Origin of the sequence: Sphingomonas canaveralia (assembly GCF_047238125.1) — a bacterium.
Taxonomy (GTDB): Bacteria; Pseudomonadota; Alphaproteobacteria; order Sphingomonadales; family Sphingomonadaceae; genus JBDFMH01.
The window spans coordinates 2029812-2085585 of sequence record NZ_JBDFMH010000001.1; the positions used below are offsets into that span (position 1 = coordinate 2029812).

A 55774-nucleotide genomic window follows, 5' to 3' on the forward strand; every position below is an offset into this window, starting at 1 on the left:
GGCGCCTCGATCCGCTCCAGGCCACCCTGCGGGTTCACCTGGCTCGGCTTGCGATGGCGGGTCGCCACGTTCACGCCCTTCACGACGACCTTGCCGTCCTTCGGGATCGCGCGGGTGACCTCGCCGGTCTTGCCCTTGTCCTTGCCGGACAGGACGACGACCGTATCGCCCTTCTTGATCTTCATCGCCGACATCACAGCACCTCAGGCGCGAGCGAGATGATCTTCATGTGGTTCTTGGCCCGGAGCTCGCGCACCACCGGCCCGAAGATGCGGGTGCCGATCGGCTCCCCGCTGTTCTTGTTGATCAGCACCGCGGCATTGCCGTCGAAGCGGATCGTGGACCCGTCAGCGCGGTGGATGTCCTTGGCGGTACGCACGATCACCGCACGGTGAACGTCGCCCTTCTTGACCTTGCCGCGCGGCGCGGCTTCCTTGATCGACACGACGATGATGTCGCCGACCGAAGCGAAGCGCCGCTTGGAGCCGCCGAGCACCTTGATGCACTGGACGCGCTTGGCGCCAGAGTTGTCGGCGACGTCGAGGTTGGACTGCATCTGGATCATGGTTCAGTCCTCCTGTCAGGCAGCAGCGGTGTCGGCGGGGGCGCCGGCGGACTTCGGACGCAGATGGGTGTCGATGCGATCGACGACCGTCCAGGTCTTCAGCTTGGAAATCGGGGCACATTCCTCGATGCGGACCATCTCGCCTTCGCGATAGGCATTCTCGGCATCGTGGGCGTGATACTTCTTCGAGCGGCGGATGATCTTGCCGTACAGCGGATGCTTCACCTTCCGCTCGACGAGGACGACCACCGTCTTGTCGGTCTTGTCGGAGACCACCGTTCCGGTCAGCACGCGCTTCGGCATGGCTGGCGCTCCTTACTTGGCGGCCGAGCGCGAACGCTCGGTCTGCAGGGTCTTGATCTGCGCGATCGTGCGGCGCACCTCGCGGACACGGCTCGGCTTCTCGAGCTGGTTGGTGGCCGCCTGGAAGCGCAGGTTGAACTGCTCGCGCTTCAGCTCGCCCAGCTGTTCACCCAGCTGGTCGTCGGTCTTGACCTTGAGGTCGGCGATCTTCGCCATCTTACTGTTCCTCGTGCAGCGATTCGCCCAGGCGGGCGACGGGCTTCACCTTGATCGGCAGCTTCTCGGCCGCACGCTCGAACGCCACGCGGGCGATCGGACCGGGCACGCCGTCCAGCTCGAACAGGATCCGGCCGGGCTTGACGCGGGCCGCCCAGAATTCCGGCGAACCCTTGCCCGATCCCATGCGGACTTCGGCCGGCTTCGACGAGACCGGCACGTCCGGGAAGATGCGGATCCACAAACGCCCCTGGCGCTTGATGTGACGCGTGATCGCGCGACGGGCCGCCTCGATCTGGCGGGCGGTGATCCGGTCCGGCTCCATGGCCTTGAGGCCATAGGCGCCGAAGTTGAGCGTGGTGCCGCCCGGGGCCTTGCCCGAGATACGGCCCTTGAACGCCTTGCGGAACTTGGTGCGCTTTGGTTGCAGCATGATCTAGTTCCTCAATTCCGGCGATCGTCGCGCGCCGGGCGCACGCCCGAGGTCTGCGCTTCCATCATCAGCCGCTCCTGCGCCAGCGGATCATGGCCGAGGATCTCGCCCTTGAAGATCCACACCTTGACCCCGCACACGCCATAGGCGGTGTGGGCTTCGGCCTCGGCATAGTCGACATGCGCGCGCAGCGTATGCAGCGGCACGCGGCCTTCGCGATACCATTCGGTCCGCGCGATCTCCGCGCCGCCAAGACGGCCCGCGCAGGTGATCCGGATGCCTTCCGCGCCCAGCCGCAGGGCAGACTGCACCGCGCGCTTCATGGCGCGGCGGAACGCGACCCGGCGCTCGAGCTGGTCGGCGACCGACTGCGCGACGAGCTTCGCGTCGATCTCCGGCTTGCGGATCTCGACGATGTTCAGCGACACGTCCGACGCGGTCATCTTGCCCAGCGTGCGGCGCAGCTTCTCGATGTCCGCACCCTTCTTGCCGATGATCACGCCGGGGCGCGCGGCATAGACGGAGATGCGGCACAGCTTGGCCGGACGCTCGATCACCACCTTCGAGATCGCGGCCTGCGGCAGCGTCTTGATGATATGCTGGCGGATCTTCAGATCCTCCAGGAGCAGACGGCCGTAATCGGCGCCGTCGGCATACCAGCGGCTGTCCCAGGTTCGGTTGATCTGCAACCGCATCCCGATCGGATTGCTCTTCTGACCCATTATTCGGCCTCCTGCTCGCGCACGACCACGCGGATGCGCGAGAACGGCTTGATGATCCGGGTGGATTTGCCGCGGGCGCGGGTGGCGAACCGCTTCATCACGATCGACTTGCCGACCGAGGCTTCCTGCACCACGAGCGCGTCGACATCCAGGTTATGGTTGTTCTCCGCGTTCGCGATCGCGGAAGCCAGGCACTTGCGCACGTCGACCGCCATCGCCTTCTTGGAGAAGGTGAGGATGTTGAGTGCGTCGCCGGCCTTCTTGCCGCGGATCAGGCCCGCGACCAGGTTCAGCTTGTAGGGGCTGCCGCGCACCGAGGTGTTGACGGCAAGGGCCTCCTTGTCGCCGACGCGACGGGGGGATGCTGGCTTCGACATCAGCGCTTGCCCTTCTTGTCGGCAGCGTGGCCGGGGAAGTAGCGGGTCGGCGCGAACTCGCCGAGCTTGTGCCCGACCATGTCCTCGTTGACCGACACCGGCACGAACTTGCGGCCGTTATAGACGTTGAACGTGAGCCCAACGAACTGCGGCAGGATCGTCGAGCGACGCGACCAGGTCTTGATCGGTGCGCGCGCGCCACTGTCCTGCGCCGTCTCTGCCTTCTTCAGCAGATGCAGCTCGACGAACGGGCCTTTCCAGACGGACCGGGCCATCGCTTACCTCTTCTTCTTCGCGTGACGCGAACGGATGATCATCTTGTCGGTCGACTTGTTCGACCGGGTGCGCGCGCCCTTGGTCGGCTTGCCCCACGGGGTGACCGGGTGACGGCCGCCCGAGGTGCGGCCTTCACCACCGCCGTGCGGATGGTCGACCGGGTTCTTGGCGACGCCGCGGGTCAGCGGACGCTTGCCCAGCCAGCGGTTGCGGCCGGCCTTCGCCAGGTTCTGGTTGGCGTTGTCCGGGTTCGACACCGCACCGACCGTGCACATGCAATCCGCACGGATATAGCGCTGCTCGCCCGAGTTCAGGCGAACCATCACCATGCCCTTGTCGCGACCGACGATCTGCACATAGGTGCCCGCCGCACGCGCGATCTGGCCGCCCTTGCCCGGCTTCATCTCCACATTGTGGACGATGGTGCCGACCGGAGCCTGGCCGATCTCCATCGCGTTGCCCGGCTTGGTGTCGACCTTCTTGCCGGCGACGATGCTGTCGCCAACCGCCAGGCGCTGCGGCGCGATGATGTAGTTCAGCTCGCCATCCGGATACTTCACCAGCGCGATGAAGGCCGAGCGGTTCGGATCATATTCGAGATGCTCGACGGTCGCGGGCACATCCCACTTCCGGCGCTTGAAATCGATGATCCGATACTTCTGCTTGTGGCCGCCCGCGATGCCGCGCGCAGTGGCGTGGCCCATATTGTTGCGGCCGCCCGACTTGCGCTTGCCTTCGGTCAGCGCCTTGACGGGCTTGCCCTTCCACAGCGACGACTTGTCGACGAGGATCAGACCGCGGCGGGCCGGGCTCGTCGGGTTGTAATGCTTGAGCGCCATGACCCTCAGATCCCCGTGGTGACGTCGATCGACTGGCCATCGGCCAGCGTCACAATCGCCTTCTTGACGTCGGAACGCGTGTAGGGGCGGCCCTTCCAGCGCTTGGTCTTGCCCTTGGCGACCAGCGTATTCACGCCCGTCACGTCGACCTTGAACAGCGCCTCGACGGCGGCCTTGATCTCCGGCTTGGTGGCATCGCCCGCCACCTTGAAGACGACCGCATTATGCTCGGAGAGCAGCGTCGACTTCTCGGTGATGTGCGGCCCGAGCACCACGTCGTAATGACGGATGTCGACCGGCTTGTCCTGCTTCTTAGCCATTGAGGCGCGCCTCCAGCTTCTCGACGGCCGCGCGCGTCAGCACCAGCGTGTCATGCTTCAGGATATCGTAGACATTGGCGCCCATCGCGGGGAGCAGATTGATCCCCTTCAGGTTGCCCGAGGCGTGCGCGAAGCTGATGTTCAGCGCATCGCCGTCGATCACCAGCGCCTTGGTGCCGAAGCCCAGTGCCGCCAGCTGACCGGCCAGCACCTTGGTCTTGCCTTCGGCCACGTCCAGCGCGTCGAGCACGATCAGCTCACCGGCCTTCGCCTTGGCGGACAGCGCCATCTTCAGGCCCAGTGCGCGAACCTTCTTGTTCAGCGACGGGTTGAAATCACGGACGCGGGCGCCGTGCGCCTTGCCGCCGCCGATGAACACCGGCGCCCGGCGATCGCCGTGACGGGCGGTACCGCCGCCCTTCTGGCGACCGAGCTTCTTGCCCGAACGGGCGACATCGGCGCGCTCGCGGGTGCCGCGGGCAGTGCCGCGACGCTTTTCGAGCTGCCAGGTCACGACCCGGTGCAGGATGTCCGCACGCGGCTCCAGCCCGAAGATCGCATCGGCGAGCTCGATGTCGCCGCCGGCGTCGCCGCCGAGGGTCTTCACATCAACCTTCATGGGATCAGCCCTCCTGGCCGTCGGTGGCGGCCGGCGCTTCGGCCGGAGCCTCGTTCACCGGGGCACTGTCGCTGCTGGCAGCCTTGCGGACCGCGCCGGGCAGCGGCGCATCGGCATGGCGATCGACCTTCACCGCGTCGCGGACGAGCAGCCAGGTGCCCTTCGCGCCGGGCACGGAGCCCTTCACGAACAGCAGGCCGCGCTCCACGTCGGTGCGCACGATCTCGAGATTCTGCTGGGTGCGCTGGCGATCGCCCATGTGCCCGGCCATCTTCTTGTTCTTGAAGACCTTGCCCGGATCCTGGCGCTGACCGGTCGAACCGAGCGAGCGGTGCGAGACCGACACGCCGTGCGTGGCGCGCAGACCGCCGAAGCCCCAACGCTTCATGCCGCCGGCAAAGCCCTTGCCCTGCGTGCGGCCGGAAATGTCGACCAGCTGACCCGCCACGAAATGGTCGGCGGAGATCTCCGCGCCCACGTCGAGCAGCGCATCGTCGGCAACCCGGAACTCGGCGACATAGGCCTTAGGCTCGACCTCGGCCTTGCCATAATGGCCACGCTGCGGCTTGGCGACATTCTTCGCCTTGGCCGTGCCGGCGCCGAGCTGCAGCGCGACATAGCCGTCGCGGTCGGCGTTCTTCTGGGCGACGACCTGCACGCCTTCCAGGCTCAGGACGGTCACCGGCACGTGCCGGCCGTCGTCCTGGAACAGGCGGGTCATCCCCATCTTCTTTGCGATCACGCCGGAGCGCATCGTCGTGTTCCTTCCCTCAGAGGCTCCCGGAAGCCGGGAGCGTGACTACGAAAAAAGCCCCCCGTTTCCGGAGAGCTGGCCCAAATGCTATCGCGCCCCCGTCAGGGCCAGATTTCCGCTTCATTATAAAGCGAAAGACGGGGACTCGGTCGCCAGCGAGCTGGCCGGTATCCCTACTCTTCCATCGTTCAGGCCGGAGCCAAACGACAAGGCGGCGAACGATTCGTCCGCCGCGGAGCCGGCCTCTTAGGCCAGTTTGATCTCGACATCAACACCCGCGGCGAGATCGAGCTTCATCAGCGCATCGACCGTCTGCGGGGTCGGCTGCACGATATCCAGCAGCCGCTTGTAGGTGCGCACCTCGAACTGCTCGCGCGACTTCTTGTCGATGTGCGGGCCGCGGTTCACGGTGAACTTGTTGATGTGCGTCGGGAGCGGGATCGGACCACGGATCAGAGCACCGGTGCGGCGCGCCGTGTCGGCGATGTCGCCGGTGGCCTGATCGAGCACGCGGTGATCGAAAGCCTTCAGGCGAATGCGAATATTCGAGTCCATGTCACCACCGATGCGAAAGAGCCTGGGGCCATTTGGCCCCGCCATCCAGGCCCGCAAGGGGCCTCCATAAAAAGCAAACCGCCCGACTCCCCGGAGGGAGCCGAGCGGTTGGCCGGGTCTATATTACTTGGAGATCGAGCTGACAACCCCCGCACCGACGGTGCGGCCGCCTTCGCGGATCGAGAAGCGCAGGCCCTCTTCCATGGCGATCGGGGCGATCAGCTTGACGCCGAGCTGAACGTTGTCGCCGGGCATGACCATCTCGGTGCCCTCGGGAAGGACGACCTCGCCGGTCACGTCAGTCGTGCGGAAGTAGAACTGCGGACGATAGTTGGCGAAGAACGGCGTGTGACGGCCACCCTCTTCCTTCGACAGCACATACACTTCCGACTGGAAGTCGGTGTGCGGCTTGATCGAGCCCGGCTTGCACAGCACCTGGCCGCGCTCCACGTCCTCACGGCCCACGCCGCGCAGCAGCGCACCGATATTGTCGCCGGCCTGGCCCGAGTCGAGCAGCTTGCGGAACATCTCGACGCCGGTGACGACGGTCTTGCGGGTGTCGGTCAGGCCGACGATCTCGACTTCCTCGCCCACCTTGACGATGCCGGTCTCGACGCGGCCGGTGACGACCGTGCCGCGGCCCGAGATCGAGAACACGTCTTCGATCGGCATCAGGAACGGCTTGTCCAGCGGACGCTCCGGCTGCGGGATATACTCGTCCACGGCGGCCATCAGCTTCAGCACCGCGCCGCGGCCCAGCTCCTCGTTCACGCCGTCCAGCGCGGCCTTGGCCGAACCCGGGATCACGGGGATGTCATCGCCCGGGAAGTCGTAGGACGACAGCAGCTCGCGGATCTCGAGCTCGACGAGCTCCAGGATCTCGGCGTCGTCGACCAGGTCGACCTTGTTCATGAACACCACCAGCGCGGGCACGCCGACCTGGCGGGCGAGCAGGATGTGCTCGCGGGTCTGCGGCATCGGGCCGTCGGTGGCCGACACCACCAGGATGCCGCCGTCCATCTGCGCGGCGCCGGTGATCATGTTCTTCACATAGTCGGCGTGGCCCGGGCAATCGACGTGCGCATAGTGGCGCGCCTGCGTCTCATACTCGACGTGCGCGGTCGAGATGGTGATGCCGCGCTCGCGCTCCTCGGGGGCCTTGTCGATGTTGGCATAGTCGACGAACGTCGCGCCGCCGGTCTCGGCCAGCACCTTCGTGATCGCCGCGGTCAGCGAGGTCTTGCCATGGTCGACGTGACCGATGGTGCCGATGTTGCAGTGCGGCTTCGTCCGCTCGAACTTAGCTTTCGCCATTTTTCCTACCTTCTTCTCGGATACTGAACGGACGCGCCGCCCTGTGCGGACGCGCCCTTAGCGACAAAAAACAGGTTACGCCAGCTTCGCCTTGACCTCGTCGGCCACGTTCTGCGGCACTTCGTCATAATGCGAGAACTGCATCGAATAGCTGGCCCGGCCCTGCGTGAACGAGCGCAGCGCGTTGACGTAGCCGAACATGTTCGCCAGCGGCACCATCGCCTCCACGGTCTGCGCGTTGCCGCGCGTGTCCGTGCCCTGGATCTGGCCACGACGGCTGTTCATGTCGCCGATCACGTCGCCCAGATAATCCTCGGGCGTCACGACCTCGACCTTCATCACCGGCTCGAGCAGCGTGATGCCGGCCTTCTGGGCCGCCTCGCGCATCGCCGCACGCGCGGTGATCTCGAACGCCAGCGCAGACGAGTCGACGTCGTGATACGCGCCGTCATACAGCACGATCTCGAAATCGATGATCGGGAAGCCGACCAGCGAACCGGTCGCCGCGGTCTCGCGGAAGCCCTTCTCGATCGCGGGGATATATTCCTTGGGAATATTACCGCCCTTGATCTCGTCCTTGAAGATGATGCCCGCGCCGCGCTCGCCCGGCGTCAGCTTCACCTTCACGCGGCCGAACTGGCCAGTGCCGCCCGACTGCTTCTTGTGGGTATAGTCGACGTCGACCGGCTTCTTCAGATATTCGCGATACGCCACCTGCGGCGCGCCGACATTCGCCTCGACCTTGAACTCGCGCTTCATGCGGTCGACCAGGATCTCGAGGTGGAGCTCGCCCATCCCCTTGATGATCGTCTGACCCGATTCGGAGTCGGACGAGACGCGGAACGACGGATCCTCGCGGGCGAGGCGGTTGAGCGCGACGCCCATCTTCTCCTGGTCGGCCTTCGTCTTCGGCTCCACCGACAGCTCGATCACGGGCTCGGGGAATTCCATCCGCTCCAGGATGATCGGCGCGTTCGGCGCGCACAGCGTGTCGCCGGTGGTCGTGTCCTTAAGGCCGGCCAGCGCGACGATGTCGCCGGCATAGGCCTCGGTGATGTCCTCGCGGCTGTTGGCATGCATCAGCAGCATGCGGCCAACCTTTTCCTTCTTGTCCTTGACCGAGTTCATCACCTGGGTCGCCGCTTCCAGCTTGCCAGAATAGATGCGCGCGAAGGTCAGCGTGCCGACGAACGGATCGTTCATGATCTTGAACGCCAGCGCCGAGAACGGCGCAGCATCGTCCGACGGACGCTCGTCCGGCGTCTCGCCGTCGAGCTTCACGCCCTTGATCGCGGGCACGTCGAGCGGGCTCGGCAGATAGTCGATCACCGCGTCCAGCAGCGGCTGCACGCCCTTGTTCTTGAACGCGGAGCCGCAGACGATCGGCACGAACGCCATCTCAAGCGTCCCCTTGCGGATCAGCTTCTTCAGGTCGTCGATGCTGGGCTCGTTGCCTTCGAGATAGGCCTCCATCAGGTCGTCGTCCTGCTCGACGGCCATCTCGATCAGGTCGCTGCGATACTTCGCGGCCTTTTCCTTCAGGTCGTCGGGGATCTCCTGATATTCGAACTTCGCGCCCAGGCTTTCCTCGAGCCAGATAATCGCGCGGTTCTCGACCAGGTCGACCAAGCCCTTGAAGCCGCCCTCGATGCCGATCGGCAGATACAGAACCGCCGGGCGCGCGCCGAGCCGCTGAATGATCGAATCGACGCAGAAATAGAAATCGGCGCCGGTGCGGTCGAGCTTGTTGACGAAGCACATCCGCGGCACGCCATATTTGTCGGCCTGGCGCCACACCGTCTCGGACTGCGGCTCCACCCCGGCGACACCGTCGAAGCAGGCAACCGCGCCGTCGAGCACGCGCAGCGAACGCTCGACCTCGATCGTGAAATCGACGTGGCCGGGCGTGTCGATGATGTTGATGCGGTGATCGTTCCAGAAGCAGGTCGTCGCGGCCGACGTGATCGTGATGCCGCGCTCCTGCTCCTGCTCCATCCAGTCCATCGTGGCGGTGCCTTCGTGCACTTCGCCGATCTTGTAGGACTTGCCGGTGTAATAGAGGATACGCTCGGTCGTCGTCGTCTTGCCGGCGTCGATGTGCGCCATGATGCCGATGTTGCGATACTTCGCGAGCGGGTGGCTGCGGGCCATGATCGTCATACTCCGCCCCTGATCTGCCGAGGCGCGCCGAACTTCAGAAAACCCGTTGGGGCTGAGCTTGTCGAAGCCCTGCACCTCTTCTCGTGACGGGAAGAAGACAGGCAGCCCTTCGACAAGCTCAGGGCCAGCGGCGATGGGGATGGGAGCCCGGCTCCCACCCCCATATAGGAACGAACCTTACCAGCGGTAGTGCGAGAAGGCGCGGTTCGCTTCCGCCATGCGGTGCGTATCCTCGCGCTTCTTCACCGCGTTGCCGCGGTTGTTGGCGGCGTCGAGCAGCTCGCCCGACAGACGCGCCGACATCGTGTTCTCGCTGCGCGCGCGCGCAGCCGAGATTAGCCAGCGGATCGCCAGCGCCTGCGAACGCTCGGTCCGCACCTCGACCGGCACCTGGTAAGTCGCACCGCCGACGCGGCGCGAACGGACTTCGATGCCCGGCTTGATGTTGTTGAGCGCGTCATGGAACACGCCGAGCGGCTCGCGCTTGGCGCGGGTCTCGACGGTCTCGAGCGCGGAATAGACGATGCCTTCGGCAACCGACTTCTTCCCGTCGAGCATGACGGAATTCATGAACTTGGAGAGCACGATATCTCCGAACTTGGGATCCGGCAGGATTTCGCGCTTTTCGGGACGACGACGACGAGCCATCTTATTCTTCCTCTGAACTTCAGCCTTGGGGGTCGGACGCGGCGATCAGCCGCCGACCGGCTTACTTCGGACGCTTGGCGCCGTACTTGGAGCGGGATTGCTTGCGGTTCTTCACGCCCTGCGTGTCGAGCACGCCGCGTAGCACGTGATAGCGCACGCCGGGAAGATCGCGGACACGGCCGCCGCGGATCAGCACCACCGAGTGCTCCTGCAGGTTGTGGCCCTCGCCCGGGATGTAGCTGATCACTTCGCGGCTGTTGGTCAGGCGGATCTTGGCCACCTTGCGCAGCGCCGAGTTCGGCTTCTTCGGGGTCGTGGTGTAGACACGGGTGCAGACGCCGCGCTTCTGCGGGTTCTGCTCCATCGCAGGGACCTTAGACTTGGCCTTCTGCGGTTCGCGACCCTTGCGGATCAGCTGGTTGATCGTCGGCATGAAGCCCTTCACCTCTTGATAGCGGTTACTTTACCGATGCCCGCAACCGCAGATTCGGGGCACCACCCCGAAAATGCACGAAGGACCCGGCGGCCATAACGGCCCCCTGGCCTTCTCACGCATCGGCAATGTTCAGCTCGCCCAACGGCGGATACCGGCCATGCGGCCACCATCCTCCAGCCCTCGGGCGAGGCGGCGCTATAGTGGCGCGATCCCGCGCGGTCAACCGGGGCACGTGCGATCCGCTGGACCGATGGAACCTTCCGCAACGGCCCGCATTCGGCCGAAGTGAGGCATATCTTCCCTTCGCGTCTGCGCCAATGGGTCGGCCCGCTGATCGTCGCCATACTCGCCGCCGCTATCCTGGCAATCGCGGTCGCCGCCTCCGGCCTGCTCGGCTTCGCCGCCACAACCCCCGATTCGCCGATCGTGACCCGGCTCGTCCACGGCGTGTTCAAGCGATCGGTGGCCGCGCACGCCGGCGGCACGCCCCGCCCAGCCGATCTCGATGATCCCAGCCGGTTGATGGCGGGCGCGGGCATGTTCGCGCTCAGCTGTGCGCGGTGCCATGGATCGCCCGGGATCGGCCAGAACCCGGTCGCGCTGTCGATGAGCCCGCGGCCGCAATATCTGCCGGCGGTCGTTGGCCAGTTCTCGGACGACGAGCTGTTCTGGATCGTGCGCCACGGCGTGAAGCTGAGCGCGATGCCGGCCTGGCCGGCGGCGAAGCGCAGCGACGAGATCTGGTCGGTCGTGGCATTCCTGCGCCAGCTGCCGCGGATGCCGGAAGCGCGCTATCGTCAGCTGGCCTATGGCGATCCCTTCCTGCCGCCCACATCGAAGCCGCTCGGCTTCGGCCCGATCCTGCGCGCCACACCCTACAATCTGCGCAACCGCGACGAGTGGCCCGCGGACGAGCATCGCTACACCGCGCCCGCATCAGGCCTAGACGATCTCGCCTATGCCGACGATCCGCGTCCGGCCTGCGCGCGCTGCCACGGCGCGGACGGCACGGGCCGCGCCGGCAGCCGCTATCCCAATCTCGCCATCCAGGATCCGCGCTACCTGCGCGACTCTTTGCGGGCCTTCGCCGCCGGTCGCCGGTCGAGCGGGCCGATGCAAATCGTGGCGTCGCAGCTATCGCCTGCGCAGATCGATGCGCTTGCCGTCCATTATGGTGGCAAGGCCGCGCCCGCCCCGCTGCCGACCGTGGACGGATCGCTGGGCGCGCGCATTGCGAGCCAGGGCATCGACGCACGCGGCGTGGGCGCCTGTGCCGGCTGCCACGGGGTCGAAGGATCGTCGCCCGAACAGATGCCGCGGCTGGCGGGCCAGAACCGCCGCTATCTGATCGATCAGATGCACTTGTTCGCGGGCGAAGGCCGGGGCCGCAGCGGCGCTACCAACCCGATGCGCGCCGAAGTGCATCGTCTGACCGAAGCGGAAATCATCGCGGTTTCCGATTATTACGCGGCCCGCCCCCCATCCTGACCAGCTTGTGATGGCGGTCATAGTGCCGCCCGCACAGTCGGATAATTGACATCGCCAGTCAGGCGGCGGGCCCGTGTCGGTTCCTCACTAGGCCAGCCCCCGCCCGACGCTGTATTCAACAAGACGACTCATCGTCGGGGGACATGGTTCATGAAATCGTTCGTCACTGCCCTTTCCACGCTCGCCCTGATCGCGGCGACCGCGCAGCCCGCCATGGCCCAGCGCCAGGCCAAGGGATCGAAGGCCCAGAAGCTGCAGGAAGCCGCCGTACAGGATGTGCCGCGCTGCAGCCGCAAGCTCGGCACGGTTTCGATCGCGGATGGCGACAATCCCTATGGCTGGCAGCAGCATCAGCTGGCCCCGCCGGCCAAGCTGCTGAAGGTGCTCGTCCAGCGCTCGGGTTGTTTCAACCTGGTCGATCGCGGGGCCGGCCTGAACGCGGCCCAGCTGGAGCGTGACATCGGCGGCAATCTCGGCCTGCAGCGGCGGTCCAATGTCGGTCAGGGGCAGATCAAGGCGGCCGATTATGTGCTGGTGGCCGAAGTGCAGGCGGCCGATCGCAACACTGGCGGCAGCGGTATCGGCGCGGGCATCGGCGGGCTGGTCGGCGGGCGGCTTGGCGGGCTGGTCGGCGGCATCGGCAGCCGCAAGCTGGAAGCGAATACCGTCTTGTCGCTGACCAACGTGCGCACGACCGAGACGCTGGCGGTGGTTGACGGCCATGCCGCCAAGAATGATCTGAGCTTCGGCGGCGGCGCGGGCGTCGGCTTCCTTGGCGGCGCAGTCGGCGTTGTCGGCGGCGGCTACGAATTGACCGACATCGGCCGGATCGTGACGCTGGCCTTCATCCAGGCCTATGCCAAGATGGTGACCGAGCTCGGCCTGGTGCAGCCGGGCGCGGTCGGCACTGCCGAGGCCGCCCCCACCAAGACCTATACTGCGCAAGGGCCCGTCGCGATGCGCAAGACGGCGGCAGCCGCGGGCGCCGTGATCCGCACGCTGCCGGCCGGGTCGATCCTCTATCCCACCGGCGAGAAGAACGGCCTGTGGTGGCAGGTGGCCGACGAGAACGACAATGTCGGCTGGGTGCTCAACACCAAGCTCGCGCCGTCGCAGTAAAGGCTGATCCTCCCCTGGAAGGGGAGGTGGCAGCGCGCAGCGCTGACGGAGGGGTAGCCGCACTTTCGATAGCGCGGTCACCCCTCCCCACGACCCTAGGGGCGGCCCTGCTCCTCCGCGAAGAGGGGATTTCGCGCACCGTCCTCGGCTCACTTGCAGGGGTCGTGACCCCAGTTCATCAGCGAATAGCGCCAGTCGGAAGTCTCGACGTCCTTCTTCGGCTTCTGCGCCAGGTGGCGGCGCACATAGCCGACGACCTTGGCCATGTGGGCATAGTCGGCCGCGGTCAGATCGGCCTTCTTCTTCCGCTTGATCGCCACGATCCGCTCGCCGGACTTGTGGCCCACGCTTTCGCCGGATCCCTTGCCGTCATCGCCCTTCCAGCCGACGCGCTTGCTGTCCTCGCTGGCGAGCCATTTTTCCAGCCGGGCGGGCGGCATATTGACCGCCTCGCGAAAGTCCTTCCACGTCTGCTGCTGTTCGGCCTCGGTCATGCGGCGCCTCCTGGTTCGGGCGCATGAACGTGCGGCCGCGAGCGCGGTTCAGCGCGGCGCATCCCCCTTCTCGACCACGCCGCCCTTCATCACGAACGCCACCTGTTCGAGCGTGCGAACATTGGCGAGCGGATCGCCCGCGACCGCGATGATGTCGCCATAGCGCCCCGCCTGGATCGCGCCGACATCGCGGGTGCGGCCCAGCGCCTCGGCCGCGCGCACGGTGGCGGCCTGCAGCGCTTCGGCCGGCGTCATGCCATATTGCACCATCACCTTCAGCTGGCCGGCGGCGGTGGCGTGCGGCATCACGCCTGCATCGGTGGCGAAGACCAGCTTCACGCCGGCCTTGTGCGCCTTGCGGAAATTGTCGCGCTGGATCTGCGCCACTTCGCGATCCTTGCGCAGATTATCCTCCAGCACGCCGTTCTTCGCCCCTTCGGCCTGGGTATAATCGGTGTTGAAGATATCCATCGCCAGCCAGGCGCCGCGTTCCTTGGCCAGCCGGATGCCTTCGTCGTCGATCAGGCTGGCATGCTCGATCGTATCGATCCCGGCGCGGATCGCAGCCTTGATGCCCGCCGCGCCATGCGCATGCGCGGCCACCTTCAGCCCCCACATATGCGCTTCCTCCGCGATCGCTCGCAATTCGGCTTCGGACAGCTGCTGCTGGCCCGGCTCGGTATTGCGCGAGAAGACGCCACCGGTGGCGCAGACCTTGATCACTTCCGCACCATATTTACGCTGCTCGCGCACCCGCTGGCGCAGTTCCTCCGGCGAATCTCCGACCGCGACAGACTTCGCCTTGAACGAGGGCGGCAGATAGGTGCTGTCGCAATGACCGCCGGTCGCGCCCAGTGCGTGCGCCGCCGGAACGATCCGCGGCCCGCGGATCAGCCCTTCCTCGATAGCCTGCTTCAGCCCGACGTCATTGTAGTTCTCGGATCCGACGTTGCGCACCGTGGTGAACCCCGCCTGCAGCATGGCCGCGGCATTGCCGGTCGCCTGCGCCTGCCAGAAACTGTCGGTGAAGCGCAGCCCGGTATAGCCGCCGTAGAGCGGGCTCGAATCGAGATGGACATGCATGTCGATCAGTCCCGGCAGGATCGTCATGTCACCCAGGTCGACACGCCGCGCGCCTTCGGGGATCACCGGCCGCGCCCCGCCGCGCGTGACAACGGATACGATTCGTCCGTCGGTCACCACCACCACCGGCTCGTCCAGCAGCCGCCCGGTCGGCGCGTCGAACAGCCGGGCGGCCGTCACGACCACGGTTTCCGCCGCGGCCGGCGCGGCGATCGCCAGCCCGACGCAGGCGGCAAGCAGGGTCAGGCGATGGTGCGGCATGAACGGCAGTCCCCCAGGATCGATCGGCCTTGCTTGCACCGGGGCGAAGCGCTGGCAATCCCTCAGCCGATGCCTTCCTCGCGAATCGCGGCCAGCGCGGCGGCGTAGCGCGCCTCCCCTTGGCCCGATATCAGCCGCCAGCGCACCTTGCGCCGTACCAGTTCGGCCTTGCACAGATCGAAGAACCGCCGTCGCGCCGCCGGCGCGCCGAACATGCGCGTGCCATCGTCCACCCACGGCAGATCGATGTCCAGCAGCAGGTAGAGATCGGCCGTATCGTCGAACCCGGCGAACCACGGGTCGCGCTTGTTGAACAGCATGTCGGCCCACACCGCGGTCATCAAGGGATCGGTATCGAGGATGATCATCTGCGCGCCCCGCGCGCGCGCCGCCTCGGTCATCGCTGCATGGGTCTCGCCGATGTCGACCAGATCCTCCATGCTCAGATCGATGCCATAGGTCTCACAGAAGCTGCGGCCATATTCGGACACGTGGACCGCCCCGAACAGATCCGCCAGCCGCGGCGCGAGCGTGGATTTGCCCACGCTTTCGGGTCCGTGCAGGCAGATCGTCGGCACCCGGCGGCTCATGCCGGCACTGCCGCCTGGCTGCGTGGGGCACGCGCCCAGCTGCGCCAGCCGATCAGCGCCAGCACCAGGAACAGCGTATAGAGGCAGACCGTGGGATAGAGGCCCTTGGCGGCATAGACCGCGATCGCCAGCGCATCGACCGCGGCCCACAGTGGCCAATTCTCGACGAAACGGCGGGCGAGCAGGATCTGCGCAGCCACGCTGCCGACCGCGACGCCGGCATCGGGATAGGGCAGCGCCGCGCTGGTCCATCCGGCGAGCAGCGCGCCGAACAGCAGCGTGACGACGACGATGCCGATGATCCACCGGATCAGCGCCGCCACACCCAGCCGCCGCACCGGGATCTCGCCGTCCGCCCGATCGACCCGCGACCAGGCCCACCAGCCGTAGAGATTCACTGCGAAGAAGAAGCCCTGCAGCGTCATGTCGCCGTAAAGATGCACGTCGTGGAAGACGAGCGCGTAGAGCGCGACCATCACCAGCGCGACCGGGAAGTTCCAGATATTTCGACGGATCACGAGCAGCATGTTGATCACGCCCAGCAAGGCGGCAATGATTTCCACGGGATTCACCAGATCGCCGGTAGCAATAGAAAAGGCGTCCTGCCAGCAGCCAAGTGCATGGCCCGTCCCCGAAAATCGAAGTCGGCTCGCCGCGCGCGCCAGATCGGCCTGTCGGCCGGCGCTTGCCAGCTTGGGTCCAGCCGCTAGGGTCCGGCATCAGGCATCGAAGGAGCGGCCATGCGGCACATCGCGGTGATCGGATCGGGGCCGGCGGGCTATTACACGGCCGAGGCCTGCGCCCAGCGGTTCGGTGCGGACGTGCGGATCGACATCATCGATCGGCTGCCCGTACCGTTCGGGCTGATCCGCTTTGGCGTCGCGCCCGATCACCAGACGATCAAGGCCGTCACCCGCCGCTACGAGGCGATCGCCGAAGGCAAGGGCGTGCGGTTCCTCGGCAATGTCGCGGTCGGCCGCGACGTGACCGTCGAGGAGCTGCGCGCGCTCTACGATGCGGTCGTGATCGCGACCGGCGCGCCGGCCGATCGCCGGCTCGAGATACCGGGCGATGACTTGCCCGGCGTGATCGGGTCGGCCGCGTTCGTCGGCTGGTACAACGGCCATCCCGATTTCGCCGATCTCGCGCCGCCGCTGGATGGGCAGACCGCGGTCGTCGTCGGCAACGGCAATGTCGCGCTCGATGTCGCGCGGATCCTGGCCAAGAGCCCGGCCGAATTCGTCGGCACGGACATCGTGGCGCATGCGTTCGAGGCGCTGGGCAATGCCGGCATCCGGCGCATCGTGGTGCTGGGCCGGCGCGGCCCGCACCAGATCCACATGACGCCGAAGGAGCTGGGCGAGCTCGGCGCGCTGGAGCGGGCGCGGGTCCAGGTCGATCCCGCCGATCTGCCGCCGATCGAAAGCGATGCCGCGCTCGATGCCGGCCAGCGCAAGGCGGTCGGCCATCTGCGCCATTATGCGGGCGCGGCGGATGACGGCGCCCGGCCGGTCACGATCGACTTCCGCTTCTTCACCCGCCCGGTCGCGATCACGGGTGACGGCCGGGTCGAGCGGATCGAAGTCGAACGGATCCGGCTGGATGGCGACGGCGCGGTGCTGCCCACCGGCGAGATCGAGACGATCGATTGCGGTCTGGTCGTCGCCTGCATCGGCTATCGCAGCCCGCCGATCCCCGGCGTGCCCTATGACGAGCCCGCCGGCCGCTTCGCCAATGACGAAGGGCGGATGGCGCCCGGCCTCTACTGCGTCGGCTGGGCGCGCCGCGGGCCGACCGGCACGATCGGCACCAACCGGCCCGACGGCTATCGCATCGCCGACGCGATCGCCGCCGATCAGCCGCAGGCCGCAGGCAAGGACGGCGGCACCGCGCTCGATGCGATGCTGGTGGCGCGCGGAGTGGAGACGGTAAGCTTCGACGACTGGCACCGGATCGAGGCGGCGGAGGCGGCGCGCGCCCGCGACGGAGCGCCGCGCGAAAAATTCATCGCGGTCGAGGAAATGCTGGACGCACGCGACGCTTGAAAGCCGCGAAACCTGTGTCTATAGGCGCGCCTCCAAGCAACCCGGTCGGCCCCCGAAGGCATGAACGACCGGACTCCGTCGGGGAGTAGCTCAGCCTGGTAGAGCACTGTCTTCGGGAGGCAGGGGCCGGAGGTTCGAATCCTCTCTCCCCGACCATTTTCAAGAAAGTGAGCCTTTACAAGGGCTTAGGCCCGTGCTGCTGTAGCATTTGCACGCGCGTTTGTTGTAGCGTTTTCTAGCCGAAAGGCCTTGATACGCCGGTCACAATATCCCTGCCCTCCAACTTTTGTCCGCTGATTCGATCCGCGTAATTTCGCAGCATAGTGAGAGCCGATTACGTCCGACGCGGCGATGATGAGTTACAGCTCTGAACTCCGCGGCTCGGCCACGACAGATTGGCGTCAGACAAGCACCGCGAATATGGCGCCAATGGCAAATATCAAGACGGTGAAGAGCACACCGAAGGTGATGCAGAAGACCGGCGATGCGAATGCCTGCGCAATGCGATTGTCCTCGCCGATGTCAGCCTCTTCCAGCAAGCGCAGCTGCTTCTGCGCGAGGACCCTATTAACGTAAGCGATGCGAGCCACATCGTCCTGGAATTCAACCTCGACCATGGTTGCATCCTTCCGAGAGCGACATGTTGGGGAGCAATCCTGCCTCCCGAAAACGATCGACGTCAACCGTTTGATCTGCCCCATCGCCATGTGTGCTCCCTGCCACTGCACTGCATGAGTGATGCAGGTTATCAATTGTTCGCATGCTCCCACACTAGCACAGCAAGTTCACCGGGCAGGAAGCCGTCCGCAAGCGCCGCGCCCCTGCCAGTCAAGCAGCTTGCCGGCCCGACCGGCACAATGTGGTGTGGACAAGGGGCAGTCTCATCGCGCGAATGCCGCTCGGAGGGCGCAGGCGTTCAAGACACTGATCGCAGCGGCTACCGCACTTGTGACTCTCCATGCTCTGCCGACGGGTCTCGCGGTCGAAACTCGCTGCGGGCGCCGGTCGGCCAATGAGATAGCCCTGCACTTGTGAACATCCCTCCGCCGCCAGGATTTCCAACTGGTTGACGGTCTCGACGCCTTCCGCGAGGACAAGCATGTCGAGCGCTTTGCTCAGACCAATCACCGCCTTCACTACCGCCATCGACTGGCGATTTTCGGCCATGTCACGGATGAAGCTCTGATCGATCTTGACCTTGTCGAAGGGGAACTGCCGAAAGTAGCTGAGTGAGGCAAAACCAGTTCCGAAATCGTCCATCGCGATGCTGACGCCCCACGATTTAATCTCCCGCAAAACGCTCAGCGCCTGTTCGGTGTTTTCGATCAGCAAGCCTTCGGTAATTTCCAGTTCGAGTCGGGTCGGATCGAGGCCGCTGCTGTCGAGCACGGCGCGGACCTTTCTCACCAGATCACGGTCGGCAAACTGGGTTGGCGACAGATTCACCGCGATCTTGAGCGGTTGCTCCCAGCTTTGCGCCTCATGGCATGCCTCGCGGAGCACCCATGATCCGATTTCCATCATGAGCCCCTTATCCCCTCCGGTCTCGGCTAAAGGGATAAACGTCGATGGCGGGATGTTGCCAAAGTCGGGATGATGCCACCGCAGCAAAGCCTCAAAACCTAGGACGCCGCCGGTCTCCACGCAAACAATGGGCTGATAGTGAAGAGAAAACTGGGCCTTGGCCAACGCATCGGGAAGGTCCGCTTCCAGGCGGTGACGATTTGGCGCCACCGTATCGAGAGCCTTATCGAATCGGCAGGCGACCCCGGCGCCAATCGATTTGGCGCGGTAAAGCGCGAGCTCGGCCTTGCGACACAACAACTTCGCTTCTGACGCGTCCTCGGGGTAATACGCGATACCGATGTTGAGGCTAGCAACGATAGCCTTGCCGTCAATCACGAGCGGCGCCCCCATCGCTTCTATCAAGCGTTCAGCGACTTCGCCTGCGGACCGGGCCCCTGAGCCGAGTGCCAAAACGATCGCGAATTTGTCGGCACCGAAGCGCGCAACCGGCGCGCCACTGCAAACAGCCTGAACCTTAGCTATCGTTCCGACGAGCAACGCATCGCCGACGAGCTGGCCGTTCAATGAGTTGATCGCGCTGAAACGGTGAATATCTAGGTAAAGCAGTGCGAATGCCTCATCCTGCGCGTGGCTGTCCTGTATTGCCGTCTTGAGTTTGGCCGTGAAGCCGATCGTGTTCACCGCGCCCGTTAATGGGTCGTGAGATGCCAGTTCGGCAGCGACCTGAGCAAGGCCAGCGAGCCGCCGGTTCAGCAGGGCCACGGCGACGCCGGCACCAAACAGCGGCAGCAGGCACACGGCTACGAGGATGGCCAAGGTCTCGCGGCCGATCGTCGCACCCATCCCAGGATCTACCCCGCTTGGGATCACCGTCGCGGCGGCCATTGCTCCGAAATGTAAGGCGCAGATACCTAGCGTCAGCAAAGCGGCCGGCACGGCCGGGAACCCCGAGGGCCAGCGATGCCGCCAGTGCATAGCGAAAGCGATCGCACCGAAAGACCCCAGCGCCGACAATGCCACAAAAGATGCATCATAGAGGATGCGGCCCTGGGATACCAAAGCCTCCATACCGATGAAATGCATCAACCCGACACCGAGCGTGAACATGGCAGCAGCCATGGCGAAAGAGAGTCTCCCCTTCTTCAGGGAGAGCCACCAGCCCAAACTCGCCATTATTACTGATATGCCGATCGATGCGACGGTGGGCGCAATCAAATACTGGCTCGGCAGCCACAACTGGTAGGCAAGCATCGCAATGAAATGAGTCGTCCAGATCCCGGCGCCCGAAAGGACGCCAAGCAAGAGCGCGTGCCGAACCCGATCTTGACGGCTGAGGTCACGCGTTCGGGCCGCGACGGCAAACGCGGTGACGGACGTGAGCAGACACACGGCGATAGCCAGCGAAATAAACCGCCCATCATGCTCGTTAGCTAAGCAAGCATACAGCCGGAACACGTTTACCCCTCTGATCGCCAATCAGCTTTTCAGTAGAGGGAACGGGTTAACTTTCACCTCGACGTTTGTTCCGTACCCGTTATGAGTGTCCCACCCCCCTTGCTGCTAAGGCCAGATTCTTCTCAAAGGTTAACAATATCGATGGTTTCATTTCCCAGGACTTTAACTATAACCGATCGACGGGGGGCTGATCAGATGCCAGAAACCATCCTAGAGCGTGAGGTTATCGAGACAAAGCGGCGGCTGGAGGGTATCGTCGCCAGCGCCATGGATGCGATTATCACTATCGACGAGCGCCAAGGCATCATCCTTTTCAATCCAGCCGCCGAGCAGATGTTTGGCGTGTCGAAGGAAAATGCGATGGGTCAGCCGATCTCGCAGTTTATCCCGGACCGTTTCCGCACCGGGCACGACGACCATATCCGCCGCTTCCGGAACACCGGAGTCACCGGGCGACGGATGGGTGCGTTGGGCGCGATCAGTGGGCTGCGCGCCGATGGCCAGGAGTTTCCGGTCGAGGCATCGATCTCACAAGTCCAAGTGGAGGGCGAGCGGCTGTCAACCGTTATCCTGCGCGACATCACCGAGCGGCTGGCCAATGAAGAAGCGCGCCTGTTGTTAACGCGTGAGGTGGACCACCGTGCCAAGAACGCGCTGGCCGTCGTTCAGGCGCTGGTGTCGATGACCACCGCGCCGACCCAACAGGAATTTATTGAGGCGGTGCGTGGGCGGGTCGGCGCGCTGGGCCGAGCTCACAGTCTGCTTGCCCAAAACCGCTGGCAGGGCGGAGAACTCAGCAAAATCGTCGCCGATGAGACGGCCGCCTATCATAAGCCGGGCCAGCTGCGCTGCAAGGGTCCCAAGGTCGTGCTTACCCCCAATGCTGTCCAACCACTCAGTTTGCTGGTCCACGAACTGGCCACCAACGCGGTGAAACATGGAGCCTTCTCAACGATCGCGGGCAGGGTCGATGTTCAATGGTATGTCGATGCCGACGAGAATCTTGAAATTGAATGGAGCGAATCGGCGGGTCCTGCTGTTGGTGGGCTCACGCGCTCGGGCTTTGGCACGACGCTGATGGACACCGTCTCGCGTCAACTCGGCGGTCGCATTGAGACGAGCTGGGCAACCACGGGCGTGCGGGTCACAGCACAATTTCCGAAGGCCAATTTCCGCGTCGAAGCTGCCGCCGCCGAGTTGGACACGGGCTCCACCATCGCGGCCCGACGCGGCACGCTGCTGGTAGTCGAGGACGAGCTTTTGGTCGGCATGGAAATGGCGAACGCGCTGCGGGCCGAGGGTTGGACTGTGATGGGCCCGGCAGGCACTGTGGAAGAGGCGTTTGCTTTGCTGTCGGATGGGTCCACGCCCGACGCAGCTGTGCTGGACATCAACCTGAACGGCCAGCACGTCTATCCCGTCGCAGATCTGCTCCGAACGCGCGATATCCCCTATCTCTTCTGCACTGGCTACGAGACGGTTACGGGCGATGGCCGGCACAGCCACTCGCACATCGTCCGTAAGCCGACCAATCTGATTATACTGACTCAAGCGCTCGATCAGTTGATCAGCGGCGGCCGCCCCGATCCAAGCAAGCTCGCCGCCGCTTAGCTAAACACGGGACAGGACGTGGAGTGCCGTGTAAGCAGAGGATGCTGAGCTCAGCTGTTGTTTGTCGATAAAGCCACAGCCGCAGCCCCCCGTGTTCGTTTTACACTGCCGAATTGTTCTCTGGCGGCAGTTGTGCACCGCTCTCGCTAGCCCGTCCCTGACGTCGCCGCTTCCTGGCGAGTTGGCACGTTGAGCTTTTGTGGCACTCACTAGCTTTTCACAACCGGAGGCAACGCGGAAGGACCCTTATGCTCTTGGTGGCATCTACTCGAAACGGCCCTCCTTCGATCTGAGGACGCTAGAGCCGTTTGCGAGACGTGCCAGACAGGCGCCAGCGGCCCAAGCCTGAAGGCGGCCCTAAATTCAATGCTTTGGCCGCGACATTGCCGTGGGATGGCCTATCGAGACAGCAGCGCGCTCGGCCTACCCCACCTTAAGCTGAGGCGCTTCGATCAACATATCCTGCCATAAGCAGGGTCGGCTTAGGTAATAACCCTGGACGAAGTCGATTCCGATGAGGCCCGCCTCAAGCAACTGGGCCTCCGCCTCGATACCCTCCAAAACGCATTGGAGAGAAAGGGACTGGGCGAGCCCGCGAATCGCGCTGATGAGTTTCCGGCCCTCCATGTCGGACAACCGCGAGGTGAAACTGCGGTCGATCTTCACATACTGAAATGGCAACTGGTGCAGGGATGATAGACTCGAATATCCTGTCCCGAAGTCATCGAGAGCAAGCAAGCAACCCCCGTCGCGAAGCCTGCCTAGCGATCTGCTAGCTGCTTCCATGTCAGTGACAAGTGACGACTCGGTTAGCTCAAAGACAACCTTTGAAGGGTCAAGATTTTCTTGCTTTATTCTGCGCAATAGTAGCTCGACCGTATGATCGCTGACGAGATCGAGAGCTGACAGATTGAAGTTGATCCGCTTGCCCGCTGGTAGCGATCTGAGAACTGCCAAAGACTTGTCAAAGAGCTCAAGCGTGAGGCGATTCATCATACCAGTGCGCTCTGCCGCGGCGATGAGGACGTCAGCAGGGACGAAGCCTATCTTCGGCGAATGCCACCGGGCCAGCGCCTCGTAGCCGACGACCTCAAGGCTTCGGGTCTCATGGATCGATTGGAAGACGACACTTAATTCCAGTTGCAGATCGGCGGTCTGCAGAGCCGCATCCACAAGCTTGCCGGTCTGAAGCACTTGGTTGAGCTCTCGCGTATACGACACCCAGCCGCCGCGCCGCCGCTCCTTGGCGTGATAAAGCGCGGCATCGGCGTGGTCGAACAGGTCGTGAGCGGTGCGTCCACCCTCAGGATACGTTGCGAGGCCCAGCGAGCAGCCGACCGATAGGCGGGTGTCGCCTGCCTGAATCGGATCCTTGATGGCATCGCAGACTGCCTCGGCGATACTGGCCACGCCGGAGTCACCCTTCAGCAGAAGGCCGAATTCGTCCCCGCCGAGTCGTGCAACCATCACCTCCGGCGAAGCGAGCGTGAGCAACCACTCCCCAATCGCCTGAAGCAATCGGTCACCCTGGGAATGACCGTAGATGTCGTTGATCGGCTTAAATCGATCGAGATCGACGACACCGACCGTGGCCCCTGTCCCGTCGGCAGCGAGAAGCCGTTCGAGTTCGCTGAAGAACAGCCGCCGGTTCGGCAAGCCCGTGAGCGCGTCGGTGTGGGCGAGGACCTCGTTTTGCTTGCTGAGCCGATTGGCCTGCTGCCGTTCCTTGCTGAGTTCGGCTTGGGATTGTTCCAGTTTCAGGAAAGACGAGAAGGAGTCGTTCAGAACCTTAATAATTACGCAGCTTACCAACGCGATGTTGATCGCGACCGCGACGAGCACCTCCGTCCCTTTGATTAGGCAATAAACCAGAAATGTTCCGATCACTAGGACGCAGACCAGCTCGGCAGCCCTTGGCAGATAGGTCAGACAGAAGACGCAGCCGAGCACTGTCACTGCAATGAACATCGCTACATGCCCGTGTTCGTATGGGCCGCCATACTGATCGAGCTTCAGCGCCCAGACGACGAACGCAATTGCCAAGACGACGGCGAGCTTAGTGGTCCTGCGCATCTGAGCGCTGGCATGTTCGACCGTAAGGCGCTCCGCTTTCAACGGGAGCGTCCATGCAAGCAACCGGATCAGGCAGGCGGCAACCAAAACACTCGCAACGCCAATCGTTAGCCACGCGGGTGCAAGGTGCCGGTGGGTGAAAGCAAGCGCCGAAGCGTTAACCGCGAGCAAGGCGTAGAGGGGCGGTATCTGTCTGCGAAGACGGAGCAGCTGCGCCACCTGGACTGGGAGCTGTTCCAAATTTTGGTCCTCGTCCGCCGTCTGGTGGTCTCGCCGAAATAACCTCTTTATTGATCCATTTCTCCTAAAGTTTTTATTAATTCGGTGCGTCAGTAATAATATGGATCCAGATATTTCACCCGGGTTGCCACGTTATCTGAAGGCCGCCGTCAACTCGTGGTAGTTGACGATTCCTGTTTTTCGGACAGATGCTTTACTGCTTGAAATGAAACAGCTTATGCCGTGTGCTTCGTGAACCTTATTACGCCTTTAAGAGTTTGGGAGAATGATCAATATCCTGAGCAGCCGAATGGGCGTTTAGTCGCAGCCTCCTTTGCAGAAGAGCATCGTCATTTATTACCTTCGGTTCTTGACTGAATAGGTGACATTTCCGCGTGTTCGCCTGTTCGTGACGCAAGGCAGCGGCGGCAATATGGCCGCCCTGCCCGCGTGTCAGGCGGCCTTAGCGAGAGGCTGATCAGCGATAGCGACGATGGGAGTGGCTGATGCCAGGGTGTGGCAAGTGCCGACGCTCCCGGTTCGCTGAAGCTTGCCCCAGCCGACGCGCGGCCCAGTCAGAGCGGCAAAGGCCGCTCGCAGCACGACCAGTTAGAGAAGCTGACGATAGCCGAAGCGCTGGGCTAGCATTCTCGCCGCAGGAAAGCGGCCCGCTCCGGCGTCGAGACGGAAGGCAAGCCAACCGAATGCAAGTTCCACCGCTGTGAAGGCGAGCCAGAACGCGCCCATTGTAATAGCGTCGTCGCCCGTTGCGCCCCAGCCACGGTCGGCAAGCCGCCAGCAGGTGCCTACGATGCTCGCAATCAACGTCAGATCGATAAGCGGCGCGATCACTGTCAGCAGCATCTGGAAGAGAATTGCTTGGGGCAGGCCGAACAGCGCCAAGCCGTGCGGTCGCCCGCGCCCGATCAGGCCGCGATGTTTCCAGAGGCATTGCAGCGTGCCATACGCCCAGCGGAAACGCTGCCTGAACAAGGCTTGCGCGGTTTCCGGCGCTTCCGTCCATGCCACAGCATCATTGTCGCACACGACCTTCCAGCCCGCGCGCTGGATTGCGATGGTGAGGTCCTGATCCTCCGCGAGCGTGTCCTCGGGGTAGCCACCCACTTCATCCAAAGCTCGTCGACGCCACGCGCCAACAGCACCGGGCACCACGGTAACCGCGCCAAGGATCGCCAATGCGCGCCGCTCGATGTTTTGAGCGGAAACATATTCCACACTTTGCCAGCGGGTGATGAGGTTTACGGGATTGCCGATCCTGGCGTTGCCCGCCACTGCGCCGATGCGCATATCGCCAAACCAAGCGGTTAGCTTGGCGACTGTGTCGGGTTCGAACTCTGTGTCCGCATCGAGCGCGACAACGACGTCGCCCTTAGACTTGGCCAACGCTGTATTCAGCGCCCGGGCTTTGCCACCGTTTTTCAGCCTAAGGAGACGAACTCGCGGGTCGATCCCGAACGCTCTGGTAACGACGTGCGATGTTTCATCTGTGGACCCGTCGTCGATGACGATGACCTCGATCCGGACGCTCGTGCTTGCTAGGATACGGCGCACCGAGGCTTCGATAACCCGCGCCTCATTGAAGGCGGGGATCAATACCGACACCAGCGGTGGCACCAGATGTGGCGGGTGCGCTGGCGAGGTCTCGCGCCCTTTCTCAATCATTGCCAGAGCTGCGAGCAATATCGCCCGGGCTATACCGATGGCAATCGCGGTTGCGAATAGCAGCATAAGGCCGTCCCTCAGGGAGGCGATGCCGTCGAAAAGAAGCCGACTTCCATTCGCATGGCGCCGAGAGATCCCCGTCAGCGGCGGCATGGCAGCGTCTCGCTCAAGTCCGGCGAGCGTCGAGACAGGGACCAAAGTGTAGCCGCGATCACGCAGGCCACGGATGATCGCTGGCAAGGCAGCAATGGTCTGTCCGCGGTCGCCCCCAGAATCGTGCAGCAGCACGATGCGGCGCGGCTTGGACTGGCTGTCCATATCGACTTGAGCGAGGGTGCTGGCGACGATCTTGGTTGCACCAGGAGCACGCCAGTCGAGCGGATCGACGTTGAGGCCAACCGTCAGATACCCGAGCGCCGCTGCCACCCGGGTCGCGTGCAATTCATCGCTCCGGTCTGGATCGGCGTCGCCCAGAAAGGGAGGCCTAAACAAACGCATCGAGCGCCCGGTATAGGCTTCTACCACACGCTCCGTTGCAGTGAGTTCGAGGCGGATCGCGGCAGGGGACCGGCGGGCGAGATTCGCGTGCGAGGTGGAATGGTTGCCGAGCTCGCTGCCCTCGGCGACAATCCGGCGCAACAACGCGCCCTGACCGATCGCGTTGGTGCCGGTCACGAAAAACGTTGCAGGTGCATGCTCGCGGCGAAGGATGTCGAGAATTTGCGGTGTCCAAGCCGGGTCGGGTCCGTCGTCGAAGGTCAGCGCGATCATCCGCCGCTGCGCGCCAGTCCGCTGGATCGTATCGGCGGAAGGCAAGCGGACATAACGAACTCGGTCAATCAGCCCGTCGGATCCGACTTGTAGCTCGCGCGCGCCCGGTGCCGCCTCGCCGTCAAGTCGCATGACTTCGCCCGAGCCCCGCACAGTGACCCCGGCCAACGCCGGCATGACTTCAAGCCCAGCCTGATTGCCGTGCAGCGCTGCCCAAAACCCCGGGTCTTCGCTGCCAAGCCGCCACAAAGCGACTTGGGCCACTCCCAAATCATCGAGTAGCCGCAACTGGTTCGTTGCGCTGATCGCATCGAGCATCCAGACCTGATGGTCACGGCCCTTTATGCGGTAGGCGAAATGTGCGTTTCCGCTCATGCGGTCAAAGATCGGCACAGCGCTAGCTTCGACGGCACGGGTCCAGGCCTCTGAGACAGTCAGCGGCTCGGTCGTCGTCCCGTTCCAGTCGTAGGCATAGTTGCCGATCGCCACGATCGCTTTTTCGCGACCGATGGCTGCCACCGCCTGCGCGACAACGCGAGCGAACCAGGGTTGGGAGGCGATCGGTCCGGCGGACCCTCCCATCCAATGCTCGTCATATGCCATCAGAACGACTCGATCGGCCGCGTCCGCATATGCGGCGAGATCCCAGTCGGGATCGCCGACCGGCGCGGCGATTGCAACCCACCAGCCGCGAGGCGCGAAGGCCACCCGTAGGTCGGACAGAAGTCGACGATAATGGATGTGCGCTGCCCGCGGTAGATTCTCGAGATCGAGCATCACGCCGTGCCCTCCCTCCGCCTCTACCATGCGGATCAGCGAGCGAACGAAGCGGTAGCGCGCTCTCTCGTCGGCGAGCATCCTGGCGGTGCCTGCACCGTCCCAGGCGCCATCGGCCGTCGCGTTCTGGACCATCGGCATGAGGCGTGGCCGCCGCGCAGAACGTTCGAGCAGCGTATGGAGACGGGTGTCGGGTTCGTGGTTCAGCGCCCCGTTTCTGACGGTTGCTAGACCGGGAACCAGCCAGGAGACCTCGCCGACGTGCCCTACGAGGGCTCGCCGCGAGGCTTCGTCCCACGGCATGTAGAAGGCAAACAGTTCTCGCGCTGGGGCTATCTTCGATTCAGATTGCGCAGTCAGCCACGGCCCGGGCGCCACCCGGGCGGCGGTGGACGTAATCTTGGTAGGGCGCGCCGCATCCTCCGCGAAGCGCATCGCCGAGCGCGGACTCGTGCCCGACACGGTCAACCCAAGCGCGACCAGCAGAGCCAATCCGCTAGCAACGGCCGCCAGCAACAGCATGCGCACATAGAGTGCGCGCCGCCCCGACGCATCATAGAAGATCGGCTTGTTCACGTTGCCCCCCAACATGATGGCGCTGGCTACGCCAAAGTGGTAAACATGTTCTTAGGGATCCACTCGCATCTAAGCCGCATATTATCGAATAGGAGATTGTTGCGGACTGGTCGGCGATCCCGCGGAACAAGCATGATGATTGTCTGGCGACCTACGGGAATTGAGGATTCACCTCCCCCGTTATTAAGTTAAGATACGGCTTGATTACAACAGTTTTCGTCGACAGACGGTGTCGACCTTCAGGGCCCAGTTCATCGGCAGCTTTTATTCCGCCCCTGTCGCGTTGACGGTGAGCGGTGATGGGGAGTTGTGCTGACGCCATTCTGCAGGACGCCGGCTCGATATCTGCGCGAAGCGTAGCTCGCTGAACCTAAGCAAATGGCACAGGCCCTGGCTGGCGATCCGCATACAGACCGCAGAATGTTCGAGATTGTAGAGGTAGCGGTTCGTCGAAGGCAATAATGGGGTCAGAATAGACACCCGTAAATCTACGATGATTCACCATTTGCTTACCCGAAAAGCAGTCTGTGAGCTCACGTCAATGCGGAGAGCTTCCATGGATACGCGTTCTGATAACGGCAATCGCCTCAGGTTTTTTGGAATCGACAAGGGCGATTACGACAGCTTTCCCGCGATCCTGAAGTCTTTCCAGAAGCACGCGCCGGGCGCGCTCAGCAAATTCTTCGACAAGATCGCGGTCACTCCCGAGTGCGCCAAATTCTTTCCGTCAAGACAGATCATGGATCACGCGCGTGAAAAGCAACTCAATCATTGGACGCAGCTATTCTCCCATGAAATCAGCGATACCTATTTCGCCAAGGCCGAGCAGATTGGCAATGTTCACGCACGCATAGGCCTTGCTCCCACATGGTATATCGGCGGCTACGCCATCGTTCTTGAAGAAGTCATTCAGGAAATGATCGACAGAACCGGGATTGGCCGCCTGATCGGCTCACGTCTTGGCCGGATGATTTCCACGCTGGTAAAATGTGCGTTTCTGGACATGGACATCGCCCTCTCGAGCTATTTTCGCGCCGAGGAAGGGCAGCGGCTGGCCGTGATCGCGCGGGTCGGCGAAGCTCTGGAAGGACTCGCAAAGGGAGATTTTACCGTAACTCTTGAAGGACTTCCAGAAAGCTTCGCAAAGGTTGAGCAGGATTTTGAGTTTATGCGCAGCCGGATCAGCGAGACTTTGCTGCAGGTGTCTCAGACCGCTGAGAGCATCAACACTGGCTCTATCGAAATCAGCCAGGCGTCGGACGACCTGTCGACCCGCACCGAGCAGCAGGCAGCTTCGCTTGAGCAGACCGCAGCCGCGATGGACCAGTTGACAGGAGGCGTCCGCGAAACGGCCGATGGGGCAGCGCATGTTAATCGGTCGGTCGGCGAAGCGCATCAGGATGCGACCCAGGGCGGCGCGGTCGTCAAGGAGGCGGTCGTGGCGATGGACGACATTCAGCGCTCGGCGCAGGAGATCGCCCAAATCATCAATGTGATTGATGGCATTGCCTTCCAGACCAACCTCCTTGCGTTGAACGCTGGCGTAGAGGCGGCGCGCGCTGGGGATGCGGGCAAGGGATTTGCCGTGGTCGCAAACGAGGTCCGCGCCTTGGCTCAGCGCTCTGCGGACGCAGCCAAGCATATCAAGGAGCTTATCGGCGAAAGTTCGAAGCAGGTTGGGCGCGGAGTGGAGCTGGTTGGTCAGTCCGGTGAGGCTTTGGACCGCATCGTCGCCAAGGTGGCCGAGATCGCAAAGCTTGCCGGCAACATCTCTGGCCTGGCTGCCGCACAGTCGAACAGTCTTCAGCAAGTTAATGCCGCGGTGGGCGAGATGGACAAGATGACGCAGCAGAATGCGGCAATGGTCGAACAGTCGACCGCGGCGGCCCGTAGCCTAGCCGGTGAGGCCGATCAGCTGACGGAGCTAGTCTCGCGTTTCAAGCTGGGCGATGCGCCCGGCGAGATCGTTGCGTCGATCCATCCGGCGGCGGTCCAGGCGGCGCGGAAACGCGCTCCGCGCACCGCCCCGCGAATGGCGACGCGTGGCAACCTGGCGATCGCCTTGAGGCCTGGTGCCGAGGATTGGTCGGAATTCTGATCAGCCGTTCGGAGGTGTCGCGACATGCGCCAGATAACTCTGCTCGCGAATTTGGATCGCGAAGGTGTGCGCCTGATGGCCAGCGAGCTCCGCGATCTGATCGATCGTGGCGATCCGATCATGCTGGATGCCAGCAAGGTCGAACGTGTCGGGCTGCCAGCAATCCAGCTGCTTTTAAGCGCGATGCGCAATGCTGCCATGGGCGAACCGGATGTGCGGCTCGTTGCAGCGTCTGATGAACTCCGGCAGGCGGCCTCGCTGGCAGGCGTCGACGGGCTGCTCGGCCTGACCGAGAATTGCTGACATGAGCCCCGACGATATCCAAACCATCTTCCTGCAGGAATGCGAGGAGGGACTGGTCAGCGCGGAGACCGGGCTGCTGGCAGTCAAATCCGGCGACTTCGATCATGAGACGATCAATACGATCTTTCGAGCCGTCCACTCGATCAAGGGAGGCGCAGGGGCGTTTGGCTTTGGCGCGCTCCAGTCCTTCACCCATCACTTCGAGACTCTGCTGGACAAGGTGCGGGATCGCGAATTGCCAGTCACCCCATCGCTGGTCGAAGTCCTGATCGCGGCTTTCGATGTCCTGGCCGACCATGTTGCGGCGATCCGCGGCGATGCCAAGCAGCCTGAAGACGCTGCGATGCTCCAGACGCTAGCTGATGCCCTGAAGGCATCCGCAGCGATCGCGGACGGCGCGTCGGTCCCGGAAGGCTCGGCCGACCTACCCGATCTGTCGTTCGATCTTGCGGCGCTGATGGCAGATATGGCAGCAACCGAGGGCGGCGCAGATCTGAAGGCAGACTGGAAAGTCGTCTTCACGCCCACCTCGGCTGACCTGCTCCACGGTGGCGAGCCATTGCTGCTCATCCGAGAGCTGCTTGCACTTGGCGGGCGCATCGTGGCGGTCGACATGAAGTGCATTCCGTCGCTCGATGCCTTCGATTGCGAAGCCACCTATCTCGGCTGGACGTTACGCTTGCCTGCAAGCGTTCCCGAAGCCGCGATTGTTGAGATCTTCGACTTCGTGGCCAAGCCGTCGAGCGTGTCGATCATTCGAGCCATTGATGATGCTGACTGGCACGCACAGCCGGAGCACAAGCCTGCTACACCGGTCACCAGCCCGGTTGCCGAGCCCGACCAGGGCCCCCTTACCCTTCCCGATCGTGCGCCGGCGCAGGGGCCGGGCGCTGACCGCGGCCGTCAGTCTTCAGGCGCAATGATTCGGGTGGACCTCGAAAAGCTCGATCGGCTGGTCGATCTGGTGGGCGAACTGGTCATCACCCAATCGATGCTGTCGCAGCGGCTGTCGTTCCAGGGACTGGCAGCACTGGATGAGCTCGGCGATCTCGACCAGCTCACCCGCGAGCTTCAGGACAGCGCGATGGCTATCCGCGCGCAACCGGTCAAATCGGTCTTCAGCCGAGTGCCACGGATCATCAGAGAACTTGAAGCATCGACCGGCAAGCGCGTTTCCCTTCAAGTCGAAGGTGAAGCGACCGAACTGGACAAGACAGTGATCGAGCGCATCGGTGAGCCACTAACCCACCTCGTGCGGAACTGCGTGGATCACGGAATTGAAGCCCCATCTACGCGCATAGCTCAAGGCAAGCCAGCTGAGGGGCTGCTACGTCTGACCGCCGAGCATAAGGGCAGCCGTATCGTGATCTCGGTAGGCGACGACGGCGCAGGAATTGATCGAGACCGTGTGCTTTCGCTGGCTATCGAGCGCGGCATTATTCCTGCCGATGCGAAGCTGAGTGACGAAGAGATCGACCAGCTGATCTTCGCACCAGGGTTTTCGACGGCCAAGCAAGTTTCCAATATCTCCGGTCGCGGTGTCGGAATGGATGTCGTTCGCCAGAATGTTCAGGCCCTCGGCGGCCGCATCACGATCCAGTCGACACCGGGCAAAGGCTCCACATTTGCACTGGCGTTGCCGCTAACCCTCGCCATCGTCGATGGTATGATCGTATCGGTCGGCGAACAGACCTACATCATCCCCCTGACGCATGTCATCGAAAGCCTGCGGCCTGCCAAAGGTGCGGTGCAGACCACCGGTTTCGGCAATCGCATCCTGAATGTTCGCGGCTCTTTCGTTCCCGTGCTTAGCGTCGGAACGCAACTCGGCATCGAGGGAGCGATCGAGGAACCGTCGGAAGCGGTGCTGATCGTCGTAGAAACCGAGAATGCGGGCACCGCAATCTTAATGGTCGATGCAATCATCGATCAGCGCCAGGTCGTCATCAAAAGCCTGGAAACACATTATCAGCAGGTGGATGGCGTCGCTGGCGCCACGATCCTCGGCGATGGTCGGGTTGCGCTGATCTTGGATGTGGAAGGCATGGTCGGCCTGCTTCCCGGCGGTCAGCAGCGGCTCCGTGCGGTATGATTGCTTCCACACCCTCCCTGAGCGATGATCGCGAGCTTTCCGCTGCCGACTTCGCGGTGGTGGCGCGGATCGCGCACGCGCATGCTGGGATCGTGCTCCACGAGGGCAAGCGGATGCTGGTCTCGTCGCGGCTGGCCAAGCTGGTCCGCCAGCATGATTGTGCAAATCTGCGCGACTATGTTCAGCTCATCAGCCGCGATGCCGCAGCACGTGTTCGAGCCATCGAGGCACTGACCACCAACCATACCAAGTTCTTCCGCGAAGATCACCATTTTGCCCATGTCGAGAAGATGTTGCGCCCGGCCATCAGTGCGCGGCTGCAAGCCGGCGATCGAGCGCGCCTTTGGTCTGCGGGGTCTTCTTCGGGAGAAGAGGTCTACTCACTTGCGATGACGCTGTTGGGCACTGATCCCGCAGCCGGGCAACGAATGGCGGCGGGCAATCTGGCCCTGTTGGCAACGGATATCAACGCGCAGATGATTGCGGTTGGAAAGACGGGCCAATACTCGGTGGATGACGCCGGCACTATTCCGCCGTCCTATGCACGGCTTTGGATCGATACTGATGGTGCTCGGGTAACGATGCGGTCCGAACTGCGCAGGCTCGTGCGGTTCCGCCAGCTTAACTTGATGCTCGAATGGCCGATGACTGGCCAGTTCGATGCAATCTTCTGCCGAAACACGATGATCTATTTCGACGCTCCGACTAATGAGCGCCTGCAATGCCGACTGGCTCATCAGCTGAAGCCCGGCGGCTATCTTTACATCGGTCACTCGGAACGGCTGCTCGGCAATGCCGCGAGCCTGCTGCGGCCGGTCGGCCAAACCATTTTTAGGAAGGTGGGGACATGAGGATACGCGCGCTCGTCGTCGACGACTCTCCTACCATGCGCGGGCTAGTCGCCGCGCTCCTCGCGCGCGATCCCGAGATCGAAGTCGTCGGCACCGCGGCGGCGCCCGCCGAAGCGCGCGCAATGATCCGCGACCTCGATCCCGACGTTGTCACGCTGGACATTGAGATGCCCGGAATGGACGGATTGTCCTTTCTCGAAAAGATCATGCGACTGCGCCCGACGCCTGTCGTCATGGTGTCCTCCCAAACCAAGCGCGGTGCCGATGCGACCGTGCGCGCGCTGGAGCTTGGCGCAATCGATTGCTACGCCAAGCCAGTCGGAGGGCTCGGCTCTCTGATGGAGAACGACGCCGGCGAGTTGGCAGTAAAGGTCAGGCAAGCCGCAGCATGCCGTGATCGCGTGCGCCGTCATCATCTTGGTCGTCGCGCCGCAGATGGCTATGCCTGGAACGGGCGTGTCGCCTGCCTCGCGGCGTCGACGGGCGGCGTCGAGGCGCTCGGCACCCTTCTGCAGGACTTCCCCGTTGACTGCCCGCCTACGGTGATCGTGCAGCATATGCCAGCCGGCTTTACGCGCATGTTTGCGACACGGCTCGATAGCCGGCTCGCGGCGAGGGTGATGGAAGCCGAGGATGGTCTGCCAATCGAGCAGGGCCATGTCTACATCGCGCCCGGCGGCGCACGCCATCTGACACTGAGCGGCCGTGAGCGGCTGACTTGCAGGCTGGTCGACGCCGCCCCTCTGTCGGGACATCGGCCTGCGGCAGATGCCCTCTTTCAGTCGCTCAACGGCTGGCCGCCTGACAAAATCGTGGGCGTCGTGCTGACCGGCATGGGCGAGGACGGCGCGGCCGGCCTAGCTGAGCTCCGCCGGCGTGGTGCATCAACGATTGGGCAGGATGAAGCGACATCGCTCATCTACGGCATGCCGCGCGCCGCGGCTGAGCGCGGCGCCTTGACTGAAGTGCTTCCGCTCAATCGGATCGCGGCGCGTATCCTGGAGTTGTGCCGATGCTGATCGCGACACACGAGCGCCCGGTCGACCGTCGCCACAACGTGCTGCAGGGCGAATATGAGGTTTCGCGTGATCCGCAGGTCACCCTGACCACCGTCCTCGGCAGTTGCATCGCATGCTGCCTGTTCGATCCTGTCAGCGGGATCGGCGGCATGAACCACTTCCTGCTCCCCATGCCGCCCGAACATGGGCGCGGACTGGCCGACGAGACGAAGCGCTACGGCCTCTATGCGATGGAAATTCTGGTTAATGCGATGCTGAAGCGCGGTGCCACACGGCCCACGATGCGGGCCCATTTGTATGGCGGCGCCAATTTGCATGCGGGCATGCGCGCGATCGGGACGGACAATGCGAATTTCGCCCGGGGGTTCCTGCGCGCGGACGCGATCATGCTCGTCAAGGAAGTGACCGGGGGCACGCTTGCGAGGCGCCTCGATCTGCAACCAGCGACCGGCAGAGTGCGGTGCCGTCAAATCGCGGCCGGCTTTTCAGAGCCCGCCCGGGCACCGGTGCCGGCATTGTCCGGTGAAGTGGAGCTGTTTTGATGTGGGGTAGACAGGAATGAACAAACAGATCCTGGCTGTCGACGACAGCCTGAGCATGCGGATGCTGCTGCGAGCATCCTTGTCGAGCACAGGCTATGCCGTCGCTGAAGCCGAAGACGGCTTGGCCGCTCTCGAATGGCTCGAGAATAACGTCGCCAATCTCGTGATCACCGATATCAACATGCCGCGCCTCGACGGGTTCGGGCTGATCGGTGAGCTGCGCGCCCGCGACCGGTTTCGCGATCTGCCAATCCTGGTGCTGACGACCGAGAGCTCGGAGGAGAAAAAGGCGCGCGCGCGTGCTGCCGGCGCCACTGGGTGGATCGTCAAGCCATTCGACCCCGACAAGCTCGCAGCCGCCGTTCGGCGCGTCAGCCGATGAAGGAGACCAACAGATGACCCGCCAACTCATCACCTTCCAGATTGCTGACAAGCTGCTCGGCGTGGACATCATGGCGATCCGAGAGATCCGCGCGTGGACACCAACGACGACAATTCCTCATGCGCCATCGTTCGTGCGTGGTGTCGTGAATTTGCGCGGCACAGTCTTGCCGGTCATCGATCTCTCCGAACGGCTGGGCTGGGGCGCCACAGACCCGACCGGTCGGCACGTGATCATCGTGCTCCAGATCGAAGCTCAGTTGCACGGGCTGATCGTGGATTCGGTCAACGACATTGTCACAATCGAAGAGGCGGAGATGCAGCCGCCACCCGAGCTGTGTCATGGTAGCACGGGGAATTTCCTCGAAGGACTAATCGCGGTCGAGGATCGCATGGCGATGGTCCTCCATCTGCGCTGCATGGCAGTCGGATCGTTTGCAATGATGGCCGAGGCGGCCTGACCGGAACAGCTTGAGGAACAATAGCATGACCCCCATCCGTGTCCTGATCGTCGACGACTCGATCACCATGCGCGCCCTCTTCACGACCGTGTTGGAGGAAGCTCCCGGAATCACCGTGGTCGATTGCGCGGCAAACGCTGCGGAGGCCCGCACGCTGATCGACAGGCTCAAGCCCGATGTCGTGACACTCGACGTAGAGATGCCGGGCACCAGCGGGCTCGAACTCTTGCGCGAGATCATGACACGGGCACCGTTACCGGTGATCATGCTGTCGACACTCACGCAGAAAGGAGCAGCCGCAACCTTGGAGGCTCTCGAGCTGGGCGCTTACGATTGCTTCGCCAAGCCCAAGGCGGCGACGATGGAGGAATTCCGTCGTGTCGGACCTAAGCTCGCCAAGATCGTCAAGGCGGCGGCGAATGGGAAGGTGGCGCAAACCAAAGCGGGCGGAGGAGAGCCGTTTGTGACGTGCTGCGACAATGCAGATCAGCGGGTGATCGCTCTGATCGGCAATACCGGCGCGGTCGAAATGATCGGAAGCCTCATCAGCCGCTTTCCGATCGATTGCCCCCCCACCATCGTGCACCTCGGCGATGCCCAGAATGTTGCCGAGGCGTTGGTCGACAAACTGGACAAGAGCGCTCGCCCCACGGTGCGCCTGGCATCCGATGGGCAGCGGCTCGAACCTGGCAATGTCTATCTGGTAGCCGACGCGACGCGCCATGCCGTCGTCGATCGCTGGCCGGCGGCTTCTATACGCATGGTGCCGGGCGATCCCATCGCCGGCCATCGCCCGTCCGCCAACCTGCTGCTCCAATCGCTGGCGAAAACCGCGGCTGGGGCGGTATCCGCCGGACTGCTCAGCGGCTTGGGCGACGATGGCGTGGCCGCCCTCGGCACGCTGCGCGGAATCGGCGCCCACACTCTGGCAGTGCAGCCCGAACTCGCCAAGGCACGCGAGCTTCCCGAGCTGGCCATCGCAATGGCGGGCGCAACGCCGGTTGACTTGGACACCCTTGGGCGAATGCTGCTTGCGCCGGTGGCCACGCAGATGCTTGCAGCATAATGACTGCGTCGTCGCTATCGGCCGCTCTCCGGCTCAAGATCGCCGACGAGCTGGAGTTGGCGCGCGAGGAGATCGAGCGGCTCGGAGCCATCCTGTGCAGTGATGCGCGCTTGGTCACTGCGCATATGGTCGCCCTGCAGGCACTGGACATGCTTGGCCAGCAGCAACTGGCCCTGGCCAAAATTCTGCGCTCAGATGATCCGCGAGCTGCAATCGCAAACACGCCGCTTGAAACACTGCGAAGCCGTCTCGAACGGTCGCTCGATTAGCGTTTAATTAACCATGTCGGTGCAACGAAACGAGGCTATGCCAGGTTCAATTCTGATCATTGAGGACGATCGCGCCTTACGCGACGAACTGGTCGAATTGGCCGGCGCACTTGGGGCTGCCGTGATCGGTGTAGCAAATGGCGATGACGCCCGCCGTGCATGCGAACAGATGCCTTTTTCGCTGATCCTATGTGATTACAAGCTTCAGGCCGAAACCGGTTTGGAGGTGCTGAAGACGCTACGCCTCAGACATCAGAGTGCGCCGCCGCCAATAATATACCTGATGACAGGTCATCTCGACCTGACCACGGCCGCACGGCAACAGATTGACGACGCGACGGACGGGCTGCTGATGAAACCTGTTCGCTCGTCCGAGCTACGCAATCTGATTTTGAGTTCAGGGTCACCAGCATCATGCTAAGTGCCTCCATTTCCGAAATGCGTCTGCCGGAGGCCCGTCACGCGGTCATCCCGACGATTGCATTGACCGTAGCATTGGCACTGTCCAGCACGCGGATCGTGGCTGCGCCCGGCTTCGAGTTCTATCTGGGGCCTTTTTTCTATCTTTTGGCCTTTCGCTGGTTCGGCGTTCGCGCGGCTATCCTAACGGCGGTCGTAACGATGGCGCCGTCCCTCTTCTGGTGGGGCCATCCGGTCTCCATCCTACTCGCGATCGGCCATGTTATAGCCGTCGACCATTTCTACCGCCGCGGTCTTAGTCTCGCGACGATCACGTTTTTCTACCAGTCCACCGTCGGGATCGGCGCAGGGTTGGCACTGGTTTACCTACACTTTGACACCCCGATCGAAATCACGCTCGTAGTTATGTTGCGCAAGCTGCTATGCGAAGTGCTGCTAGCGACATTCGCCGATATCGTTCTGCTGTTGATGACTTTCGATCGCAGCGGACGCCGCATGACCCTTATCACGCGGATATCTCTGCAAGGCGCGCTCGACGCGCTCGTTTCAGTCGCTGTCGTCGGCGCGGCGACGATGTTCCTCCTCGGGGAACTTGCACATATCCGCGATCGGCTGTCGTTGCACGAACACGAGATAATCGCTGCGGTGAATTCATCGGATCTTGCCGCGACATCACGGGTTGGGAAACTTCAATCATTGAAACTTCCCGGCATAGGCCTGCACCTGCCTGCAATCGTAGTGCCAACGGCACAGGCTGAGGGCGCCTCGAGGCGTCTCGGCTGCACGCGGATCGATCGCGGCGAAAAGGGGCCTGATGATCGCGATACTTTCACTTACTGGCTGCGCATGTGCCTCGTTACGCCAGTTTCGGCAGAAGCCGTCGCGGTGATTTCGCCGCAGATGCACGTTCGCGCCCTGTTCGGAGATATCATCAGAGGCGTCCTTCCCCTGGTCGCTTATCTCCTGCTAGCTCAGATCGCGATGCTCGCATTCCGTCGGGCAATGCGGCGATCGCTCAACCTGTGGCAGGCTGCGCTCGGCGGGTTCGAGCATCAGATGGAGCTGAGTTCGGCGCATGCGCCCTTTGCCGAAACCGACCGGATTCTCCAGGCATTCATCGCTGCCAACAACGAATATATCGCAGCGGAGCAAGAACGCAGCCGCTTGGCGCGCGCGGTCGAAGAACTGCGCTCGACGATCGAGCTAAAGGTCTTCAGCGATGTTTCTTTTGATCCGCAACGGTGCAGTCTCAGCTTTACAAAAATCAGTCCTGAGCATGGAGCTTATCGCGCGGAGGTGCCCGTGCACAGCGCCGACAAGGCAATGTTCCAATCACTGGGTGCTCAAGATGATGTGATGATCGAGTTCCGGCAGGGTCAGGAGAGCGAGGATAATTGGTATCTACTGCTCGCTCACGAATATGAGCCGGCGACCGGATCGTGGCGCTATGGTTGCATAATACGTCTTCGTGCGGCAAAAGCTTTTCAGAATCACATGCGTCATAATGCGCGATGGCTGCCGCCGTTGCATGAGTGTCAACAGCACTCAGCAAGGGCCAGATGACGCCGTGCGCCACGTCTATGTTGTTGACGATGACGCGACCATTCGAGCGGAGTTGGTGGACGCTCTTTCGCTACGCGGCTTCGCAACCCGCGGCTTTGTGGACGGAGAGGCATTTCTTGCGGAGCAGGATGATCTTGAACCCGGATGCCTCGTTCTGGACCTGAACCTGCCCGGCGTAGGTGGGATTGAGATTCAGGCCGCGTTGTCGCGCGCAGGCAGTCCGCACAAAATCGTGATGCTGACTGGTGCTGGCAGCGTAAGCACTGCCGTCCAGGCGCTCCACGCCGGGGCGATCGATTTCATCGAGAAGCCGTTTCCGATGGAAGGGCTCGCAAAGGCAATTGGCTTCGCTTTGGTTCGCCTGCGGCAAGATCGCCTGGAACTACTGCATCGCCAGGAGGCCGAGCAAAGGGTCGCGCGTCTGACCGAACGCGAGCGCGATGTGCTGGCTGGACTGGTGCTAGGACTGGCCAACAAGATCATCGCTTATCGGCTTGGCCTGTCTCCTCGCACGGTCGAAACTTACCGCGCCAACCTGATGGACAAGCTGGAGGTGAAAAGCTTGTCGGAAGCTATAATCCTCGCGCGCGATTGCGGCTTGGAGCCTAGCCACAGAATCTTGCGGGAACGGTCGAGCGATTGACGACGAAGCCCTGGTTCGTGGCGGCACCGTTGATGAAATCAGTCGCCATATGCTCGGTCAAGGCGGGCGCGACCAGAAATCCCTGGATACTGTCGCAGCCCAGGCGCCGCAGGAGGTCGAGTTGCTCCGGTTGCTCCACACCTTCCGCCACCACCCGCAATCCGAGCCGGTGGGCAAGCGCGATGACGCTTTCCACGATCACCCGGTCCTTGCGGTCGCTGCAGATCGCCTCGATGAAGCTGCGATCGATTTTCACATGGTCGATCGGCAGATGCCTCAGATGAGTCAGCGAAGCGAAGCCTGTGCCGAAATCGTCGAACGCTATGCCGACGCCATGGGCATGCAGGCGATCAATGGACTGGCGCACAGTGTGCGCGCCCCGGTCGAGCAGCATGCCTTCGGTGATCTCAATGCACAGTTGATCGCCGCGGAACCGACCTGTTTCGACAGCATCAACGATTCGATCGACAAAGGATGAGGATCGGAAGTCGCCCAGCGTAGCGTTGATCGAAATCGAACTGAACGGAACACCGGCCTGCCGCCACCGATCTATTTGGTGGATGACCTCAGTCAGCACGAAATTGCCGATGTCTGCGGACGCCCGCTCATCGTCGAACACGGCGCCAAAAGTGCCGGGGGTCGTCACCGAACCATCAGCCCCCCGCCAGCGTAAGAGCGCCTCGAAGGCAGGCGGCTGATCGCCAGCAAGGTTGATGATAGGCTGATATAGCAGAAAGAGATCGTTTGCGATCAGCGCGCGCTGGATCGATGTGCTCAGGCCTGCACGCTGTTCGGCCGCATGGCGCAAGCGCGGCTCGAACAGTCGCGCGCAGCCACGTCCCGCCTGCTTGGCCGCATAGAGGGCCATGTCAGCGCACTTCAACAACTCGTGCTCGTCACTGCCTTGCTGAGGAAAGATGGCCGCTCCGGCACTGGCTTGCACGGCCCAGCCCGCGACCTCTGCCGCTGGGCCGATTCCGATCGCAGTCACTAGCCCTTCAAGCCGGTGCAAGAGCGCATCGACATCACCATCGAAGTTCAGCAGCAGCGCAAATTCGTCACCACCCAGCCGTCCGACCACCTCTCGGTCGTCGACCAACGCCTTCAGGCTTTCGGCGACATTCTGCAAAAGGCGGTCGCCCGCATCATGGCCTTCGCTGTCGTTGACGTCCTTGAAATTGTCGAGATCGAGTATCACCGAAGCAAAGGATCGCTGTTGACGGGTAGCATCTTCAAGGAGTTCCATGAAACGACGACGATTGGCAAGGCCCGTGAGGACATCGATATTGGCAAGCCTCCACAACCGCTGCTCGGCTTCTTTCTGCGGGGTCACGTCAAAGCGAATCGCAGTGTAGCCCGACTTGTCACTGTGAGGAACGATCGTGGTGTCTACCCAGTAGAGGCTACCCGACTTGGCTTTATTGCAGATCACCCCATGCCAGATCGAGCCTTGCGAAATCGTTCTATAAAGGTCGGCAAAGAAAGCGGGCGGATGAATGCCCGAACGGAGGATCCGATGATTCGAACCCACAAGTTCGTGCTCGTCGTAGCCGCTGAGTTCGCAGAACTTCCTGTTGACAGAAGTGATGCGACCCGAGCGATCCGTCACGGCAACTATGGCCGCCACATCGAGCGCCTCCCGATGAAAATCGGCCATGCGCGCGAGCCTGCCCGTTCGGCTTCGTTGCGCGCAACTGCGGTTATCGGCCAAAACGACCTTCAGCCCAAGATCAGTCGAATGGCGACCGGCATCATGGTAAAGGTCTTGCTGGCCTTTTGGCACGACCGTATGAAGCGTCATCACTGTCTCACTGGTTTCAACTCCAAAAGAAACAAACACCATTAGCGAATTACTAAAGGGCGTATTTCTACGGTATCGTGCTTCTACTATAGTGCCAACTTCTGCCTCATGCTCCTAAATCCTCAACATCAATGATTTGAGGTGCAGCGTGAAAAACAGACGGGATAGAGTTACGACACTGATCCCCGCTCGGGTCAGGACCGACAATGGATGGAGCGATGGAATAATTCGCAACATCTCACCGAACGGCGCAATGATCGAGATCGCTAACCCGCCAGGTCGCGGAAGTTACGTGGAACTGAGACGAGCCACATCAGTAATTATTGGCCGCATCATCTGGTCTCATGCGGGACGGTTCGGCATGGTCACGCGGGAAACGATTGACTTGGCTAGCATGCTTGATCCCTCGCGATCTAACGACTCGAATGTTCAGGCCATGGCAGAGAGGCGCATCTTACGACGCAACGAAGGGGCACGCTCGCCCTATGATTTTGCAGCTGCAGGGCGGGCGTTCGAATTCTCCTCTATTCTTGTAGCGGTTGCCCTGAGCTCGATCCTAATATTCAATATCGTCCAAAGCGTGGCTAGCCTCCCAGCGGCGGCAGCAGTCAGCGCGATGCGTGCGAGCCATCCGGGAATTGATTGATCGCCGAGTTGCTTTTCGTAAGCGAGGCATGCCCGATCGGTTTGCCAAGTTGTCACTTGTTGGTCTTTTCTTGTCAGTTTGCATGCATCAAACCGTGGCTATCATTAATGAAGTGAGCGACGACGGTATACTGGTAGTGCGCGTTGGGCGGGTCGATCTGATAGATTTGGAACCGCGCCTTGGAGCGTTCGGCTTCGGTGGGCATCGGCATAGGTCCAGATGTAACTCACCGGCGAGGTGGCCTTCACCGCCAGCACCGGCCCGCCATCACCCTTTCCCCCGAGGTCGGTCGACGGAACGCCATCGAGCCGGGTGACGAGCACGCTGCCCTGTTCGACCGACGCCATCCGCATCGCGCCGCCGCCGGCATCACTGTAGACCAGCGTCTCGGGTGGTTCTGTGGGTGATTTGAGCTTCAGTTTCCAGGTGCCGAACCAGGCATCGGGCGCATGCTGGGCGAGGGCCGGCATGGCCAGCGCAAGGGTGATTGCGGCACCGGCAGATTTGATCATGACGCCCCCTCGCCCGACGAGGGTAGAGCATGAGCGAAACGATCGACGCGGGCAACCGCCGGGAACGGCTCGTTCCGGGACAATGCTGCCGGATCATGAACTTGGTCGGATCGGGCCGGCCGTTCATCGAAGCGACGGTGCGCCCGGGCGCCGCCATGCCCACCGATCGGCGACGAAACGGTGGCAGGGGCCCGCGATGGTGCGCAACATCTTCGATTGCCGCACCGACAAGGCGCGGTGGCAGGCCGTGTCGGCATGGCTGCAGCCCGCGGGCACCACCGCCTATGCCGAGGCGGACGCGCCCCGGTTCATCCCGTCCAGCAAGATCGAAGACAGTCTCGCCGGCGCGTTCCGCTGGGCCGATCGCCAGCCCTTCGTGGCCGATCTCTACATCGAGGATCGCCAGGCCTAGCTGCGTCCTCGGCGCTCACCTGCCGAATTTGTCAGTCACATTGCGGGCCGCGCACCCTATCCTTCCGCCGACAGCGAGACGCATGTGCAGGCGATCCTGCAGCAGGCCAGCCGAAGGGGAGAGACGAATGATCCGCCATGTCGTGATGATCAAGTTCAAGGCCGATGCGCCGCAGGACAAGATCGACACTTTCCTGACCGAGGTGAAGAAGCTGTCGCACCTCAACCGCGAGGTCCGCGATTACAGCCACGGCCTGTGCGTGAAGACGCGCTATCATTCGGGTGATTTCGATTTCGCCAATTGTTGCGACATCGACAGCTATGAAGCGATGGATCGCTACATGTCGCACTGGTCGCACCTGCGGATGACGCCCTATCTGCCCGATATCCTAGAGAACATGATCTCGTTCGACTGGGAGATCGATTATCATGGCCCCGCGTTCGATGAGACGCTGGCCGCCGAGGAAGCGGAGCGCGAGAAGGCGCGCGTGCTGAAGAAGCATGACGATCCGGCCAAGGCCTATGTCCCTGAAATCCGTGGCCAGACCCGCGAGCGCGCGCGCGAGATGTGCGATGCGGTCGGGCTGATACTGTCCACCGACGAGGAGGAGATCATCGGATCGGTCTGGGCGCCCAACCGGATCATGTTCGTGACGCCCGAGGCCGGCACCGAGGTCGACCGCGGCAGCGCGGTGAAGATCGGCATCACCGGCGATTGGCTGACCGGCCCGGCCGTGCCCGACGCCAAGACTGCCTGGTAATCCCACCAGCGCGGCCGCCCGCGCGGTCCCCCACGCAACGATAATCTGACGAGGAACAGCTGAATGATCATCCTGGCCGGCCATATCCGTACCAAGCCCGAACTCGTCGAGGATCTGGCGGCGACGCTGCGGTCGCTGGTGGCAACCACGCTCCAGGAAGATGGCTGCCTGAACTATCATTTCGCGATCGACGATGCCGCGGCCGGTTCGATCCTGGTCTATGAACGCTGGCGCGATCCGCAGGCGCTGGCGGTGCATCTGGCGCAGCCGTCAATCGGCGCGGTGCTGGGCGGCTGGGCCGACAAGATCACGATCGAAGTGCGTCAGTTCGATGCCTCGCGTGAGCGCGACTTCGGCGTCGAATGAACCGCGCAGACCATATCGGCTTGAAGGAACGGCGATGATCAACCGCAGGATCGTGCTTGCTGGGCGGCCGACCGGTGTGCCCGGGCCCGAAACCTTCCGGATGGAGGAAGCCCCGCTTCCCGAACTCGGCGAGGGCCAGGTGCTGATCGAGAACCGCGTGTTCGCGATCGATCCCGCGATCCGCGGCATGCTCGATGACGTGAAAAGCTATATGCCGCCGGTGCAGATCGGCGGGCTGATCCCCGCGATGGTGCTCGGCCGCGTCGTCCAGTCGCGAAACCCGGCGTTCCGCGAAGGCGATTATGGCCGCGCGTTCATGGGCTGGGAGACGCATTCGATCCTGGATCCGGGATCGGTCGGGTTCGAGAATGTGACCGTGGCCGACGATCTGCCGCTGACCGTCTATATGGGCGCAGTCGGCTGGTCGGGCGTCACCGCCTATGTCGGGTTGAAGCGCTATGGCGAGATGCGCGCGGGCGACGAGGTGTTGATCAGCGCCGCCGCCGGCGCGGTCGGCAGCGTGGCGGGCCAGGTCGCCCGGCTTTCGGGCTGCCGCGTCGTCGGCACTGTCGGCTCGGCGGAAAAGGCCCGGATCGTCACCGAGGAGCTGGGCTTCGACGGCGTCATCGACTATCGCGCCGCGCCGGATCTGGATGCCGAGATCGCACGCCACTTCCCGGAGGGCATCGACCTCTATTTCGACAATGTCGGCGGGGTCACGCTCGATACGGTGCTGCCGCGGATGAAGGCGTTCGGTCGGATCCCGGTCTGCGGCATGATCGCCAACTACAACCACCAGACCGAGCCCTATCCGATCCGCAACCTCTGGCAGGTGCTGGTCAACCGCATCACGATGCGCGGCTTCCTGGCCTATGAAGCCGCGGACATGCTCCACGAGGCGGAAACCGCCCTGGCGGATTGGGTGCGCAGCGGCGATCTGATCGCCACCGAGAATGTCGCCACCGGCCTGGAAGCCACGCCCGATGCCTTCATCCGCCTGATGTCTGGCGACACCACCGGCAAGACGCTGGTGCGGATCGACAACAAGGTCAGCACGCTCGCCGATTGGAAGCGCGCCTAATCGTTAGCGGTCCTCGTGCTATATCCGAGTTGGCGCTCGGCTATCCGCCCGTACCGGTAGCAGCGATCCTGAGATCCTCGTCGTCGCCGGCGTCCGTCTCGAAAGGGGCCTGATCGCGCGCTTCGGCTGCAGCGCGCTGCAGGCGCGCGGCGGTTTCCAGGGCCGCGTCGGGCGTCAGCGTCACTGCGATCCCCGCGGGGCCATCGATCAGCACGCTGCCACCTTCTGCGTTGATGCTGCTGGCTTGGTCGTGGGCGTTAGGGTCTGCCATGATCGATTCCTTCGATCGACAAGCGCGCCGTCCTTGGCCCCGTTCCCACAGCATGATCTCGATCAGCATGATTGCGGACGATACCGCGCGTGCCCCTGAAAAAGGCGACCCTTGATCCCGCGCAGCGACAGCAGCAATCGGCTGTGCGACAGCGGCCCCCGCCTGCCTCTCCCAGCCGAAAGCCCGCATGCCCGATTCCTTCGCGCCTCCGTCAAGCCCGCTGCGAATCGCCGTGATCGCCCATCTGCGCCATCCGATCGCGCCGCCGTTCATGGGCGGCATGGAGGCGCATTGCCATCAACTGGTCCGCGCCTTGGTGAGCCGCGGTCATGATGTCACGCTGTTCGCCAGCGGCGACAGCGATCCCGCCCTGCCCCTCCACGGCATCGTCGCGCGCCATTATGAAGCGGTCCTGCCATGGGCATTGTGGCACGGTACGGCGGAGCTGACCGCGTTTCAGGATGCGGCCTTCGGGCGCGGCTGGGCGGCGGTCCGCTCGGGCGGGTTCGATGTCGTCCACAACAACGCGATGCATCCGGCCCTGCACCACTGGGCGCTGCGCGATGGCCAGCCGATGCTGACCTCGCTGCACGTGCCGCCCTTCGCCGGGCTGGCCGATGCGGTGGCCGCATGCGCCGCGCCCTGGCTGCGGCAGACGACCACATCGCGCAGCCATCTTGCCGGCTGGTGGCCCGCGCCGCCTTCCACCGCCGCGGTGGTCCACAACGGAATCGACGTGGATCGCTGGCGCTTTCGACCCACCGGCAACGGGCGCGCTGTCTGGGCAGGCAGGATCACGCCCAACAAGGGAACCGCGATCGCCGCGCAGGCGGCGCGCACGGCCGGCATCCCGCTCGACATCTATGGCCCGATCGATTGCCAGACCTATTTCGACGATCAGGTCGCACCGCTGCTGGGCGGGGATTGCCGCTATCACGGCCATCTCGGCAGCGATGCGCTGGTCGATGCGATCGGGGCGGCATCGGTGATGCTGGCGACGCCGATGTGGGACGAGCCGTTCGGCCTGGTCGCGGCCGAGGCGATGGCCTGCGGGGTGCCGGTCGCGGCGATCGATCGCGGCGCGATCCGCGAAGTGGCGGGCGATGCCGGCGCGTTCGCGACTGCCGATCCCGATGCGCTGGCGCAGGCGATCCACCGCGCGATCGGCCTGCCGCGGGCCGCCTGTCGCGCCCGGGTGGAACGGCATTTCTCGATTGCGGCGATGGTCGCCGGCTATGAGGCCGGCTATGCCGCCGCGATCGCGGGCCGCGCTTCCAGCAACGCGAGCACGGTCGCGGTGCTGGCATAGGGCTGGTCGGATTGCTGGCGGGTCAGCGCCAGATCGGCGTCGGTCACCGCGCGCAGGCGGACATGCTCTCCGTCCTCCAGCCGCACCAGGCCCATCAGCGTGAAGGCGCGCAGCCAGTGCTCCATCGTGAAATGCCCCCATTTGTCGCGGAAGCGTGCGGCATTGGCGATCACGCTGTCGATGTGATGCACCGGGGGCATATGGTGCGGATGATATTGGTGGTAGACGCGGGCGCCGCGCACCCAGTGCAGCGCGATCCCGGCATCGAACACCATGCGGCCGAAATCGGTATCCTCCCCGCCATAGCCCACATATCGCTCGTCGAACCCGCCGACCGACAGGAAGGTCGATCGCCGCATCGCGAAGTTCAGCGACCAGAAACAGCGATAATCGCTGCAATCGCCGATCCGCCCGTCCGGCGGCCCCGCCCGTTCGCTATGCTTGACCCCGATCCGGGCGAAACGGTCGAAGTCCACTCCCGCCGCGGTAGCGCCGGCCGGCAGGTACAGCACCTCGCCCATCAGCAGCGCGTCCATCTCCTCCAGCAGCCCCGCATAGTCGCCGACCAGCGTCGGCTCGGGGATGCAGTCCACATCGAGGAAGATCAGCGTCTCGCCGGTGGCCGCGGTCGCGGAGGCGTTGCGCGCGGCGGCCAGCGGGATCCCGCCTGCCCCCACCATCAGCTGCCGGATCGGAAAGGCGGTATCGGGCAGGTCATAGGGTTCGGCCTGCATCACCGCGATCACCAGTTCGTCGGGTTGCCGGGCCTGCGCGTTCAGCCCGATCACCAGGTTGCGCAGATGATCGGCGCGTCCGGCCGCAAGCGTACAGATCGATAGGGTCATGCGATTGCGGTCTCGATGGCGTTCGGGGTGACGATCTCGATCGCCGGCACGGCCCAGGCCGCGTCGGCCTGCGCCTCGATCCAGGCGGCGGCATGGTGCGCCGCCTGCGGATCCACCAACGCATGTTGCGCGGTGAGGCCGATTGTCGATGCGCGCGCCCAGGCCTCTGCCCACGCGGCGGCATGGGCGGGCCAGTGATCCAGCATCACCGCCGCGCCGGCCTGATCCAGCATGCGTGCCTTCCACAATTGTTCATCGAAATAGCGCCATTCGGGCACCACGATCCACGGCCGGCCCGCCGCCGCGATCATGTGAACGGTGGTGTTGCCTGCCGAGGACACGATCCGGTCGGCCGCCGCGATGTACAGTTCGGGACAGTCGACCCAGCCAAGATGGCGCAGATTGCCCGGCATGGTCGCGTGCCATTCGCGCTCGACCGCGCCGATCGACAGCCACAGCGCATCCGGCTCGGCGCGCGCGCCCAGCGTCAGCGGCGTGCCGGGGGTACCGGTGCCGCCGCCGCCGGCCACGACCAGCACGATCTCGGCATCCTGCGGCAGGCCCAGCACGGCCCGCGCGGCGCCGCGGCTGGGCATTGCCGCATCGATCCCCACGCCCGGTGCATGATGTGTCTTGGCAGCCATCCAGCCCGGCCGGCCCGGCTGTTCCAGCGCCCGTGCATAGGGCGCCAGGATGCCGATTGCGGACTGATAGGCCGCTGCATGGCCGGGATCGTCGCGCTGGCCATGCTGCAGCACGCTGATGCACGGCACCGATGCGATCCGCGCCAGCAGCGCCAGTTCGGCCGAGACATCGGTGATGAACAGCGCGGGTCGCGCCTGATCGAACCATGCCGCGATCGTCGCGATCGCGTGGGTGATGCTGCCCCATCCCAGCGGCGCGCAGTGCAGCGGATCGGGCGTGCGCGCATTGGCCAGCGCCGGCGCGGCATCGGCCGGCGCTTCGAACAGCGAGGGGATCACTTCGATACGGGCATGCGCCGGCAGCACCGGGAAGATGTCATCGCGCGCGCAGAACAGCGTCACCGGGCGCGATGCGGGCAGCGCGTTCACGATCGCGGCCGCCCGCTCGGCATGGCCGCGCCCCTGGTGATGCACGAAATAGCCGATCGGACGCTTCATGCCGCGTCCTTCAGAGCGAACGCGCGCATCCCTTCGACGACGCCGCCGGCATGCGGCCGTCGTGCCAGATAGATGCTCGGCCGTCCCAGCAGCGGCACCAGTTCCGCACTGTGGTTGGCGACGACGATGCCGTTGCGCACCGTATCGAGCATATCGAGATCGTTGCCGCTGTCGCCTGCGGCATAGACCCGTTCCGCCGCGATCCCCAGCTTGCGTGCCACCCAGTCCATCGCCGCGCCCTTGCCCGCGCGTCGCGGCAGGATATCGAGCAGCCGGCCATGGCTGTGGATTACACGCACCGGCAGATCGGCGACCGCCGCGCGCACCGCCGCGATCGCGACCGGGTCCTCGACGAAATAGCTGCGCTTGTGGCGCCGCTGCTCCACGGGCGGCTGCCGCTCCACGCCCGGGATGGCGGCGACGCCCGCGTCGAACAGGTCGGGATCCCAATCCGCGTCGATCCAGCTTGCGAAGTCCCGATCGGCCTGGAGCCGCGAACCGTGCCGCCAATAGATCTCGCTGCCGACCGACGTGATCATCACGCGCGGATCGGGCTGGCCCCATTCGCGCAGCAACCGTTCGGCTTCCTGCAGCGATCGCCCGGTCGCCACCCCGAAGGCGAGATCGGGCTGCGCGGCCAGGAAGGTCGCCATCTGGCCCGCCCCCGCCAGGCAGCCGGTCAACGTATTGTCGATATCGCAGAGCAGCAGCCGGCCCGGCGCAGGCGCAACGGTGGGCGCGGCGAGCAGCCCGTTCACGATCGCCATGAAGCGCGCGGCATAGCCATGCCAATCCAGCGCCCTGCTGCGCTGCCGCCCCGCCTCGGCCGCCCGTGCCCATTCATGCGCATTCGTCAGCAGCGCGCGGATCGCGTCGGCAAACTCGGCCGGCTTGCGTGGATCGGCGATGCGGCCATGGCCGAGCGTCGCGACGATATCCGCAGGCCCGCCATGGCACGTCGCCACAACCGGCAGGCCATGGATGGCCGCTTCGGTCAGCGTCAGGCCATAGGGTTCGGTCAGCGCGGGGTTCACGAACACGCCGCGGCTGTCATGCGCCAGGCGGTAGAGTGCCGCGATGTCGGCCTGGCTATGCCGCTTCGGCAAGGCGAGGCTGCCGTACAGATCATGCGCATCCAGGCCGGCCAGCAGCGATGCGATCACGGCCCGCTGCTCGTCCTCGCCGCAATCGGGCCCGTCGCGCAGGCCCGCTACGATCACCAGGTTCGCCCGCGCGCGCAAGTCCGCATCGCGGCCGTAGAGATCGATCAGGCCGGCGAGATTCTTCTTCGCCACCGGCCGTGCGATCGCCAGGATGATCGGCTTGGCCGGGTCGCGCAGGAACGGCGCGATCAACGCCTGTGCCCGCGCGACATCGGCCGGCGCATCATCGCCGATCGCGGCTCCGGGGGGCAGGCAGTGGATCCGCGCCGGGCAGGCCGATGGATATAGCATCAGCTGCCGCTCCGCCTCGTCGCGCGATGATGCGATGATCAGGTCGGCCGCGCCGATCGCGCGATCTTCCTCGGCGATCCGACGGTCCAGGCCTTCGGTCGCGACGCCATGTTCGGCCTTGTCGATGCCCAGCGAATGCGCGGTGTAGACGAACGGGATGCCAAGCCGCGCGCGCACCAGCCGGGCGACCTCGGCCGCATCGGCGAAATGGGCATGGATGATGTCGGGCAGACGATCCTGCGCGGCCAGATGCGCGATCAGCGCGTCCGCAAACGCCGGCCGGTCCGCGGCATTGGCCTCCTTGGTCAGGTAGGCGCGGTTTCCTGTGGCGATCCGGCGTACCGCCAGCTTTGCCGACAGCGGCTCGAACGGCACCGCATAGGCCGGTCCCAGTGTCGCATCCTCGATCAACCGCGTCACGATCTCGACCCGGTCGACATCGCCTCGCGCGGCCAGCGCCTGCGCGGCGCCGAGCGCGTAGGTGATATGTCCGCCGGTGTCCCCGGTAAGCCCGAATTCGACGGGAGGACCCTTGAGGCAACCGCCGAGCGCGATCGAGAGGACATACACCAGAGGCGGCTCCTTGGCAGGAAGGCGGCGATCCGGTCCGATCCCCTTCCGCAGCAACGTACCGCAACAATCGGGGTTGCGCCGCGCACGCCGGAATCTGGCTGATTTCGATTAGTATTATACCATATATGTTGTCTTTCGACGGAAGACCAAGTTCTGCTGCAGCCACGCTGAAGTTTCGACAGTATCACCAGTCATAGTCTTGGTTGATTGAAACAGTTTACATAGCGATATGATGGCGCCAGCTTGAATATCGACGTGTTCTTTCAAGACCAGAGATCGCTCAGATGCTTTAACTGATCGAGGATACAGGCGCGTAAGCAGTACGTTCACCGCCTGATCTGGAGAAGATCCCGAGACGTCGGGCCAGCCGACACCCATTCAAGCCGCTGCCCGATCCGGCCGTGCGTCGCGATGCACGCAGGCCGGACCGGGCCGGCTGGCGATCAGGCCGCCGGAGTCAGCTTGAGCAGCCGGCCTTGTCCGCCGCGCTGGCCGTCTTCCAGCAGCCAGATCGCGCCATCCGGGCCCTGCTCCACAGCGCGGATGCGTTCGCCCATGTCCCACTGGTCGCCCTTGGTGGCGCCGGTGCCGTTCAGGTCCACCCGCACCAGCGCCTTCGAAGACAGGCCCCCGATGAACGCGTCGCCCTTCCACGCCGGGAACAGCGCGCCCGAATAGATCATCAGCCCGCCGGGCGAGATCACCGGGTTCCAGCTCACTTTCGGCGCCTCATAGCCGTCGCCCGGCTTGTGATCGGGGATCGGCTTGCCGTCATAATGATCGCCGTTCGAAACCCGCGGATAGCCATAATTCAGCCCGGGCCGGATCAGGTTCACCTCGTCGCCGCCCTTCGGCCCCATCTCCTGTTCCCACAGATTGCCCTGGGCGTCGAACGCGATGCCCAGCAGGTTGCGGTGGCCATAGCTCCAGACCGCGGGGTGGAAGCCCTTGGCGGCCAGCGGATTGCCCGGCGCCGGCTTGCCGTCCGGCGTCAGCCGCAGCACCTTGCCCAGCGTCGCCTTCGGGTCCTGCGCCGGATTGAACTTCTGGCGCTCGCCATTGGTGAAGAACAGATATTGGCCGTCTGGCGAGAAGGCGATCCGGCCCGAATAATGGCCGTCGCCCTCCACGAACGGGGTCGCGGTGAAGATCGTCTGCACGCCCTCGAGCGTCGCCTTCCCGCCCGCTTCCGCCAGCTTGCCGCGCATCAGCACCACGCCCTTGCCGCCCGGCCCGGCGACCGACGCGCTGAGATAGACCAGCCCGTTCTCGGCGAACTTCGGGTGCAGCACCACGTCCATCAGTCCGCCCTGCCCGGCACTGTCGACCGCAGGCACGCCGCCGACCGCGGCCTTCGCCTTGCCGTCGGCGCTGGCCAGCTGCAGCGTGCCTGCCTTCTCCGTCACCAGCATCCGCCCGTCGGGCAGGAAGGTCATTGCCCAGGGCGATTGAAAGTCGGCGACCGGCGTGACCGTGAAGGGCTTGCCGCCGGCAGGCGCCGCTTCACCCTGCACTACGGTCGCGGCATTGCCGCATCCTGCCACCGCGAACGCCAGGGCAGAGGCGACGATCGCGCCCGAACGATGCTTCATGCGAAATCTCCAGAAGATGGTTTCGAGGCAGAACGCCCGCCCGATGCGACGGTTGCGCGGCGTGTTCCATCCAGAGACGGTGCTTAACTCTCTATCCGGTTTGACTACGCTGCAGCGCACAACGATAACCCATGTCAATCGAATCGAGGGAACCAGACGATGTTGGCGCTGTTCGGCGGGCAAACCCTTGGCGAGCGACTTGCCGAAACCAATAATCGACCTGCTGGGTTCGACTATCTGCGGCTCGCGCTCGCGATCAGCGTCGTGGTCGTCCACACCTGGGCGATGATCAATGATCCGGTATGGTTGAAAGGCTTTCAGGAAAGCCCATTCCATCGGCCGATCCTACTGATATTGCCCATGTTCTTCGCGCTGTCCGGCTTCCTGGTTTCGGGTTCGCTGGAACGTACGCCCCATCTGCGAAACTTCATCGGACTGCGGCTGCTCCGACTTTGGCCGGCGCTCGCAGTCGAGATCACCTTGTCCGCCTTCGTGATCGGACCGATCTTCACGACCGTCGCCCTGTCCGCCTATTTCGCCGATCCTGAGTTCCACGCCTATTTCTGGAACCTGCTCGGCCATGTTCAGTACCGCCTGCCTGGGCTGTTCGAATCGAACCCACGCCCGTTCACGGTGAACGGACAGCTCTGGACGCTGCCGTACGAACTCTATTGTTATATCGCGCTGTCGGTCTGCCTCGTGCTGTCCTTCTACAAGAAGGGCTGGCCGCTGTTCATCCTGATCGGCGCGCTCGAACTCGTGACCTTCTATCTCGCCTACGAGAAGATCATCCTGTCGCAGGGGCTGAACCTCGTCGTCGCGTTCCTGTGGGGGGTGATCTTCTACCGCTACCGCGCGCTCGTGCCGTGGAATCGCAACCTCGCGATCGCGGCGGCGCTCACGACCGCAATCCTGCTGTGCGTGCGCGGTGGCGACTATTTCAGCGTGGTCACGACCACTTATGTCACCTGCTATCTCGGGCTCTGCAATCCGCGCCGCAATGGGTTCGTCGCCAGCGGCGACTATTCCTACGGCATCTATCTGTATGGTTATCCGATCCAGCAGGCGGTCGCCGCGCTGGGCACGTGGACGCATAGCTGGTTCATCCACTTCGGCATCTCGATCACACTGATCATGTCGCTGGCGATCGCCTCGTGGTGGCTGGTGGAAAAGCCGGCGTTGCGCCTGCGCCGCTTCGTCGCTCCCGGGGTGAAGCCCGGCCGGGTGCAGGAAGCAGTTACCGTGGCGGACATCGCCGCCGACCGGGCGGAGGACAGGATCGAGGCGTTCGTCGCGCCCGGCGGAGAAACGACGCTCGCGCGCAGCTGACGGCGCCGATCCGCGGCCCTTGCTCAGCGGCAGCGACTCGATTATAGGGCGCGCTTCTTCGACATTGGAAACACTGCCGAGGTCGGTCCCTCCCGGGGCCGGCGCCGAGGCCGCTTATCCGGAGACTGCATGGCGGACATCGCCGAACTGACGCGCCTGATCGAACCCGAGGCCGAAGCGCTCGGCCTGTCGCTCGTGCGCGTGCAGATGTTCGGCGGCAAGTCCGATCCCACGTTGCAGGTGATGGCCGAGCGGCCGGACACGCGCCAGCTCGACATCGCCGATTGCGAGGCGCTCTCGCGCCGCATCTCCGATGTGCTCGATGCCAATGATCCGATCGAGGAAGCATACCGGCTCGAGGTGTCTTCTCCCGGCATCGATCGGCCGCTCACCCGGCTCGCCGATTTCGAGGATTGGGCCGGGTTCGATGCGCGCATCAAGCTGGTCGAGAAGATCGATGGTCGCAAGCAGTTTGATGCGCGGCTGATCGGCGTCGCGGGCGATGCTGTCGTCGTCCAGCCGGAAAAGTCGGCCGAGATGACGATCCCGTTCGCGGCGATCCAGTCCGCCAAGCTCATCCTCACCGATGCCCTGATGAAGGCGACTGCGCCCCTCTCGTCCGCGGGAGCGGACGAGTTCATCGAAGAAGCGCCGACCGAGGGCGTCGACGAATTCATAAACGAAGCGCCGCTCGAAGGCGCGAACGACCTTACGCAAGAAGGATAGGACAAGCGATGGCCACCGCCATTTCCGCCAACAAGGCCGAGCTGCTCGCCATCGCCGATGCGGTGGCCAAGGAAAAGCTGATCGATCGCGAGATCGTGATCGAGGCGATGGAAGACGCGATCCAGCGCGCCGCCCGTGCGCGCTACGGTGCCGAGAACGACATCCGCGCCAAGATCGATACCAAGCAGGGCGACATGCGGCTGTGGCGCGTGGTCGAGGTGGTCGAGCAGGTCGAGGACTATTTCAAGCAGGTCTCGGTCGCCGATGCGCAGAAGCTGGAGAAGGGCGCCGCCGTCGGCGACTTCATCGTCGATCCGCTGCCCAATATCGAATTCGGCCGCATCGCCGCGCAGGCCGCCAAGCAGGTGATCTTCCAGAAGGTCCGCGATGCCGAGCGCGAGCGCCAGCATGAGGAGTTCAAGGACCGTGCGGGCGAGCTGATCACCGGCGTCGTCAAGCGCGTCGAATTCGGCCATGTCGTTGTCGATCTCGGCCGCGCCGAAGGCGTGATCCGCCGCGATCAGCAGATCCCGCGCGAAGTCGTCCGTGTCGGCGATCGCATCCGCTCGCTGATCCTGAACGTGCGCCGCGAAAATCGCGGGCCGCAGATCTTCCTCAGCCGCGCGCACCCCGATTTCATGAAGAAGCTGTTCGCGCAGGAAGTGCCCGAAATCTATGACGGCGTGATCGAGATCAAGGCCGCCGCGCGCGATCCCGGCAGCCGCGCCAAGATCGGCGTGATCAGCCATGACGGCTCGATCGATCCGGTCGGCGCCTGCGTCGGCATGAAGGGCAGCCGCGTGCAGGCGGTGGTGCAGGAAATGCAGGGCGAGAAGATCGACATCATCCCCTGGTCGCCCGATACCGCCACCTTCGTCGTCAACGCGCTGCAGCCCGCGCATGTCGCCCGCGTGGTGATCGACGAGGAGGAGAGCCGG

General features: G+C 63.7%; 58 protein-coding genes and 1 tRNA gene (2 of these 59 only partly in view). 27 read left to right on the forward strand and 32 right to left on the reverse strand.

Annotated elements, in window-relative coordinates:
- The 17 genes from rplX to rpsL form a co-directional block, all read right to left on the reverse strand.
- Positions 1–194, reverse strand: the 5' portion of a protein-coding gene (gene rplX / locus ABC347_RS10080; RefSeq protein ID WP_413245599.1) for a 50S ribosomal protein L24. Its footprint begins 127 nt before the window's first position; only the first 194 of its 321 coding nucleotides appear in the window; its start codon is at positions 192–194; its stop codon lies off the left edge, out of view.
- Complete coding sequence (rplN, locus tag ABC347_RS10085) at positions 194–565, reverse strand: 50S ribosomal protein L14 (RefSeq protein WP_413245600.1); 372 nt, start codon at positions 563–565, stop codon at positions 194–196. Before rplN ends, rplX begins: the two co-directional genes overlap by 1 nt.
- 15 nt (positions 566–580) lie before the next feature.
- Entirely contained in the window at positions 581–868 is a 288-nt protein-coding gene (rpsQ, locus tag ABC347_RS10090; RefSeq protein WP_413245601.1) for a 30S ribosomal protein S17, read from the reverse strand.
- Between the two features lie 12 nt (positions 869–880).
- Positions 881–1084, reverse strand: coding sequence for a 50S ribosomal protein L29 (rpmC, locus tag ABC347_RS10095; RefSeq protein ID WP_413245602.1), 204 nt, complete (start codon positions 1082–1084; stop codon positions 881–883).
- A 1-nt stretch (position 1085) separates the two neighbouring features.
- Entirely contained in the window at positions 1086–1517 is a 432-nt protein-coding gene (rplP, locus tag ABC347_RS10100; RefSeq protein WP_413245603.1) for a 50S ribosomal protein L16, read from the reverse strand.
- A gap of 11 nt (positions 1518–1528) precedes the next feature.
- Positions 1529–2239: a 30S ribosomal protein S3 gene (rpsC, locus tag ABC347_RS10105; protein WP_413245604.1), complete on the reverse strand. Its 711-nt coding sequence runs from the start codon at positions 2237–2239 to the stop codon at positions 1529–1531.
- A complete protein-coding gene (gene rplV, locus ABC347_RS10110) occupies positions 2239–2616 on the reverse strand; it encodes a 50S ribosomal protein L22 (RefSeq protein WP_413245605.1) in 378 nt (125 codons plus the stop codon). The genes rpsC and rplV overlap by 1 nt, the downstream gene beginning before the upstream one ends.
- The gene (rpsS, locus tag ABC347_RS10115) at positions 2616–2891 is read right to left on the reverse strand and encodes a 30S ribosomal protein S19 (protein WP_413245606.1); all 276 of its coding nucleotides are present in this window, start codon (positions 2889–2891) and stop codon (positions 2616–2618) included. The genes rplV and rpsS overlap by 1 nt, the downstream gene beginning before the upstream one ends.
- 3 nt (positions 2892–2894) lie before the next feature.
- A complete protein-coding gene (gene rplB, locus ABC347_RS10120; protein WP_413245607.1) occupies positions 2895–3731 on the reverse strand; it encodes a 50S ribosomal protein L2 in 837 nt (278 codons plus the stop codon).
- Positions 3732–3736: 5 nt separating this feature from the next.
- Positions 3737–4051 carry a 50S ribosomal protein L23 gene (locus ABC347_RS10125; RefSeq protein ID WP_413245608.1) on the reverse strand — a complete coding sequence of 105 codons (315 nt, stop codon included), beginning with the start codon at positions 4049–4051 and terminating at the stop codon, positions 3737–3739.
- Positions 4044–4670, reverse strand: coding sequence for a 50S ribosomal protein L4 (gene rplD, locus ABC347_RS10130; RefSeq protein WP_413245609.1), 627 nt, complete (start codon positions 4668–4670; stop codon positions 4044–4046). The genes ABC347_RS10125 and rplD overlap by 8 nt, the downstream gene beginning before the upstream one ends.
- Before the next feature lie 4 nt (positions 4671–4674).
- Positions 4675–5424 carry a 50S ribosomal protein L3 gene (rplC, locus tag ABC347_RS10135; RefSeq protein ID WP_413245610.1) on the reverse strand — a complete coding sequence of 250 codons (750 nt, stop codon included), beginning with the start codon at positions 5422–5424 and terminating at the stop codon, positions 4675–4677.
- A gap of 246 nt (positions 5425–5670) precedes the next feature.
- Complete coding sequence (gene rpsJ / locus ABC347_RS10140; protein WP_413247034.1) at positions 5671–5979, reverse strand: 30S ribosomal protein S10; 309 nt, start codon at positions 5977–5979, stop codon at positions 5671–5673.
- Between the two features lie 123 nt (positions 5980–6102).
- Positions 6103–7293 (reverse strand): elongation factor Tu, encoded by a 1191-nt coding sequence (gene tuf / locus ABC347_RS10145; protein WP_413245611.1) that lies wholly within the window; start codon positions 7291–7293, stop codon positions 6103–6105.
- A 75-nt stretch (positions 7294–7368) separates the two neighbouring features.
- Positions 7369–9444: an elongation factor G gene (gene fusA / locus ABC347_RS10150; RefSeq protein ID WP_413247035.1), complete on the reverse strand. Its 2076-nt coding sequence runs from the start codon at positions 9442–9444 to the stop codon at positions 7369–7371.
- 186 nt (positions 9445–9630) lie between these two features.
- Positions 9631–10101 carry a 30S ribosomal protein S7 gene (rpsG, locus tag ABC347_RS10155; RefSeq protein ID WP_413245612.1) on the reverse strand — a complete coding sequence of 157 codons (471 nt, stop codon included), beginning with the start codon at positions 10099–10101 and terminating at the stop codon, positions 9631–9633.
- 61 nt (positions 10102–10162) lie between these two features.
- Complete coding sequence (rpsL, locus tag ABC347_RS10160; RefSeq protein WP_413245613.1) at positions 10163–10534, reverse strand: 30S ribosomal protein S12; 372 nt, start codon at positions 10532–10534, stop codon at positions 10163–10165.
- A 288-nt stretch (positions 10535–10822) separates the two neighbouring features.
- Between rpsL and ABC347_RS10165 the strand changes: the two genes are divergently transcribed.
- Together ABC347_RS10165 and ABC347_RS10170 are read left to right on the forward strand one after the other, a co-directional pair.
- Positions 10823–12025: a c-type cytochrome gene (locus ABC347_RS10165; RefSeq protein WP_413245614.1), complete on the forward strand. Its 1203-nt coding sequence runs from the start codon at positions 10823–10825 to the stop codon at positions 12023–12025.
- 150 nt (positions 12026–12175) lie between these two features.
- A complete protein-coding gene (locus tag ABC347_RS10170) occupies positions 12176–13144 on the forward strand; it encodes a CsgG/HfaB family protein (protein WP_413245615.1) in 969 nt (322 codons plus the stop codon).
- Between the two features lie 149 nt (positions 13145–13293).
- Here ABC347_RS10170 and ABC347_RS10175 read toward each other — a convergent pair whose 3' ends face one another.
- From ABC347_RS10175 to pnuC, 4 genes are all read right to left on the reverse strand, one after another.
- Positions 13294–13638 (reverse strand): DUF3140 domain-containing protein, encoded by a 345-nt coding sequence (locus tag ABC347_RS10175; protein ID WP_413245616.1) that lies wholly within the window; start codon positions 13636–13638, stop codon positions 13294–13296.
- Between the two features lie 48 nt (positions 13639–13686).
- Positions 13687–14982, reverse strand: a complete 1296-nt coding sequence (locus ABC347_RS10180) for a Xaa-Pro dipeptidase (protein ID WP_413245617.1) — start codon at positions 14980–14982, stop codon at positions 13687–13689.
- Positions 14983–15044: 62 nt separating this feature from the next.
- On the reverse strand, positions 15045–15572 hold the full coding sequence (locus tag ABC347_RS10185; RefSeq protein ID WP_413245618.1) for an AAA family ATPase: 528 nt from the start codon (positions 15570–15572) through the stop codon (positions 15045–15047).
- Complete coding sequence (gene pnuC / locus ABC347_RS10190; RefSeq protein WP_413245619.1) at positions 15569–16144, reverse strand: nicotinamide riboside transporter PnuC; 576 nt, start codon at positions 16142–16144, stop codon at positions 15569–15571. Before pnuC ends, ABC347_RS10185 begins: the two co-directional genes overlap by 4 nt.
- Before the next feature lie 168 nt (positions 16145–16312).
- On the opposite strand from pnuC, the gene ABC347_RS10195 reads away from it, so the two are divergent.
- Together ABC347_RS10195 and ABC347_RS10200 are read left to right on the forward strand one after the other, a co-directional pair.
- A complete protein-coding gene (locus ABC347_RS10195) occupies positions 16313–17617 on the forward strand; it encodes an FAD-dependent oxidoreductase (protein ID WP_413245620.1) in 1305 nt (434 codons plus the stop codon).
- A 79-nt stretch (positions 17618–17696) separates the two neighbouring features.
- Positions 17697–17773, forward strand: a tRNA-Pro gene (locus ABC347_RS10200).
- 245 nt (positions 17774–18018) lie between these two features.
- Here ABC347_RS10200 and ABC347_RS10205 read toward each other — a convergent pair.
- Positions 18019–18234 (reverse strand): hypothetical protein, encoded by a 216-nt coding sequence (locus ABC347_RS10205; RefSeq protein WP_413245621.1) that lies wholly within the window; start codon positions 18232–18234, stop codon positions 18019–18021.
- Positions 18235–18445: 211 nt separating this feature from the next.
- Entirely contained in the window at positions 18446–20599 is a 2154-nt protein-coding gene (locus tag ABC347_RS10210) for a putative bifunctional diguanylate cyclase/phosphodiesterase (protein WP_413245622.1), read from the reverse strand.
- A gap of 195 nt (positions 20600–20794) precedes the next feature.
- On the opposite strand from ABC347_RS10210, the gene ABC347_RS10215 reads away from it, so the two are divergent.
- Positions 20795–22210 carry an HWE histidine kinase domain-containing protein gene (locus ABC347_RS10215; RefSeq protein ID WP_413245623.1) on the forward strand — a complete coding sequence of 472 codons (1416 nt, stop codon included), beginning with the start codon at positions 20795–20797 and terminating at the stop codon, positions 22208–22210.
- A gap of 423 nt (positions 22211–22633) precedes the next feature.
- On the opposite strand, the gene ABC347_RS10220 is transcribed toward ABC347_RS10215, so the two are convergent.
- Both ABC347_RS10220 and ABC347_RS10225 read right to left on the reverse strand, forming a co-directional pair.
- Positions 22634–24502, reverse strand: a complete 1869-nt coding sequence (locus ABC347_RS10220) for a putative bifunctional diguanylate cyclase/phosphodiesterase (protein WP_413245624.1) — start codon at positions 24500–24502, stop codon at positions 22634–22636.
- Positions 24503–25111: 609 nt separating this feature from the next.
- A complete protein-coding gene (locus tag ABC347_RS10225) occupies positions 25112–28309 on the reverse strand; it encodes a glycosyltransferase (RefSeq protein WP_413245625.1) in 3198 nt (1065 codons plus the stop codon).
- Between the two features lie 556 nt (positions 28310–28865).
- On the opposite strand from ABC347_RS10225, the gene ABC347_RS10230 reads away from it, so the two are divergent.
- Genes ABC347_RS10230 through ABC347_RS10290 form a run of 13 tightly spaced genes read left to right on the forward strand, consistent with a single transcriptional unit; the run spans position 28866 to position 40017 of the window.
- Entirely contained in the window at positions 28866–30407 is a 1542-nt protein-coding gene (locus ABC347_RS10230; RefSeq protein ID WP_413245626.1) for a methyl-accepting chemotaxis protein, read from the forward strand.
- Between the two features lie 24 nt (positions 30408–30431).
- Positions 30432–30710, forward strand: coding sequence for an STAS domain-containing protein (locus ABC347_RS10235; RefSeq protein WP_413245627.1), 279 nt, complete (start codon positions 30432–30434; stop codon positions 30708–30710).
- Between the two features lies 1 nt (position 30711).
- Positions 30712–32802 (forward strand): chemotaxis protein CheA, encoded by a 2091-nt coding sequence (locus tag ABC347_RS10240; RefSeq protein WP_413245628.1) that lies wholly within the window; start codon positions 30712–30714, stop codon positions 32800–32802.
- Positions 32799–33653 carry a CheR family methyltransferase gene (locus tag ABC347_RS10245; RefSeq protein ID WP_413245629.1) on the forward strand — a complete coding sequence of 285 codons (855 nt, stop codon included), beginning with the start codon at positions 32799–32801 and terminating at the stop codon, positions 33651–33653. Before ABC347_RS10240 ends, ABC347_RS10245 begins: the two co-directional genes overlap by 4 nt.
- Positions 33650–34672 carry a protein-glutamate methylesterase/protein-glutamine glutaminase gene (locus ABC347_RS10250; RefSeq protein WP_413245630.1) on the forward strand — a complete coding sequence of 341 codons (1023 nt, stop codon included), beginning with the start codon at positions 33650–33652 and terminating at the stop codon, positions 34670–34672. The genes ABC347_RS10245 and ABC347_RS10250 overlap by 4 nt, the downstream gene beginning before the upstream one ends.
- Positions 34666–35214, forward strand: coding sequence for a chemotaxis protein CheD (locus ABC347_RS10255; protein WP_413245631.1), 549 nt, complete (start codon positions 34666–34668; stop codon positions 35212–35214). The genes ABC347_RS10250 and ABC347_RS10255 overlap by 7 nt, the downstream gene beginning before the upstream one ends.
- 16 nt (positions 35215–35230) lie before the next feature.
- On the forward strand, positions 35231–35596 hold the full coding sequence (locus ABC347_RS10260; protein ID WP_413245632.1) for a response regulator: 366 nt from the start codon (positions 35231–35233) through the stop codon (positions 35594–35596).
- A gap of 13 nt (positions 35597–35609) precedes the next feature.
- Positions 35610–36056 (forward strand): chemotaxis protein CheW, encoded by a 447-nt coding sequence (locus tag ABC347_RS10265; protein ID WP_413245633.1) that lies wholly within the window; start codon positions 35610–35612, stop codon positions 36054–36056.
- A gap of 25 nt (positions 36057–36081) precedes the next feature.
- The gene (locus ABC347_RS10270; RefSeq protein ID WP_413245634.1) at positions 36082–37122 is read left to right on the forward strand and encodes a chemotaxis protein CheB; all 1041 of its coding nucleotides are present in this window, start codon (positions 36082–36084) and stop codon (positions 37120–37122) included.
- A complete protein-coding gene (locus ABC347_RS10275) occupies positions 37122–37391 on the forward strand; it encodes a hypothetical protein (RefSeq protein ID WP_413245635.1) in 270 nt (89 codons plus the stop codon). The genes ABC347_RS10270 and ABC347_RS10275 overlap by 1 nt, the downstream gene beginning before the upstream one ends.
- Before the next feature lie 13 nt (positions 37392–37404).
- Entirely contained in the window at positions 37405–37812 is a 408-nt protein-coding gene (locus ABC347_RS10280) for a response regulator (protein WP_413245636.1), read from the forward strand.
- 17 nt (positions 37813–37829) lie between these two features.
- Complete coding sequence (locus ABC347_RS10285; RefSeq protein ID WP_413245637.1) at positions 37830–39374, forward strand: hypothetical protein; 1545 nt, start codon at positions 37830–37832, stop codon at positions 39372–39374.
- Positions 39340–40017 (forward strand): response regulator transcription factor, encoded by a 678-nt coding sequence (locus ABC347_RS10290; RefSeq protein WP_413245638.1) that lies wholly within the window; start codon positions 39340–39342, stop codon positions 40015–40017. The genes ABC347_RS10285 and ABC347_RS10290 overlap by 35 nt, the downstream gene beginning before the upstream one ends.
- Here the strand turns inward: ABC347_RS10290 and ABC347_RS10295 are convergent.
- On the reverse strand, positions 39980–41818 hold the full coding sequence (locus tag ABC347_RS10295) for a putative bifunctional diguanylate cyclase/phosphodiesterase (protein WP_413245639.1): 1839 nt from the start codon (positions 41816–41818) through the stop codon (positions 39980–39982). The two genes, ABC347_RS10290 and ABC347_RS10295, sit on opposite strands and share 38 nt — an antisense overlap.
- Positions 41819–41966: 148 nt before the next feature.
- Here ABC347_RS10295 and ABC347_RS10300 point away from each other — a divergent pair, with 148 nt between their 5' ends.
- Positions 41967–42464 (forward strand): PilZ domain-containing protein, encoded by a 498-nt coding sequence (locus tag ABC347_RS10300; RefSeq protein ID WP_413245640.1) that lies wholly within the window; start codon positions 41967–41969, stop codon positions 42462–42464.
- Between the two features lie 104 nt (positions 42465–42568).
- Here the strand turns inward: ABC347_RS10300 and ABC347_RS10305 are convergent, their stop codons facing one another.
- Positions 42569–42976, reverse strand: coding sequence for a hypothetical protein (locus ABC347_RS10305; protein WP_413245641.1), 408 nt, complete (start codon positions 42974–42976; stop codon positions 42569–42571).
- A gap of 196 nt (positions 42977–43172) precedes the next feature.
- Between ABC347_RS10305 and ABC347_RS10310 the strand changes: the two genes are divergently transcribed.
- From ABC347_RS10310 to ABC347_RS10325, 4 genes are all read left to right on the forward strand, one after another.
- Positions 43173–43388 carry a hypothetical protein gene (locus ABC347_RS10310; protein WP_413245642.1) on the forward strand — a complete coding sequence of 72 codons (216 nt, stop codon included), beginning with the start codon at positions 43173–43175 and terminating at the stop codon, positions 43386–43388.
- A gap of 127 nt (positions 43389–43515) precedes the next feature.
- A complete protein-coding gene (locus ABC347_RS10315; protein WP_413245643.1) occupies positions 43516–44148 on the forward strand; it encodes a Dabb family protein in 633 nt (210 codons plus the stop codon).
- A gap of 63 nt (positions 44149–44211) precedes the next feature.
- Positions 44212–44514 carry a putative quinol monooxygenase gene (locus ABC347_RS10320; protein WP_413245644.1) on the forward strand — a complete coding sequence of 101 codons (303 nt, stop codon included), beginning with the start codon at positions 44212–44214 and terminating at the stop codon, positions 44512–44514.
- Between the two features lie 34 nt (positions 44515–44548).
- Positions 44549–45595, forward strand: coding sequence for an NADP-dependent oxidoreductase (locus ABC347_RS10325; RefSeq protein ID WP_413245645.1), 1047 nt, complete (start codon positions 44549–44551; stop codon positions 45593–45595).
- A gap of 40 nt (positions 45596–45635) precedes the next feature.
- Here the strand turns inward: ABC347_RS10325 and ABC347_RS10330 are convergent, their stop codons facing one another.
- Positions 45636–45935 carry a hypothetical protein gene (locus tag ABC347_RS10330; RefSeq protein WP_413245646.1) on the reverse strand — a complete coding sequence of 100 codons (300 nt, stop codon included), beginning with the start codon at positions 45933–45935 and terminating at the stop codon, positions 45636–45638.
- A gap of 118 nt (positions 45936–46053) precedes the next feature.
- Between ABC347_RS10330 and ABC347_RS10335 the strand changes: the two genes are divergently transcribed.
- On the forward strand, positions 46054–47175 hold the full coding sequence (locus tag ABC347_RS10335) for a glycosyltransferase (RefSeq protein WP_413245647.1): 1122 nt from the start codon (positions 46054–46056) through the stop codon (positions 47173–47175).
- Here ABC347_RS10335 and ABC347_RS10340 read toward each other — a convergent pair.
- The 4 genes from ABC347_RS10340 to ABC347_RS10355 all read right to left on the reverse strand — a co-directional run bounded on the left by ABC347_RS10340 (position 47112) and on the right by ABC347_RS10355 (position 52781).
- Entirely contained in the window at positions 47112–48020 is a 909-nt protein-coding gene (locus ABC347_RS10340) for a galactosyltransferase-related protein (RefSeq protein WP_413245648.1), read from the reverse strand. The two genes, ABC347_RS10335 and ABC347_RS10340, sit on opposite strands and share 64 nt — an antisense overlap.
- Positions 48017–49162, reverse strand: a complete 1146-nt coding sequence (locus ABC347_RS10345; protein ID WP_413245649.1) for a glycosyltransferase — start codon at positions 49160–49162, stop codon at positions 48017–48019. Before ABC347_RS10345 ends, ABC347_RS10340 begins: the two co-directional genes overlap by 4 nt.
- Positions 49159–51186: an HAD-IIB family hydrolase gene (locus ABC347_RS10350; protein WP_413245650.1), complete on the reverse strand. Its 2028-nt coding sequence runs from the start codon at positions 51184–51186 to the stop codon at positions 49159–49161. The genes ABC347_RS10345 and ABC347_RS10350 overlap by 4 nt, the downstream gene beginning before the upstream one ends.
- Positions 51187–51632: 446 nt before the next feature.
- On the reverse strand, positions 51633–52781 hold the full coding sequence (locus ABC347_RS10355; protein ID WP_413245651.1) for a PQQ-dependent sugar dehydrogenase: 1149 nt from the start codon (positions 52779–52781) through the stop codon (positions 51633–51635).
- Positions 52782–52940: 159 nt separating this feature from the next.
- On the opposite strand from ABC347_RS10355, the gene ABC347_RS10360 reads away from it, so the two are divergent.
- The 3 genes from ABC347_RS10360 to nusA all read left to right on the forward strand — a co-directional run.
- Positions 52941–54110 (forward strand): acyltransferase family protein, encoded by a 1170-nt coding sequence (locus ABC347_RS10360; protein WP_413245652.1) that lies wholly within the window; start codon positions 52941–52943, stop codon positions 54108–54110.
- A gap of 129 nt (positions 54111–54239) precedes the next feature.
- Entirely contained in the window at positions 54240–54836 is a 597-nt protein-coding gene (gene rimP, locus ABC347_RS10365) for a ribosome maturation protein RimP (RefSeq protein WP_413245653.1), read from the forward strand.
- An 8-nt stretch (positions 54837–54844) separates the two neighbouring features.
- On the forward strand, positions 54845–55774 hold the 5' portion of the coding sequence (gene nusA / locus ABC347_RS10370; protein ID WP_413245654.1) for a transcription termination factor NusA. It continues 693 nt past the right edge of the window; only the first 930 of its 1623 coding nucleotides appear in the window; its start codon is at positions 54845–54847; its stop codon lies off the right edge, out of view.

Coding starts and splice junctions, on each gene's coding strand:
- rplD (WP_413245609.1), bottom strand. CDS start 4,670: ATGAAGGTTGATGTGAAGACCCTCGGCGGCGACGCCGGCGGCGACATC.
- ABC347_RS10275 (WP_413245635.1), top strand. CDS start 37,122: ATGACTGCGTCGTCGCTATCGGCCGCTCTCCGGCTCAAGATCGCCGAC.
- rpsS (WP_413245606.1), bottom strand. CDS start 2,891: ATGGCCCGGTCCGTCTGGAAAGGCCCGTTCGTCGAGCTGCATCTGCTG.
- ABC347_RS10290 (WP_413245638.1), top strand. CDS start 39,340: ATGAGTGTCAACAGCACTCAGCAAGGGCCAGATGACGCCGTGCGCCAC.
- ABC347_RS10335 (WP_413245647.1), top strand. CDS start 46,054: ATGCCCGATTCCTTCGCGCCTCCGTCAAGCCCGCTGCGAATCGCCGTG.
- ABC347_RS10250 (WP_413245630.1), top strand. CDS start 33,650: ATGAGGATACGCGCGCTCGTCGTCGACGACTCTCCTACCATGCGCGGG.
- rplP (WP_413245603.1), bottom strand. CDS start 1,517: ATGCTGCAACCAAAGCGCACCAAGTTCCGCAAGGCGTTCAAGGGCCGT.
- ABC347_RS10265 (WP_413245633.1), top strand. CDS start 35,610: ATGACCCGCCAACTCATCACCTTCCAGATTGCTGACAAGCTGCTCGGC.
- ABC347_RS10355 (WP_413245651.1), bottom strand. CDS start 52,781: ATGAAGCATCGTTCGGGCGCGATCGTCGCCTCTGCCCTGGCGTTCGCG.
- rpmC (WP_413245602.1), bottom strand. CDS start 1,084: ATGGCGAAGATCGCCGACCTCAAGGTCAAGACCGACGACCAGCTGGGT.
- ABC347_RS10340 (WP_413245648.1), bottom strand. CDS start 48,020: ATGACCCTATCGATCTGTACGCTTGCGGCCGGACGCGCCGATCATCTG.
- ABC347_RS10270 (WP_413245634.1), top strand. CDS start 36,082: ATGACCCCCATCCGTGTCCTGATCGTCGACGACTCGATCACCATGCGC.
- ABC347_RS10295 (WP_413245639.1), bottom strand. CDS start 41,818: ATGACGCTTCATACGGTCGTGCCAAAAGGCCAGCAAGACCTTTACCAT.
- ABC347_RS10195 (WP_413245620.1), top strand. CDS start 16,313: ATGCGGCACATCGCGGTGATCGGATCGGGGCCGGCGGGCTATTACACG.
- tuf (WP_413245611.1), bottom strand. CDS start 7,293: ATGGCGAAAGCTAAGTTCGAGCGGACGAAGCCGCACTGCAACATCGGC.
- rpsC (WP_413245604.1), bottom strand. CDS start 2,239: ATGGGTCAGAAGAGCAATCCGATCGGGATGCGGTTGCAGATCAACCGA.
- ABC347_RS10175 (WP_413245616.1), bottom strand. CDS start 13,638: ATGACCGAGGCCGAACAGCAGCAGACGTGGAAGGACTTTCGCGAGGCG.
- ABC347_RS10310 (WP_413245642.1), top strand. CDS start 43,173: ATGGTGCGCAACATCTTCGATTGCCGCACCGACAAGGCGCGGTGGCAG.
- rimP (WP_413245653.1), top strand. CDS start 54,240: ATGGCGGACATCGCCGAACTGACGCGCCTGATCGAACCCGAGGCCGAA.
- ABC347_RS10125 (WP_413245608.1), bottom strand. CDS start 4,051: ATGGCTAAGAAGCAGGACAAGCCGGTCGACATCCGTCATTACGACGTG.
- rpsG (WP_413245612.1), bottom strand. CDS start 10,101: ATGGCTCGTCGTCGTCGTCCCGAAAAGCGCGAAATCCTGCCGGATCCC.
- ABC347_RS10180 (WP_413245617.1), bottom strand. CDS start 14,982: ATGCCGCACCATCGCCTGACCCTGCTTGCCGCCTGCGTCGGGCTGGCG.
- rplV (WP_413245605.1), bottom strand. CDS start 2,616: ATGTCGAAGCCAGCATCCCCCCGTCGCGTCGGCGACAAGGAGGCCCTT.
- ABC347_RS10325 (WP_413245645.1), top strand. CDS start 44,549: ATGATCAACCGCAGGATCGTGCTTGCTGGGCGGCCGACCGGTGTGCCC.
- ABC347_RS10230 (WP_413245626.1), top strand. CDS start 28,866: ATGGATACGCGTTCTGATAACGGCAATCGCCTCAGGTTTTTTGGAATC.
- ABC347_RS10280 (WP_413245636.1), top strand. CDS start 37,405: ATGTCGGTGCAACGAAACGAGGCTATGCCAGGTTCAATTCTGATCATT.
- ABC347_RS10215 (WP_413245623.1), top strand. CDS start 20,795: ATGCCAGAAACCATCCTAGAGCGTGAGGTTATCGAGACAAAGCGGCGG.
- ABC347_RS10315 (WP_413245643.1), top strand. CDS start 43,516: ATGATCCGCCATGTCGTGATGATCAAGTTCAAGGCCGATGCGCCGCAG.
- ABC347_RS10245 (WP_413245629.1), top strand. CDS start 32,799: ATGATTGCTTCCACACCCTCCCTGAGCGATGATCGCGAGCTTTCCGCT.
- rpsJ (WP_413247034.1), bottom strand. CDS start 5,979: ATGGACTCGAATATTCGCATTCGCCTGAAGGCTTTCGATCACCGCGTG.
- rplN (WP_413245600.1), bottom strand. CDS start 565: ATGATCCAGATGCAGTCCAACCTCGACGTCGCCGACAACTCTGGCGCC.
- ABC347_RS10260 (WP_413245632.1), top strand. CDS start 35,231: ATGAACAAACAGATCCTGGCTGTCGACGACAGCCTGAGCATGCGGATG.
- fusA (WP_413247035.1), bottom strand. CDS start 9,444: ATGGCCCGCAGCCACCCGCTCGCGAAGTATCGCAACATCGGCATCATG.
- ABC347_RS10360 (WP_413245652.1), top strand. CDS start 52,941: ATGTTGGCGCTGTTCGGCGGGCAAACCCTTGGCGAGCGACTTGCCGAA.
- ABC347_RS10185 (WP_413245618.1), bottom strand. CDS start 15,572: ATGAGCCGCCGGGTGCCGACGATCTGCCTGCACGGACCCGAAAGCGTG.
- ABC347_RS10205 (WP_413245621.1), bottom strand. CDS start 18,234: ATGGTCGAGGTTGAATTCCAGGACGATGTGGCTCGCATCGCTTACGTT.
- ABC347_RS10285 (WP_413245637.1), top strand. CDS start 37,830: ATGCGTCTGCCGGAGGCCCGTCACGCGGTCATCCCGACGATTGCATTG.
- rplB (WP_413245607.1), bottom strand. CDS start 3,731: ATGGCGCTCAAGCATTACAACCCGACGAGCCCGGCCCGCCGCGGTCTG.
- ABC347_RS10255 (WP_413245631.1), top strand. CDS start 34,666: ATGCTGATCGCGACACACGAGCGCCCGGTCGACCGTCGCCACAACGTG.
- rplC (WP_413245610.1), bottom strand. CDS start 5,424: ATGCGCTCCGGCGTGATCGCAAAGAAGATGGGGATGACCCGCCTGTTC.
- ABC347_RS10330 (WP_413245646.1), bottom strand. CDS start 45,935: ATGCTGATCGAGATCATGCTGTGGGAACGGGGCCAAGGACGGCGCGCT.
- ABC347_RS10235 (WP_413245627.1), top strand. CDS start 30,432: ATGCGCCAGATAACTCTGCTCGCGAATTTGGATCGCGAAGGTGTGCGC.
- rpsQ (WP_413245601.1), bottom strand. CDS start 868: ATGCCGAAGCGCGTGCTGACCGGAACGGTGGTCTCCGACAAGACCGAC.
- ABC347_RS10320 (WP_413245644.1), top strand. CDS start 44,212: ATGATCATCCTGGCCGGCCATATCCGTACCAAGCCCGAACTCGTCGAG.
- ABC347_RS10240 (WP_413245628.1), top strand. CDS start 30,712: ATGAGCCCCGACGATATCCAAACCATCTTCCTGCAGGAATGCGAGGAG.
- rpsL (WP_413245613.1), bottom strand. CDS start 10,534: ATGCCGACGATCAACCAGCTGATCCGCAAGGGTCGCGAACCGCAGAAG.
- ABC347_RS10170 (WP_413245615.1), top strand. CDS start 12,176: ATGAAATCGTTCGTCACTGCCCTTTCCACGCTCGCCCTGATCGCGGCG.
- ABC347_RS10305 (WP_413245641.1), bottom strand. CDS start 42,976: ATGATCAAATCTGCCGGTGCCGCAATCACCCTTGCGCTGGCCATGCCG.
- ABC347_RS10345 (WP_413245649.1), bottom strand. CDS start 49,162: ATGAAGCGTCCGATCGGCTATTTCGTGCATCACCAGGGGCGCGGCCAT.